This is a genomic window from Dactylosporangium sp. NPDC000555, assembly GCF_040300025.1.
Taxonomy (GTDB): domain Bacteria; phylum Actinomycetota; class Actinomycetes; order Mycobacteriales; family Micromonosporaceae; genus Dactylosporangium.
On the sequence record NZ_JBEPDB010000002.1, the window covers coordinates 170,253 to 225,539 of the forward strand.

Below are 55,287 nucleotides of genomic sequence, written 5' to 3' on the forward strand. Positions count from 1 at the left end.
TGCTCGGGCCGGGCGTGCCGCTGCGCGACGGCGCCCTGCGCGACGCCCTGGAGACGGCGGTGCGGCGGCGCCTCGCGCACGGCATGTTCCGCGCCGGGCTGGACCCGCGCGCGCCGGACACGCCCGCCCGCCGCGATCCCCGCCGGCGCGGCGACGTCCGTGCCCACCCGCGCAACGCGACGAACGCCTGACCAACCGCGACGGCCCGCCCCGGCGCGGCCCCTGAAGCTCGCCATCGTTTTCCTTCACACACCCAAGGTGATGCCGCATGCCCACTCTTGTGCCCACCCTCGATATCGCCGCCGACCTGCTCGCCCTGCTGTGCGACGCGGACACCGAGCCGCGCGCCGACGCGCAGCTGGAGGCCCTGACCCTCGCCGTCGCCGCCGACCTGCCCGTGCTGCTGTGGGGCGAGCCGGGCATCGGCAAGACCGCGGCGCTCAACCAGCTCGCCGAGGCGCTCGACCTGCCGCTGACCACGGTGATCGCCAGCGTCCATGAGCCGTCGGACTTCGCGGGGCTGCCGGTGCTCGGCGAGGATCCCGCGGTGCACGGCGTGCCGATGGCACCGCCGGACTGGGCCGTACGGCTGGTGCGGGCCGGCCGCGGCCTGCTCTTCCTCGACGAGCTGTCCACCGCGCCGCCGGCCGTGCAGGCCGCCCTGCTGCGCCTCGTGCTGGAGCGGCGGGTCGGGACGCTGCGCCTGCCGCCCGGCGTGCGGATCGTGGCCGCGGCCAACCCGCGCTCCTCGGCCGCCGACGGCTGGGAGCTCAGCGCGCCGCTGGCCAACCGGTTCGTCCATCTGCAGTGGACGTACGACCATGACGTCGTCGTACGCGGGCTCGGCGGCGTGTGGCCGCGGGCCGCCCTGCCACGGCTCGACCCGGGGCGGCTGTGCGAGGCCGTCGCATACGCCCGGCGCGCTGTGTGCGGGCTGCTGTCCGCCCGGCCGGGCCTGGTGCACAAGCTGCCCGGCGGCGAGACCCGCCGCGGCGGGCCGTGGCCGTCGCCGCGCAGCTGGGACATGACGCTGCGGCTGGTCGCGTTCGCCACCGCCGCGGGTACCGACCGCGACGTGCTGTCGATGCTGGTGCGGGGCACGGTCGGCGACGGTCCCGGGCTGGAGCTGCTGGCGAGCCTCGACCGGATGGACCTTCCGGACCCCGAGCAGCTGCTGCGGGACCCCTCCGGGGCGGTGCTGCCGGAGCGCGGCGATCTACGGCAGGCCGTCCTCGACGGCGTTGTCGAGGCGGTCCGCCGCCGCCCGGACCGTGCCCGCTGGGAGGCGGCGTGGGCGCTGCTGGCCCGCGCCGCCGAGACCGGCCCGCCGGACCTCGTGGTGGTGCCGGCCGCCGCCCTCGCCGCGCTGCGCGACCAGGAGTGGGACGTGCCGGCGGCGATCGAGGGACTGGCCGGTGCGGTGTCGCTGGCGCAGCGCACCGACCTGGCGGCGGCCCGATGACGGCGTCCACAGTGGACCTCGAGAAGCTCCTCGCCGCGCGGCTGTACGCCACCCGGATGCGCCCGTACCTGGCCACGGCCCTCTTCGCCCTGCACCCGGTCCCGTCGGACCGGGTGCCGACCATGGCGGTGGACCGGCACTGGCGCTGCTACGTTTCGCCCGCGTTCGTCGAACGCACCCCGCTGGAGGAGCTCGCCTCGGTCTGGGTGCACGAGGTCTCGCACCTGCTGCGCGACCATCACGGCCGCGGCGACCGGTTCGCCGCGCAGCGCGACCTGTCCGGCCCCGGCGAGCGGCTGCGGATGAACATCGCCGCCGACTGCGAGATCAACGACGACGCCTTCGGCGACGGCCTGCCCAGACCCGAGGGTGCCGTCTATCCCACGAAGCTGGGCCTGGCCGCGGGCGAGTTGATGGAGGACTATCTGCTGCGGTTCCGCCTCGGGCCGTACACCCGGGAAACCGCCTGGCTCGACTGCGGCAGCGGGGCCGACGGCCTGGACCGGCCGTGGGATCTCGGCCCCGGCGGCGCGCACGGCCTCAGCGCGCAGGAACGCGACGCGGTCCGGTTCCGGGTGGCGGAGGGCATCCGTGGCCGTCCGGGCGACGCGCCGAGGGGCTGGCAGCGGTGGGCGGAGGAGGCGTTCCACCCGCCGCAGCGGTGGCGCGACCTGCTGGGTGCGGCGGTCCGCGCGGCCGCCTCCGCCGCGGGGGCGGGCGACGACTACACGTACGCCCGCCCGGCGCGGCGGTCCGCCTCCCTGCCCGGCGTGATCCTGCCGAGCCTGCGCCGCCGGCCGCCGCGCGTCAGTGTGGTCATCGACACGTCGGGCTCGGTCAGCGACGCCGAGCTGGGCAGCGCGATCCTGGAGGTCGCCGCGATCGTCCGCGCCGCCGGCGGCCGCCGGGAACTGGTCACCGCGGTGCCCTGCGACGCCGCGGCGCGGCTGGTGGTTCCGCTGTGCGGCGCCGAGGGCATCCCGCTGACCGGGGGCGGCGGCACCGACCTGCGCGAGGGCTTCGCCCGGGCGCTGCGGGCCGGGGTCGGCGGTGCCCGCCCGGACGTCGTCGTGGTGCTGACCGACGGCCAGACGCCTTGGCCGGACCGGGAACCGCCGTGCCGGACGGTGGTCGGCCTGTTCCCGCGCGACACCGCGCGAACACGCTGGAGCGAGCACGACCCCGACTACGTGCCGGACTCGCCTCCGGCCTGGGCCCGGGTGGTCACCATCGGCTGACATCCTCCTGACGTGTGATTCCGCTGATCAGAGCCCGCGGGTGAACATCCGTCAGGGAATGTCGGACAGAATTTCCGCATGGACCGGGCACATCTCGCCGAGCGGGCCCGCGACTGCGCCGCCGCGCTCGCCGCCCAGGGCGTGCACGCGGTCGCGCTGACCTGGGTCGACAACGCCGGAATCACGCGGGTCAAGAGCGTTCCCACCGGCCGCCTGCCCGAAGCCGCAGCCTGGGGCGCCGGCATGTCCTCGGTGTTCGACGTCTTCTGCCTCGACGACTCGGTGACCACCAGCCGGCACATCGGCGGCCCGACCGGCGATCTGCGCCTGCACCCCGACCTGGACCGGCTGACCGTGCTCGCCGCCCAGCCCGGTTGGGCCTGGGCGCCGGTCGACCGCTGGACCCAGGAGGGCGAGCCGCACACGGCCTGCCAGCGCCGGTTCGCCCGCACCATGATGGAGTGGGCCGCGGCCGCTGGGCTCACCCTGCGGATGGCCTTCGAGGTGGAATGGTTCCTGGGCGCCGACGCCGAGGAACCGCGGCCCGCCGGCACCGGCCCCGCCTACGGCATGAACCGGCTCGTCGCGCTGTCCGACTACGGCGACGACCTGCTCGCCGCGCTCGCCGCGCAGGGGGTCGCGGTCGAGCAGTACCACCCCGAGTACTCACCCGGTCAGCTCGAACTGTCGGTCGCGGCCACCGACCCCGTCGCCGCCGCGGACGCCAACGTCCTGGTGCGCCAGACGATCCGCGCCGTGTCGGCCCGCCACGGCCTGCGGGTGTCGTTCGCCCCGGTCGTCATCGCCGGTCAGGTCGGCAACGGGGGGCACCTGCACTTCTCGGTCCGCGACGCGGACGGCGCGCTGTTCGCGGGCGGCGCCGGCCCGTACGCCATGACCGGACGCGGCGAATCCGTCCTCGCCGGGGTGCTGGCGCGGCTGCCGGCGCTGTGTGCGATCGGCGCGCCCGGCGTGGCCAGCTACCTCCGGCTGGTGCCGCAGCGGTGGGCCGGCCCGTACCAGTGCTGGGGCCGGGAGAACCGCGAGGCCGGGCTGCGGTTCGTCACCGGCGTGGCGGGCCAGGGCGACCAGGCCGCCAACGCGGAGCTCAAGTGCGTCGACGGCGCGGCCAACCCGTACCTCGTGGTGGGCGCGGTCTGCGCCATCGTGCTGGACTCGGCCGGCGCCGGGCTGCGGCTCCCGGCCGAGATCGCCGTCGACCCGGCGGCGCTGCCGGAGGGTGACCAGCCGCCCCGGCTGCCCGTCTCGTTGCCCGAGGCGATCGGCCGGCTGGAGGCCGACGACGGCCTGCGCGCCGCGATGGGCGAGGCGCTGTTCGATGCCTTCCTGGCGGTACGCCGGGCCGAGGTGGATCTGTTCGCCGACGCCGGGCCCGCGCACGTCGCGGCGGCGACGCGATGGCGGTACTGAGCCGGTCGACGCCCGGCGTGTCAGTGGACCATCGCCGCGCTCGTGGCGACCGCGGCCTCGGCGAAGGCGCGGATGACCGCGTGGCAGCGCGAGCCGTCGCCGGCCAGCTCCGGCTGGAACAGCGTGCCCAGCATGAACGGGTGGCCGGACAGCTCCGCGACGCGCACCTCGCCGGTGTCGTCGTGGCCCGTGAAGCGCAGGCCGTGCGCCTCCAGCAGCGGCAGGTACGCGTGGTCGAGGCCGTACGCGCAGTGGTACCGCTCGACCGCGCGCTCCACGCCGAAGATCCGCTCCGCGAGGCTGCCGCGCGCCAGGTGCACCGCGCCCTCGTGCCCGACGAGCGAGCATGACAGCGGCACGATGAGCGGCCGCTCGCCGCCCGGCTCGCTCTCGGCGTGCGTGGCGTCGGCCAGGCCGCACAGGTTCCGGGCGACCTCCAGCAGCAGGTGCTGGAAGCCGCCGCAGGTGCCGAGGAAGGCGATGCGGTGCTCCCGGGCGGCCCGCACCGCCGCGAGGGCGCCCGCCTCGTCGCGGTACGGCGAGCCCGGCAGCAGCCAGATACCGTCGAACCCGGCCAGTCCGGTGCCGGCGACCTGCTCGGTCGGGATCCAGTACGCGTCCAGGGCCAGCCCGTGCTGCTCGCGCAGGACGTCGATCAGGTCGGGGACGCGGGTGTGCGAGCGGACGTTGGAGGACCGGTCGCCGATCAGCGCGATGCGGGCCGTGCGGGTCGTTGTGCCTGTCGTCATGGCTCGAGCCTGCCGTGAGCTGCCATCATCAGTCCAACGATTCTTTGCGGTACCGACATAAGGAATCATGATGTCGTGGACCCGCACCTGCTGCGCACCTTCGCCGCCGTGGCGCGGCTGGGGTCGTTCTCCGCCGCCGCGGACGAGCTCGGCTACACCCAGTCGGCCGTCTCCCAGCAGATCGCCGCGCTCGAGCAGGACGTCGGCGCGTCGCTGCTGCGCCGCCGCCCGGTCGCCCTCACCGGCGCCGGTGCGCGGCTGCTCGAGCACACCGGCCCGATCCTGCTGCGGCTGGCCGCGGCGCGCGCCGACGTCGCCCGGCTCTCCGGCCCGCCGCCGGCCACGGTGGTCCTCGGGGCGACGCCGCTGTCCGGCCTGGACGCCGGGCGGCTCGTCGCGGTGCAGCGCGCCATGCCCCGCGTCGCGTTCACGCTGCGGGTCGCCGGCCGCGGCGAGGTCGCCGTCGGGGTCGCCACGGGCCGGCTCGACCTGGGCCTCGTCGACGGCGTCACCGCGCCGAGCGACCCGCTGCCGCTGCCGGACACCGGCCAGCTCGACACCGCCGTCGTCGCCGAGCGGCCGGTGGTCGTGGCGCTGCCGGCCGGGCATCCCCTCGCGGGGCGTCGTTCGCTGCGCCTCACCGACCTCGCCGACGCGGTCTGGCTCGACGCGCCGGAGACCGCCACGCCACCCGCGCAGCTGCGCGCCCTGGCCCGCGCGGAGGGGTTCCGGGGCGGGCCGGCGTATCCGGGCACCGACACCGGCACGCTGCTGTCCCTGATCGCCGCCGGCGCTGGCCTGGCGCTGCTGCCGGCCTCGGCGCTCACCCCGGCGCTGCGCGGGGTGCCGGTGGCCGAGCCGCGCCTGGTGCACCGCACCGAGCTCGTCCACGGCTCGCTGACCGGGCCGGCCGCCGCGCTGCGCGCGGCGCTCAAGGCCTGACGGCGTCGCGCGGCGGCAGGGCTCCGACGACCCGGCCGGGGCCGATCATGGCGGGTTCCCGTGCGATCATGTCGCGGTGCCTCTGCTCGACGACGACGCCCTCGCCGGATCGGCAGTGGTGGCGAACTCCGCGATGAACCGCGAACGCCAGCTCTCCGGCGACAACAGCTACGAGCGGGAGCTCGGCTTCAACCCCGTCGACGTGATCGCGGCCCTGCTGCGCGTCACCGGGGCGCCGGACACGGTCGCCTGGCTCGACCTGTGCTGCGGCTCCGGCCGCGCGCTGATCCAGGCGGCCCGCCGGCTGGACGAGCAGGGTGTGGCCGGCCGGGCGCTGGTGCAGGGCGTCGACCTCGTGGACGCCTTCGACCCGGCCCCGGACGTGCCGTGGCTGCGGCTGACCGCGGCGCCCGTGCTCGCGTGGGCGCCTCACCGGCGGTACGACCTCATCACCAGCGTCCACGGCCTGCACTATGTCGGCGACAAGCTGGGCCTGCTGGCCCGCGCGGCCGGGTGGCTGACCGGCGGCGGCCGGCTGGTCGCCGACCTCGATCTCGCCGCGGTACGCCTGGCCGACGGTTCCCCGGCCGGCCGTCGCCTGGCCGCGGACCTGCGCGAGGCCGGCTTCAGCTACGACGGCCGCCGCCGGCGGATCGGGCGGGACGACCGCGGCGACGTCGCGCTGCCGTACGAGTACCTCGGCGCCGACGACCGGGCCGGCCCCAACTACACGGGCCAGGACGCCGTGCACTCCCACTACCGCCGCCGGAACGCCAACGCGGCGTAGCCCAGCTGCTTGGCGAAGACGTCCCCGCCGACCTTGCCGGCGAGCTCCAGGCTCACCAGGCCGTGGGTGAGCGCCCACAGGTGCAGTGCGACCGGCTCCGGTTCGTCGCCGGTGAGGAGCCCGTCACACTGACAGCGCGCGACAGCGTCGACGAGCGGGTGGTAGGTCGCGTCCGCCGCCTCGGTGCTGCCGAAGTCGCAGTTGAACATCAGGCCGTACAGGTGCGGGCTGTTCAGCGCCGCGGTGCGGTAGGCGGAGCCGAGCGCGCCGAGGTCGGCCAGCGCGTCGCCGGTGCGCGGCACGGCGGCCAGCGCCAGCCCGAGCCGGCGGAAGCCCTCGCGGTGCATGGCGTCGAGCAGGCCCTGCTTGTCGCCGAACAACGTGTACACGGGCATTGTCGAGACTCCGGCGGCCGCGGCGACCTTACGCAGTGACAGGCCGGCCGGCCCGTCCTCGACCAGGATCCGGGCCGCCGCATCGATCAGGCGCCCGGTGAGCTCGGTGTTGACGTACGCCACGTCTCGAACTATAACAGTGTTATGGGGGATAACGTTGTTATACCGGTCCACGCCGCGGCCGCCACGGTGTCGCTGCTGCTCGGCGCCTACAACCTGCTGCGCCGCACTCGCGGCGACCGCGCCCACCGGCTCGCCGGCCGGGTGTGGGTGGTCGCGATGTACTTCACGATCCTGAGCTCCTTCGGCATCCGTGCCCTCGACCCGGGGCACTTCACCTGGATCCATGGCCTTTCCGCGTTCACCTTCGTCACCCTGAGCATCGGGCTGTGGGCGGCGGTGACCGGTCGGGTGCGCACCCACCAGCGGTTCATGACCGGCTCGTACCTCGGACTGCTCGGGGCCTTCGTCGGCGCGGTCGTCGTCCCCGCCCGTGACATTCCACAGTGGATCGTCCACCGCCCGGTGGAGATCGCGCTCGGCGCGGTGGGCTGCGCCGCGGTGGCGGCGGCGGTGATCGTGGCCGGCCGCCGCGGGAGCTACGACCAGGCCGGCCCGGAGCGGGCCCGCCAGTAGTCCTCGGGCGAGTCCGGCGCCGGCGTGCGGAATTCGGTTGCGGGGCCGAGGGCGGCCGGTGTCGGGTGAGCCCATGAATGCCGACGAGATCCTCGCGCGGTTCGACCGGGAGATCCGCCAGCGGCCGCAGGAGGGCCCGGACGCGATCGTCGAGTCCGAGCCCGGCATCGTGCGGGTCCTCTCCGCCCACGACGGATGGGCCGGCATCACCTGGTCGGACCTGACCGGCCTGGACGCCGACGCGGTCGTCGCGGCCCAGGTCCGTCGCTTCGCCGCGACCGGGCTGCCGTGGGAGTGGAAGCTGTACTCGCACGACCGCCCGGCCGACCTGCCCGCCCGTCTGCTGGCGGCGGGCTTCGAGCCGGGCCCGCCGGAGTCGCTGCTCGTCGCCGAGGTCGACGCGCTCCCGCGGTCGGCGGAGCTTCCCGATTCGGTACGCCTGGTGCCCGTCACCGGCAAGCACGAGGCCGACCTGCTGGTCCGCGTCCACGACGAGGTCTTCGGCGGCGACCACTCGGCGATCGGCCGGCACCTGCTCGCCCGCCCCGACATCGTGCGGGCCGTCGTCGCCGTGGTCGGCGACCGCCCGATCTGTGCCGGGCGGGTCGAGTTCCACGAGGGCACCCCGTTCGCGAGCATCTGGGGCGGCGGCACGTCCCCGGACTGGCGCGGCCGCGGTGTCTTCCGTGCCCTTGTCGCGTATCGCGCCGGGCTGGCCGTGGCGGCCGGCTACCGCTACCTGCAGGTCGACGCCTCCGCCGACAGCAGCCCGATCCTGCGGCGGCTCGGCTTCGTCCACCTGGCCACCACGACGCCGTACGTCCACGCCTGATCGCGGCGACGGTCCCCGTCCGGCACCGCGGCCGTCGCGAGACGTCATCAGATGTCCTGCGGCATTCCCAACCGCAGCCGGGTGATGGCGGTCAGCAGCTCCTCGTGGGTGATCGGGGACGAGGCGGAGCCGGTGCGGGCCTCGTGCATCGCCTTGGCCATCTGGGCGCGGCGGAGAGCCTCCTTCAGGTCGGCGCCCGTCAGGCCCGTCGCGGCGGCGGCCAGCGCCTGCGTGTCCACGTCGTCGGCGAACATGCGGAAGCCGGGGGTCTCGTGGCGGGCGATGAGGCCGCGGATCAGCTTGGTCAGGATGTCGGCGCGGGCCTGGGGACCGGGCAGGGGTATGGCGATCTTGAGGTCGAAGCGGCCGGAACGGACCAGGGAGGCGTCGACGCGGTCCGGGAAGTTCGTCGTGGCCACGACGATGACGTTCGGGTTGGCCTCGATGAGGGCGTTCATCTCCTGCTTGAAGATGCCGGCCACCGCGTTGATCATCTGGCCGGCGGCGTCGATCCCGGCGCCGGTGTAGCTGATGATCGAGTCGAACTCGTCGAAGAGCAGCACCGCCGGCCAGCGCAGGGCGCGGGCCTCGGTGAAGATGCGCTGGATGTTCTTCTCGGAGTTGCCGACCCACTTGTCGAGGATCTCCGGCGTGCGGATCTCGCGCAGCTCGGCGCCGATCTCGTTGGCGAGGGCCTGCGCCAGCATGGTCTTGCCGGTGCCGGGTGGGCCGAAGAGCAGGATGCCCTGCGGCCGGGTCGCGCCCCAGCGGGCCATCACGTCCGGGTGGCGGAACGACACGGCGACGTCGCGGAACTGCGCCACCACGTCCTCCAGGCCGCCGACGTCGTCGAGGCGCGCCCCCTCGCAGACCGCGGCCGACGTCGCGGGGCTGACCGTGACCGGCCCGTCGGCGCCGGTGAGCCGCATGACGGCGAGCACGAGCGGAACCAGGGACGTCGACCGCACCACGAGGTCGGGGCCGTCCTCGAGGACCGTCACGGCCGGGTCGTCCACCTCCTCCGGGCCGCCCTGGCGGGCGCCGCGGGCCACACCGACGGCGATGATCGTGCCGAGCACGGCGCCGGGCAGCCCGAGCAGCCGGAACAGCGCCCCGCCGGCCGCGCCGCCGGCAAAGAGCCGGGCGAGGGCGGAGAGGCTGAAGGCGTCGCGGACCCAGCGGGCGTGGTATCCGTCGGCGTCGACGCTGAGCTCCACGCCCCGGTCGGGCAGGTCGTGCCCGATCGGCCGGGGGCCGTTGCCGGCCGCGAGCAGGTGCCCGTCCACGATGCGCACCACGCGCCCGCCGACGTCGACGACCTCCACCGCGGGCCGCAGCGCCATCTCGGCCATGCGTCCGAGTCTGCCACGAATACCTGCCGCCGGCCCGCTGCGCGCAGGTGCGTCCCTGCGGCCGCCTGCCCGGGTCGAACCGCTTCCGCGTTCTCGTCTCGCGGTTCCGGACAAAACGCGGATACTGGACGTGATCGCGAAGAGCTGGACAAGAGACATCCCCGCGCTACCGTGCCGGGGATACGAGAGGGGTGCCATGCTCGATCGGTTCAACAGCCTCGCGCCCGAGGCTGCCGAGGAGGCACTGCTCGCGTGCTGCGCGTCGCCCGCCTGGGCCGCCCGCGTGGTCGCCGCGAGGCCGTATCCGACGTCGGCCGACCTGGTCGTGGCCGGTGTCAACGCGTTCGACGAGCTGGGCTGGTCCGACCTGCGACAGGTGCTGGCCGCCCATCCGCGGGTCGGGGAGAGACCCACCGGGGACGCCACCGAGGCGGCCTGGTCGCGCCACGAGCAGGTGGAGGTTTCCGCGCGCGAGCTGGCCGAGGCCAACGAGGCCTACGAGCGGCGTTTCGGCCACCTGTTCCTGGTCTTCGCCGCCGGCCGGTCCGCCGAGGACATCCTCGCCGAGGCCCACAGCCGGCTGGGCAATGACGACGAGACCGAGCAGACGGTCGTCCGCGGCGAGCTGCGCAAGATCGTCGAGCTACGCCTGGAGCGCCTCGCCGAGTCGGTCGAGGTCGCCTGAGCGGTCCGGAGCGAAGCGGAGGGGCCGCTCATCGTGGGCACTGGTGTAGCTCATGCCGCTGCTGGGGCGGAGCGGAGGTTTCGGCATGAGTGGTCCGGAGCGAAGCGGAGGGGCCGCTCATCGTGGGCACTGGTGTAGCTCATGCCGCTGCCGGAGCGAAGCGGAGGTTTCGGCATGAGCGGTCCGGAGCGAAGCGGAGGGGCCGCTCATCGTGGGCACTGGTGTAGCTCATGCCGCTGCCGGAGCGAAGCGGAGGTTTCGGCATGAGTGGTCCGGAGCGAAGCGGCGGGTCCGGAGCGAAGCGGAGGTGACGGCATGAGTGGTCCGGAGCGCAGTGGCGCCTGGTCTGGGTCGATCAGCGCGAGGCTTCATCGACCCAGACCTGGCGTTGGGGCCCCTCACCAGCGGCGCACCCGCGGCCCGTACAGCCGCCGTGGAGCGCGGCGGGCATGAGCCTGTCCACGCACGTTCTGGACACGGCCCGCGGCATACCGGCGGCGGGGGTGCCGATCCGGCTGGAGACGGCCGATCACATCTCCATCGGTGAGGGGCAGACCGACCTCGACGGGCGGCTGCGTTGGGAGGACATCGGCACCGGCCGCTACCGGATGGTGATCGACACCGCCGCCTACCTCGGGCCCGACGCGTTCTTCCCCGAGGTCGCGATCGCGTTCACGATCGCCGACGCGCGCCACCACCACGTTCCGCTGCTGCTGAGCCCGTTCGGATACTCGACCTACCGGGGCAGCTGAGCCGGGGCGCGGCCCGCCGAGAGGCGCATCGACGGGCCGGTCTCCAGGACGAAACCCAGCCGTTCGTACACCGGGAGGCCCTCACTCGTCGCGCGCAGGCGCACCTGGCTGACGCCGTTGTCCGTGAACCAGCCCAGCAGTCCTTTGAGGCACGCGGTCGAGTAGCCGCGGCGGCGGTACCGCGCATCGGTCGCCACGCTGAACACGTATCCGCTCAGCCCGGCCGGGTTGGCCGGCGAGCCGAGCCGCTCCTCGACGACCCCGATCGCGCACGCGGCCAGCCCGGGCCCGTCGGCGCCGGGACGGTCCACCACGAACGCGGCGATGGTCGTTCCCGGCAGCGGCAGCCGCCGGCGCAGCGAGGCTACGGCCAGCTCCGACCACTCGCCGGGCGGCACCGGCTCGCCCTCCATCGACTCCAGCATGACGATCCGCAGCCGGATGAGCTCCTCGGCGTCGCCCGCCGTGGCCCGGCGCACGGCCGCGGTCCCGTTCATCTTGTCCACGAGCGCGAACGTACCGGTAGCGATGCCCGGCGAGGCAGCGATTTTCGCCGGGATTCCGGCACGCCCGCGCGGGGGAGCGGCCGGGACGTGGAGACGGCCGCCGCGGAGGCGGCGGCCGTCTTCGAGGAACGGTCGGGCCGGTCAGCCCTGCTTGATGCCCTTGCCGCTGCGGAACAGCTTGACCATGCCGGCGAAGAACCGCTCCATCTCCGAGCCGAACGGGTTGTCGCTGACCACGTACGTCCACGTGGCGCTCGGCCGGACCAGGCCCGCGTCGCTGGGCTCCCACTCGGGGCCGTCGATCTCCAGCTCGTCGAACTCGCCGACCGTGCGGTTGTCGATCTCGGCCAGCAGGCCGCGGAACGCCGGGATCGCCTCGCGGTGGAACTCGTCGAGCGGGTCCTGCGAGCCGAGCACCCGCAGGTGGATGCCCTCGCGCAGCTCGCTCATGTCGGCGAGGTGCTCCGACCACGCGTTGTCGGCGTGGAACAGCGCGACCTGGCGGGCGATGCGCAGCACCGTGTCCTCGCCGAGCTTCTCGGACAGTTCGTTGTACCTGTCCGGGCTGCGCTCAGCGAGCAGCTCGCCGGCCGCGTCGGTGGTGAGCAGCTCCTCGCGCCGCTTGCCGTGCAGCTGGCGGTGCTGGTCCAGCAGGTAGTTGTACCGCCACGTGTTGCGGTGGATCTCGAGGTTGACGGTCTCGGCGACCCGCTGCGCCGAGCCGATCGCCCACCGGACGTCCTCGTCGTCGATCGCGCCGTCGGCGTCGGCCCGCCCCATCGGCATGGGCTCCGGGCCGTACCGCTGGATGAGCTCGTCCTCGAGGCTGACGAAGAATATCGACTCGCCCGGGTCGCCCTGTCGGCCGGCCCGGCCGCGGAGCTGGTCGTCGATGCGGCGCGAGTCGTTGCGGGCGGTGCCGATCACGAACAGCCCGCCGAGCTCGGCGACGCGGTCGCGGTCCTTCTCGTCGCTGCCGCCCAGGCGGATGTCGACGCCGCGGCCGGTCATCTGCGTCGAGACCGTCACCGCGCCGACCGCGCCGGCCTCGGCGACGATGGCCGCCTCCGCCTCGTCGTTCTTGGCGTTGAGCACCACGCACTCCACGCCCTCTTCGGCGAGCGTGGCGGCCAGCCGCTCCGACTCGGCGACACTCAGCGTGCCGACCAGCACCGGCCGCCCGGTCGCGTGCATCGTGGAGATCTCGGCGACCACGGCGATGTCGCGCTCCTCGGCCGAGGCATACACGCGGTCGGGCCAGTCCTTGCGGATGTTCGGCAGATGCGGCGGGATGACCGCGACCTCGAGCTTGTAGAACTCGCGCAGCTGGTCCCCGACCGGGAGGGCCGTGCCCGTCATGCCGCAGATCTTCTTGTACTGCGTGAGGAACGCCTGCACCGTGATGGTCTGCAGCACCGCGCCGCCGCCGCTGCTGCGGATCTTCTCCTTGGCCTCGACCGCGGCCTGCAGCCCGTCGGGCCACCGGCGGCGCTGGGCGACCCGGCCGCGGAACTCGTCGATGAGCTCGACCCGCTCGTCGCGCACGATGTAGTCGACGTCGCGGACCAGCAGCGCCTCGGCGTGCAGCGCCAGGTTGACGGCGGTCAGCGTGTCGATGTGCTCCTCGGCGTAGAGGTCGATGTCCAGCGCCGACTCGACCTTCGCCAGGCCGCCGGTGGTCAGGTGCGCGGTGCGCCCCTCGTCGACGACCTCGAAGTCGTGGTCGCGGCGCAGGCCGCCGACGATCTCCGCGATCGCGAGCGGCTGGTCCTTGTCGTCGATCGTGGAGCCGGCCAGCACCAGCGGCACGCGCGCCTCGTCGATCAGGATCGAGTCGGCCTCGTCGATGATGACGGTGCCCAGCTCGCGGTGCACCCGGTCGGCCGTGTTCGTCACGATCGAGTCGCGCAGCAGGTCGAAGCCGGCCTCGCTGACCGAGACGTACGTGATGTCCTTCGCGTATGCCTCCCGGCGCTCCTCTGGCGTCGAGGACTCGTTGACCCAGCCGACGGTCAGGTCGAGCAGCTCATACACCGGCCGCATCCACTCGGCGTCACGCCGGGCCAGGTAGTCGTTGACCGTGATCACGTGGACCGCCCCCTGCGCGGCATACCCGGCGGCGGCGATCGCGGCGGTCAGCGTCTTGCCCTCACCCGTGGCCATCTCGACCACGTGCCCGGCGAGCAGCACCTGGGCGCCGAGCAGCTGCACGTCATACGGCCGCTCGTCCAGGGCGCGCTTGGCCGCCTCCCGGCCGAGCGCGCACGCCTCGACGAAGTCCTTCGGGTCCTCCCGCTGGTGCAGTGCCGTGGCGGCGGCGCGCAGCTCGTCGTCGGTGAGCTCGGACAGCTCGGCCTCGCGCTCCTCGATCAGCGGCAGCAGGTCCCGCATCGGCTCGAGGTCGATCGTGGTGCCCGGCTGCTCCTGCAGCTTGCGACGCCACGCGTTGAATTTGCTCACCAAACCCATGACGAACACGATACGTCCCCCCGCCAGGATGGTGTGCGGCCCGTCACCATGAGCCTTCACCCCGCGCGAGGGGAGAAAAATGATGACAAGTCCGAAAAATGCCTGATAATGCCCCACTCGCTCGGCTTGCTCCGCGGTCCGCGTGCCGTCGCCGGCCGGGGGTGACGGTGGCGGGCGAGGCAGGATTGGTGCCGTGGAGCGGGCAGTGACGGCGCTCAGCGCGCTCGTCGGCAAGGGCGGCGTGCTGGTGCTCAGCGGCGCCGGGATCTCGACCGAGTCGGGCATTCCGGACTATCGGGGACCTAGCGGGATGCGGCGCAACGCGCAGCCCATGACGTATCAGACCTTCACCCGCGACCCGGTCGCCCGGCGCCGCTACTGGGCCCGCAGCCACCTCGGCTGGCGGACCATCGCCCGCGCCGCGCCCAACGCCGGGCACAATGCGGTCGGGCGGCTGCAGCGGCTCGGGCTGCTCACCGGCATTGTCACGCAGAACGTCGACGGGCTGCACCAGGCCGGCGGGGCCGACGAGGTCGTCGAGCTGCACGGCGCGCTCGACCGGGTGGTCTGTCTGGACTGCGGCGAGCGCACGGCCCGCGCCGAGCTCGACGCGCGGCTGGTCGCCGCCAATGTCGGGTACGCGGCGGAGGCGGGCGGCATCAATCCCGACGGCGACGTGGACCTCACCGACGAGCAGGCCGCCGGGTTCGTGGTCGTGGACTGCCGGGGCTGCGGCGGGATGCTCAAGCCCGACGTGGTGTTCTTCGGCGAGAACGTGCCCGCCCCGCGGGTACAGCACTGTTTCGACCTCGTCGAGCGCTCCGCGGCGCTGCTCGTGCTCGGCTCGTCGCTCACCGTCATGTCCGGGCGGCGGTTCGTGGTCCGGGCGGCGAAGTCAGGGCTGCCGATCGCGATCGTGAACCAGGGGCCGACCCGCGGCGACCCCCTCGCCGCGATCCTGATCGACGCCCCGCTCGGCGCGGTGCTGGCCAAGGTGGCGTGGGACCTGCGCTGAGCGGGCCGCCGAAGGCTCAGGTCAGGGGTTTATGTCGGGGGCCGGTTGCTCGGGCTGGGCCGGCGGGTAGGTCCAGACGCCGCCGGCGACGCCGAGCGCACAGATCGCCAGCACCGTCCCGAAGACGCTGCCGGCGGTCAGCCCGATGACGGCTCCGGCGACCGCGGAGATGGCGATGATCACCGAGATCACCCGGCGCGGCGTGATCCGGCGGGTCATGGCCCGGTTGAAACCATTGACGAAGCGCGTGTCGTTGCGCAGTGCGGCCTCGATGTCCGCGAGCCGCTGCTGCTCGCTCTCGCTGAGCATGACGCCCAACCTCCTCCGACGGGCTTGCCCGGTTCGCGATGGGTACCCGCTCGGATCGATCGTCACACACAATGCCCCCGAACGGGTCGGCCAGTTGGCGCCAAATGGGATTCCGCTGCTCAGCGGCGCGGCGTTTCGCGGCTTTTGCCGGATCGGACGGCGCTGCGAAAGATCACGTGATGTGCCATTCTCGACGGCGAATGGCGCGGAATGCGCGAGTGAACACTGAGCGGCGTCTTGTCGCCGGCAACGGCGCGGCGACATGGGGAGGAACGAACGTGGACCCAGGCAGGCAGTGGCAGCAGCCCGACCCCTCCGGCGGGTACGGGCAGACACCGCCGCGCGGGTATCCGCCGCAGCAGCCGGCGCAGCCGCAGCCGCAATACCCGCAGCCGCAGCAGTATCCGCAGCCGCAATACCCGCAGCCGCAACAGTATCCCCAGGCACAGCCGCCCCAGCAGCCACAGCCGCAGTACCCGCCGCAACAGCCGCACTCCGCGGCGCCGTACGCGACGCAGCCGTACAGCGCGCAGCCCGCCTACCAGCAGCCCCCGGTGCCGGCGTCGCAGCCCGGCCCGCCCGCGCCGCCGGGCTGGCGCAGCCGCTGGTTCGCCGCCCTGGTGATCAGCTCGGTGCTGCTCGTGGTGCTCGTGGTCGCCATCGTCGTGGTGTCGCTCAACCGCAAGCCGGACAACACCGCCGGCCCGCAGCCCACGTTGTCGCAGACCGGCCCGGTCGACCCGTGCCTGGTCGGCAAGTGGAAGCAGACCACCTACCAGCACCACGTCGACCTCAGCACCACCGACGTGGGCACGCGCGAGAAGCTCGGGAAGATCAAGTTCACCGGCGGCGGCAAGCTCTGGGAGATCCGGGCCGACGGCAACGCGGTCGAGGACGACACCAAGACGGTGTACAGCGGCAAGGCCGACGACGGCCGCACGGTCAACGCCTCGTGGGCGGGTCGCTCCGAGTGGAAGGTGTCGACCAAGGACGGCGTGATGTCCTTCGCCGGCGGCGAGGCCACCACGGTCGTCACGATCAGCGTCGACGGCACCGCGAAGGGCCGCATCGAGCTGCAGCCCAACCTCGACCCGACCCCGTACACCTGCAACGGCAACATCTGGCGCACCTCCGGCCGGGACTCCGCCGACGACTTCGCCCGCTACGACCGGGAGAAGTGACCTGGAGCGAACCCTTCCGATCGGTTGACGCCACCCATGCGGGGGTACTGGCCGAGGCATGACGACGTGGTTCATGCAGTTCGGCGAGCGGGCGCGGACGCGGCTGAGCGCCGCACGCAGCATTCCGCCGTTCTCCGGCCCGATCGAGGTGCGCCCGGCGTCCACTGTGGAGGACGGCATCCCGCACGGCGTCAAGGTCGCGGGAGCCTGGGCCTGGCGGATCGTGCTGTTCATCCTCGCCGGGTACCTGCTGCTGCAGCTCATCGCCGCGCTGCACCTGATGGTGGTCCCCGTCGTCGTGGCGGTCCTGCTCGCCGCCCTGCTCGAGCCCGTCGCCGGCCTGCTGCGCCGGCGCGGGCTGCACCGCTCGCTGGCCGCCGCGATCGTCCTCGTCGGCGGCCTCGCCGTCGTCTTCGGGGTCCTGGGCGCCATCGTCTACACGTTCATCGCCCAGTTCAACAACCTCTCCCTGCAGGTCCGCGGCGGCCTCAACGAGATCCGCAACTGGCTGGCCCGCGGCCCGCTGCACGTCTCCGAGCGGCAGCTCAACGAGACCATCGACGTGCTGCAGCGGCAGGTCACCGCCAACCGCGGCGCGCTGACCTCGGGCGCGCTGAACACCGCCACCACACTCGCCGAGGTGGTCACCGGCTTCTTCCTGGTGCTGTTCACGCTGTTCTTTCTGCTGCGCGACGGCGAGCAGATCTGGACCTTCCTGTGTCGGCTGCTGCCGCGGCACGCTCAGCGGCCGGTGGCCCGGGCCGGGTACTACTCGTGGTTCACCCTCGTGTCCTACGTGCGGGCCACGGTGCTCGTCGCGTTCGTCGACGCGCTCGGCATCGGCATCGGCCTGGTGGTGCTGCGCATCCCTCTCGCCCTGCCGCTGGCCGCACTGGTGTTCCTCGGCGCGTTCATCCCGGTCGTCGGCGCGACCCTGTCCGGCACCGTGGCGGTCCTCGTCGCGCTGGTCACCCACGGGCCGGTCAGCGCGCTGCTCGTGCTCGGGGTCGTCATCGCGGTACAGCAGCTGGAGGGCCACGTCCTACAGCCGTTGATCATGGGCCGTGCGGTCTCCCTGCACCCGCTCGCGGTGATCCTGGCGATCGCCACCGGGGTGGTGGCCGCCGGCATCGTCGGCGGCCTCGTCGCCGTGCCGCTGCTCGCGGTGGGCAACACCGCGGTGCGGTACCTGGCCGAGCACCACGACGGCGAGCCGGCCGGCGGGGACGAGCCGCCCGGTACCGAGCCGACCGGCGAGGATGAACAGGAGGACGAGCAACAGGACGAGCGGGCGGGGGACGGGAAACCGGACGAGAAAACAGACGGGAGAGCAGACGACGAAAGACGCGGGGAGGCCGGCCCGGCGGCGAGTAGCGTCGACGACGAGATCAGGCAACAGTGAGGGAGCAACCATGCCGCTGACGGGGGAATACGAGCCGAGCTCGAGCGACTGGGCACGCGAGCAGGTCGAGCTGTTCGAGCGGACGGGCGGTGCCGAGGGCAACACCATGCGCGGCCGGCCGATCATCGTCCTGACGTCGCTCGGCGCCAAGTCGGGCAAGATCCGCAAGACGCCGCTCATGCGGGTCGAGCACGACGGGCACTACGCGGTCGTCGCCTCGCTGGGCGGCGCGCCGAAGCACCCCGTGTGGTACTACAACCTCAAGGCCAACCCGCACGTCGAGCTGCAGGACGGCCCGGTGCGGCGCGACTACACGGCCCTCGAGGCGACGGGCGATGAGAAGGAGCTGTGGTGGGAGCGCGCCACGGCGACCTGGCCCGACTACGACGGATACCAGGCCAAGACCGCCCGCGCGATCCCTCTCTTCGTCCTCAACCCGCGCGACTGACCGGTGCTCGATTATCCAGTCGTGCTGACGCTGCTGGCCATGCAGCGGCAGAACTGGGAGCAGGGCGTGGCCGTCCACGCCCTGCTCGACCTGGGGCTGGTGGGCCTTGCCGGGCGGCTGGCACGCGACTCGGCCGTCCACCAGAGCCCCGACGGGCGCCTCGGCACGATCGGCGGCGAGCGCGACTCGGTCAATGGCGCCGCCAACTTCGAGGGTGTCGTACGCCTTGGGCTGACCGACGCCGCGCGGCGCCAGCTCGACTGGATCACCGAACGGGCGCCGCGCGCCGCCGACGGCACGCTCTACCACCTGCTGGACGCGCCCGAGGTATGGGCCGACACGGTGTACATGGTCGTGCCGATGCTCGCCTTCGCGGGGCGGCCCGACCTGGCGGTCCAGCAGGCCGAGGGGCACCGGCAGCGGCTGTGCCGCGACGGGCTCTATGCCGCCGCCGACAACCGCGCCGAGCTGTGGGGCACCGCCAGCGGCTGGGTGGCGGCCGGCCTGGCCCGGGCGATCCGCCACGATCCCGACCTCGCCGGCCCGCTCGGCGGGCATGCCCGCGAGGTGATCGACGCGTGCCTGGCCCACCGCCGCACCGACGGGCTGTTCGGCAACGTGCTCGACGACCCGGCGTCCTTCCGCGAGGCGAACCTGGCGCAGATGCTGGCCTACGCGGCGTACACGGGCGTCGTGTACGGCTGGCTGGAGACCTCCTACACCGCCGTCGCGGACTCGTTGCGCGCCGCGGTCGAGCCCCACGTCCACGACGGCCTCGTCACCTCGGTCTGCGGCGCGCCGACCTTCGACCGCCAGGGCACCTCCGCGGAGGCGCAGGCGTTCCACCTCCTCGCGGCGGCGGCGCCGCTCGCCGTTTCCGGTGGGCGGTGACCTCAGCCGCACGTCGCCCGGGCAGCGGCGAGGATCTGGTCGGTGACGGGCCCTGGGTGGGAGATCAGCGTGAGGTGCGAACCACCGGAGACCGTCCGCACGTGGGCGCTGGCGCGCTGGGCCATGAACGTCTGCGACTGCGGGGTGATGATCCGGTCGGCGGAGCCGATGACGTACCAGGAGGGGATCGTTTTCCAGGCGGCGGCCGTTGCCGGGGTCGTGAACGCGCTCATCGCGGCCGGGCGCTGGGAGGCCCACAGCCGCCGCGCGGCCGGCGTGGGCAGGTCGGGGCCGAAGGACCGCAGGAAGACGTTCTCCTTCAGGTAGAGGTCGGCGTCGCCCGGCCTGGCCGCCGAGAACGGCACGACGTCGTAGAGGGTGTCCGGCGCCGCGCCCAGTGCCGACGCGGCGCCGCTGAGCTGCGCGGTGCTCTCGCCTACCGCGGGCGCGGCGGCGTCGACGTAGACCAGGGCCTTCACGTCCGGGTCGCCGGCGGCCGCGTTGGTGATCACCGAGCCGCCGTAGGAGTGGCCCACGAGCACGACGGGCCCGGAGACGGTCTTGAGGAACTCGGCGACGTCCGCCGCGTCGCCGGTGAGGCCGCGCAGCGGGTTGGCAACGGCCCGCACCGGGTAACCCTCGCGCTGCAGCCGGCTCACCTCCTCGCTCCAGCTGGAGGTGCCGGCCCACGCGCCGTGCACCAGCACGACCGTCGGCTTCACGGCGCAGCCGTTCGGCGGGCCAGCCGCCACCGTCGCGGCCGGTGAGAAGCCCGCGACGGAGCGGCCGGCGACGGCGAGGACGCCCGCGGCCAGAGCCACCAGCGCGGCGATCGAGGCCCGGCGCCGGCGGCCACCATACGTCGTCATGCCCCGGAACTACCCCGTCGCAGCCTGTCCATGGCCCTGGTCGGTCAGGTCGTCGGTGGCGCTGCGGCCGGGCTCCAGGCGGTCCAGGATGCCGGTCATCGGGGCCGTCGGCGGAGAGGTCACAGGATGTGATTGTCTGACCCCCATGGGGGACGCGGGACTGTTGCTCGTCGCGGTGGTCGAGATGGTGCCGGACTCGGTGGAGGCCGGGGCGCAGTACGAGGACGAGGTGCTGGCGCTGCTGCCGAGGCATGGCGGCACGCTGGAGCGCCGGCTCGCAGGCGGCGGCACCGAGGTGCAGATCATCAGCTTCGCGACGCGGGCCGGATACGACGCGTTCATGGTCGACCCGGACCGCCTCGCGATCCGGGCCCGCTACGGCGACACCGCCCCGACGGCCCGCGTGCTCGAGGTGGCCGAGGTCCCGCCCGCCACCTGACGAAGCTGACGGCACGTTTCCGGGCGTGGCCGAAAAACTAAGGAGGAGTTAAAGAAGTGATTGCGGAAAAACTGTAATCGGATCGCCTTCGCAAGCCCCGCCGGACCCGCCGGCCGGGGCCGTTGTAATTCTTCCTTTATTTCTTGAATGAAGTCCCCTGGTATCTGCACACTGGCTTGCGCAACGACCCGTGACGTTTGCTGAGACGGCAGAGACAAAGGATCGAAATGCGCAGGAAGAACCGTGTGCTGCTGGGCGCCGCCGTGGCTGCGGCCCTCGGTGCGAGCGGCATTTACATCGCGACGGCCGATGCCGGCGAAATCACTTCGGCGCCGAGACTGGAGGCGGAGTCGTATTCCGTGCAGTCCGGTGCCCAGACCGAGAACACCGCGGACAAAGGCGGCGGCAAGAACGTCGGCTGGCTGTCCGCCGGAGACTGGCTGCAGTACGACGACGTGACCATCGGCGGCACCGACCTCACCGCCCGGATCGCCGCGAACAACCGCGCCGGCGGCTCGATCGAGCTCCACCTCGGCTCGCCGACGGGCCAGCTGCTGGCCACGTTCCCGGTGGCGTACACCGGCGGCTGGCAGAAGTGGACGACCGTCACCGCAAAGGCCTCGAGCGTGCCGGCCGGCAAGCAGACCCTGGTCGCGGTGATGCGGAGCCCGCAGAGTGCCGACTTCGTCAACATCAACTGGTTCACCCTCGGCGGGGGAGCCGCCCCGTCGCGCGGGCCGGCCACGGCGACGGTCGCGGCGCCGAGCAGCGCCGCCCCGTCACGGAGCGCCCCGCCGTCGTCGGCCGCGCCCAGCGGCAGCGCCGGCGCCGGCACCGGCTGGGTGGACGTCGACCAGGCCGCGTGGCAGCAGCAGCTGGCCGCGTTCAACGCGATCAAGCCGCTGCCGGTCCCAGCCGGCACGACCCGCGTCGCCGAGTTCCACACCGACTGCCAGGTGTCCAACGAGGCCAAGGACGACCCGATCGTGCTGCCGGGCCTGCCGGGTGCCTCGCACATGCATACCTTCTTCGGCCCGACGGTGGACGCCGTCACCGGGCCGGCCGACCTGTTCACCCGCAAGACGAACTGCAACGCGCCGGGCGACGGCAGCGCCTACTGGGTGCCGCAGCTGTTGCGCGACGGCACGCCGGTCAAGGTCAAGAGCTTCCGGGTGTACTACGGATCCCGCCTCGCCGACCCGTCGGTGACCGTGCCCTTCCCGCCCGGCCTGGTGGTGGTGCACGGCGACGCGAAGCGGCAGGTGGCCACGCCGAAGGGCGCCAGCGGCCAGTTCTGGTGCGCCGGCAGCGCCGAGGTCGGCCGCAGCGCCGACGGCAACTGGCCGGTCTGCGCGGCCGGCGGCAACCTGATCTTCCAGTTGGTCTTCCAGGACTGCTGGGACGGCCAGCACATCGACTCGCCCGACCACAAGTCCCACATGGGCCCGATGCAGAACGGCCAGTGCACCGGCAAGTACCCGGTCGCCGTGCCGAACCTCTCGTTCATGGTCAACTACGACTCCCTCGGCGGCGACGGCCTGGCGCTCTCCTCGGGCATGGCGTCCTCGATGCACGGCGACTTCATGAACGCGTGGAAACCGGAGAACCTCGGCCCGCTCGTGAAGATCTGCCTCAACGCGAAGGCGAAGTGCGGCGTCGAGCCGAAGTTCGCCGGCGGCTGATCCGCACGTCCGCTGAGTAACGGTATGACGGCCCCCGCCGAGTCGGCGGGGGCCGTCAGCGCGGGCGGCCCAGCCCGGCGTCGCGGGCGCGGACGATGGCCTGGCTGCGCTGGCTGAGGTGGAGCTTGGCGAGGATCGTCGAGATGTTGTTGGCGACGGTCTTGCCGGACAGGTGCAGCCGCTGGCCGATCTCGGCGTTGGACAGGCCGGCGGCGAGATGGTCGAGAATGTCGCGTTCCCGCGCGGTGAGCTCGGGGAACGGCCCCTCCTGCGCCGGCGGCGCGGCGAACCAGGTCCGCAGGCGGGTGGCCAGCGCCGCGCCGAACACCGGTTGCCCGGCGGCGGCCGCGTGGATGGCCGCGACGATGTCGGTGCCGCCGGCGCCCTTGACCAGGTAGCCGAGGGCACCGGCCCGCACGGCGGCGAAGACCGTCCCGTCGTCCTCGAACATCGTCAGGACGAGCACCGCCGAGCCGGGCGCCTGGGCCTGGATCTGCCGGGTGGCGTCGATGCCGTGCAGCCCCGGGAGCTGCAGGTCCATGATGACCACGTCGGGCCGCAGTTCGACGGCCAGGCGCACGGCGTCGCGGCCGTCGCCGGCCTCGCCGACGAGCTCGATGTCCGCGACGGTGTCGAGCACCGCACGCAGGCCCTGGCGTACCAGGGGATGGTCGTCGGCGAGCAGAACGCGGATCATGACGGATCCGGGAGCGGGAAACGGGCGGTGACGGCGCCGCCGTCCGGGCCGGGACCGGCATGGCAGCGACCGCCCAGCTCGGCGGCACGCTCGCGCATGGCGGTGACCCCGACGCCGGGCAGCCAGGGCCCGGTGGAGGTGCCGTCGTCGGCGACGTCCAGCACGAGCTCGCGGGCCGACGCCGACAGGCGTACGCGGCACTGTTGCCCGTTGCTGTGGCGTACCACGTTGGTGATCGCCTCCACGGCGGTGCGGTAGGCGGCGACCTCGACGGCGGCCGGCAGGTCCGGCAGGTCGCCGGCGTCGATGGTGTACCGCAGGTGGGAGCCGGCCGTGAGCCGGTCGGCCTGCGAGCGCAGGGCCCCGACGAGCCCGAGGTCGTCCAGCGCGGGCGGGCGCAGGCCGTGGACGACCTTGCGCAGATCCGCCAGGGCCTGGCCGGCGGCCTCCTTCGCCTCGTCGACGTGGTGACGGGCCGCGGCCGGGTCGGTGTCGACGCGGACGCGGACGGCGTCGAGGGTCAGGCCGATGGCGGTGAGGACGGGCCCGAGGCCGTCGTGCAGTTCGCGGCGCAGCCGGCGGCGCTCCTCCTCGCGGGCGGTGACCAGCCGCTGCCGCGAGCGCAGCAGCTCGTCGGTCAGGGTCCGGGTGTGCAGGGCCATGCCGAGCTGCCCGGCGATGTCGGACAGCAGGTCGCGGTCGCGGTCGTCGAGGTCGTCCTCGCCGCGGCGCGGCGACACCAGGAGAAAGCCTTCGACCTGCCCCTCGTACGTCAAGGGCAGGCGAACCAGCGGCTCGGCCGCGACACCGTGGGAGGCGACCGGGCCGCCGCCGGCGCTCTCGATGGCCACGTAGGGCAGCCGCAGCATGGCGGCGATCGCGTCCGCGAACGAGCCGAGCGCGTCGCGTCCGGGCACGGCGTTGAGCCGCCGTCCCAGGTCGCGCAGGGTGCGGTACGGGTCCTGGCGCCCGCCGTAGAAGAGCCGATCCACGACGCGCTGGCCGCGGTCGCGCAGCGGCACGAAGCACAGCGCCACGGCGATCGCCGCGACCGGAGCCGCCACCTGCCGGGACACCACGTGCGCCGCGGCCGCGGACACGGCGGCGAAGGCGATGACCAGGGCGACGGTGATCACGCCGTACGCCAGGGACCTGCGCAGAATCGTGTCGATGGACCACAGCCGGTACCGCAGCACCGGAACCACGAGGGTCAGGACGAACACCACCGTGTCCACGACCCCGCTGCCGGCCGGAAGCCAGTCGGTGACGGCCAGCGGGAACAACGCCAGAGCGACGATCACCCCGACCGCGCGCCACTTCAACTGCTGCCGGGCGACGCCCTCGGCCCGGGCGAACCGGACCACGACCCCGATGCCGGCGACCAGGCCGAGCAGCACCACCACCGGCGCCAGCATTTGCAGCCCGTCGGCGACCCGTCCGGCCGCGGTTCCGGCGGTAAGCGGATGCGACACTCCCGGTGCGCCGCCGGCCACGTCGCTCAGGCTCGAACTGCTCAGCGCCCCGCCCAGGAAGACGAGGGCCGTGCTGGCGATGAGCACCTTCTCCAGCAGGCCACCCCACCGGCTGGCCGGCCGCCCCGACGGGAATCGGATGTTGATCAGGCCCTGCGCCGCGATCGGCGCGAAGCCGAAGGCCGAGACGGCCAGCCCCCAGCGTGCCGCCGCGCCGCGTTCCCCGTGCACGACGGCCTCGTACGACGGCGGCAGCACCAGCACCTGGACGACCACGAGCACCGCGGCAGCGGCGAGAATCCACCCGAACGGCAGGTCCGGCCGCCGGTCGATGAGCAGCGCACCTGCCACGCCATAGGCGATCATCGTGACCAGCGGTTCCAGCCACGCCGGGGACACGTCGCCGGAGCCGGGGACCGGGTGCCCGCCGGTCACCCAGGCGAGCAGAAATACCACCCCGACCAGGACGGCCGCCAGCGTCGCGGCCGCCCACCGGCTGGCGTCCCGCTTCGGGTGCGTTCGTGCGGCGTCGATGCGGCGAGTATCGCAACCCGGACCGGCCCTGACCATCGGCCGCGCTTCCCGGACCGCCGGGAAGTCCTTCCCGGCGGTCCGGGATGCCGCCGCCGCGGCGCGGGAAGCGCCGCCCTGGCCCGGTGAACGCGGCGCGGCCGACGCTGAGCGCATCGACATCACCGGGAGGCCGTCATGAGAGCGATCCGCTACACCGCCGCCATCGTCACCATCGTCATGTCACTGCTCAACCTGCCGATCGCGTTCGACGACGGAGGTGCCGGCATCCCCGCCCCGCTGGCCTGGATCATCAGCCTGCTCGGCGTCGCCGGCATCGTCGCCGCCGTCGCGCTGCTGCGCTCGGCCGCCTGGGCCACCCCCGCCGTGATCACCGTGGGCGCCGTCAACCTCATCGGCGCCGTCGTCGAGCTCGTGCGCAACTCCGACGGGGCGATCATCGGCCTCGTCCTCAGCGCCGTAGCCACCGCCCTGGCGATCGCGTACGCGATGCGCAGGAACACGACCGCCGCGCCCGCCCGCTGATCGCGGCCGGAGACGACCTCCAGGAGGACACCATGCGCACCGACATCGAAACCCCCGCCGCGGCCACCGCGCCTCGCAAGCCGCTGCGCGACGTGCGCGGCTTCTGGCGAGTCCTGCTCGCCGTCGTCGCCCCGCTGCCGATGCTCGGCATGGGCGTCTACTACATCCTCAACCCCACCGAAGGCGGCGCACCCTTCGAGGACACGGTCGCGGCGTACGCCGCGCACAAGGACTTGGCCGGCACGGTCCGCTACTTCGGCGTGCCCTTCCTCGTCGGCCTGATCCCGGCCACGTTCGCCGTCGCCTGGGTCGCGCGTCGCGGCGCCCCACGCCTCACCACCGTCGGCGCCTGCATCGCGCTGCTCGGCGACCTGGCCGGCTTCCCGCTGACCCGCGGTGGCGACGAACTGGCCTACTACACCGTCAACAACGGCTTCGACGTGGCCACCATGGCGAAGCTGCAGGACGCCATGGACAACGACCCCCTCGCGCTGGTGGCGGGCCTGCTGTTCATCGTGGGCATCGTCATCGGGCTGCTGCTGCTCGGCCTGGCCCTGTGGCGCAGCGGCGCGGCACCGGCCTGGATGGGTATCGCACTCGCCGCTGGCGGGTTCACCCACCCGTTCATGCCCGGCCACGTCGCCGCCGGCGTCGGGCTGCTGGTCGCCGCGGTCGGCTTCGCCGGCGCCAGCGTGGCCCTGCTGCGCATGAACAACGACGACCTCGACCTCGCGCCCGCCCGGCTCACCCCTGGCGCGGCGTAGCACACCCGGCAACCGCGACCGCCGGCACGGCAACCCGCCGGCGGTCGCGGTGATCGTTTTCGGCGTCGCGGAACAGTACCTTCATGCCATGAAGCTGCGGCCGTACGTCGAGGAGGACCGCTGGCTGACCGAGGCCCTCGAGGGCGACCCCGAGGTCATGCGCCACCTCGGCGGCCCCGCCCCGCTGGGCCGGGTGCGGCAGGTGCACGAACGGCGCGTCGCGGCGCCCGCCGGCGAGTGGTACCGCACGATCCTGGCCGGCCCGCACGACACCCCGGCGGGGGTGGTGGCCGTCTTCGGCACGGCCTGGCAGGGCGAGGCGATCGCCGAGCTCGGCATCATGCTGCTGCCCGGCCTGGGGCAGCGGCACGGGCTCGCCGTCGGGGCGATCCGGCTGATCGTGGCGGAGGTGCGCGCCTCGGGCCTGGTGCCGCGGATCCACGCGTTCATCGGGACGGCCAACGCGGCCGCCGCGGCCGTGGCGCGACGGCTGGGGTTCGTCAGCGCGGGGCCGGTCAACGTCGACTACGAGGGCGTGCCGATCCGGTGCGAGCACTGGGCGCTCGACCTGAGCGCCCCTGCCGGCTGAACGGCCTGGCCGGGGCGGGGTCAGGCGGCCGCGGATTCGACCCGCTCGGTCGTGGTGTAGTTGCGGTCCAGCCACGCCGGCACGTCGGCGTACGGCAGCGGCCTGGTGAAGAGGTAGCCCTGACCGAAGCCGCAGCCCATGTCGACGAGCCGCTGGCGGTGCGTGGCGGTCTCGATGCCCTCCGCGACCACGTCGAGGTCGAGGGTGTGCGCGAGCTGGACGATGCCGCGCACCAGGTCGTACTGCCGGGGCGAGCTGCCGACGGTCTCCACGAACGACCTGTCGAGCTTCAGCGCGTCCACCGCCACCCGGTGCAGATAGCTCAGCGAGGAGTAGCCGGTGCCGAAGTCGTCGATGGACACGCGGACCCCGGCACCGCGCAGCGCGGCGAGGTCGGTGTGGATGTGCTCGTCGTCCCCGAGCAGCAGGCTCTCGGTGATCTCCACGATGAGCGCGTCGGCGGGCAGCTGCGCACGGGCCAGCTCGCCGAGGACCCGCTGGACGAAGCCGGGCGAGCGGAACTGGCGTACCGACACGTTGACGCTCATCGTCAGCCCCTCGGCCGGGTCCAGCCGGCGCAGCCGTACCGTGGCGTCGATCGCGTGGCGCATCACCCAGTCGCCGAGCGGCACGATGAGCCCGCACTCCTCGGCGATCTCGATGAACTCCAGCGGCGGCACCAGCCCGAACGACGGGTGCTGCCAGCGCACCAGCGCCTCGAAGCCGTGCGGCCGCCCGGATTCCAGGTCCACGATCGGCTGGTAGTGCAGCACGAACGCGTCGTCGGCGAGCGCCTGGTCGAGGTCGGTGCGCAGCCGCATGCGGCGCATGGTCTGGGCGCCCATCGCCGAGGAGTAGCGGCGCCAGCGGTTGCCCATGCTCTTCGCGCAGTTGAGCGCCACGTCGGCCGTGCCGAGCAGCTGCGTGGCATCGGCCGCGTCGGCGGTCGTGGCCATGCCGATGCTCGGCCGCGCGCTGACGACGCTGCCGCCGGCCACGATCGGCGCGCCGAACTCGTCGAGGATCCGCTGGGCGGTCTCCTCGACGCGGTCGACCTCGGCGGCGGTCACCAGCACGCCGAACTCGTCGGCCCCGAGCCGGGCCACGGTGGCCGTGCCGGGGCACACCCCGACCAGGCGCCGGCCGAAGGCCCGCAGCAGCTCGTCGCCCACGTCCTGACCCATGGTGTCGTTGACGGTACGGAACCCGTCGATGTCGATGAGCAGCACCGCCGCTGTCGCCCCGTCCGGCCGTGCGGCGCCGGCGACGGCCGCCTGGACGCCGTCCTGGAAGCGCAGGCGGTTGCCCAGGCCGGTCAGCTGGTCGAGGTACGCCCGATCGAGCAGCTCCCGCTCGAGGCGGCGGCGCTCGGTGACGTCGTGGAGGGTGAGCACCAGGCCGCCAACGGTCGGCTCGCCGGTGAGGTCCCGGACCGTGACCTCCACCTCGGCGGTGGCACCGTCGGCGCGGCGGGCCAGGTGCAGCTCACCGCTGCCGACGGCCGGCCCGCCCGGCGGCGTGCACAACAGGCCGGCGATCGGCCGCCCGACGACGTCGTCGCCGCCGAAGAGCTGCCGCGCCGACGGGCTGGCGTAGGTGACCCGGTCGTCGCCGCCGACGATGAGGATCACGTCGGTGGCGTTGAGCACCAGGGTACGGAAGTACGCCTCGCTGTTACGCCGTGTGATCTCCTGGCTGAGCGCGATGCGGTCGATCATGCTGGCCGCCTGCCCCGCCAGCACCCGTGCCGACTCCTGCAGGTCCACCAGGGCCCGCTCGGTGGCGGCGACCCACAGCTCGCCGAGCCGGACGCCGCCGATGGACAGCCCGCAGTGCAGCGCCAGCTCGAAGCCGCCCAGTTCGCGGGCCAGCCGGGCGGGCAGCTGCGCGACGTAGCGCATGCTCATCGCGTCGTCGTCGGTGCCGTCCTCCGGCACGCCCGGCGCGTGGACCTGCAGGACGATGCGGTGGGGGGTGCCCGCGCGCAGCAGCGAGCTGACCGCTCCCCGCACGACCCGCTCGACCGCGGACACCTCGGTCGCCGACAGCAGCGCCTCGCACGCCCGGCGCAGCTCCCGTTCGCGGACCAGGGCGTGCCCCACACTGCGGGCGGCGAGCCACACCCGGCTCAGCGACAACGCGACGAGCGCGGCCGAGCCGACCGCGATGACCACCCCGTTGTTCACCGGCCCGGCCAGCGCCTCGGCGAACAGGATGCCGGGCGCCACCAGGGAGGCGATGCCCAGCGCCGCCCTCCGCGGCTTGAGCTGCGTCGAGCCGATCACCCGGGGTTCGGTGAGCCACACCATCGACGGATGCAGCGCCGCCAGGCCGCCGGCGACGAAGAAGACGATCCAGCCCAGGTCCACGAAGCTGCCCAGGCCCCAGTCACCGTCGAGACGGCGCAGGCTGAACACCACGTCGGAGACGAGCAGGACCGCGCCCGAGGTGAGCAGGAGCACCACGCTCCAGCAGCGGCGCGCTTCGAGGGCCAGCCGGACCATGATGGCCAGCAGCAGCACGTCGCACAGCGGATACGCGATGGACACGGCCTTCTGTGCCGCGTTGAGACCCGGGTCGCTGAGGTACGGGTCGATGAGAAACACCCAGGCCAGCAGGCCCGCGCCGGCGGTGAAGATCAGCGAGTCGATGACCGTCGCCCAGTCGCGGTTCCGCGCACCGGACCGGCTCAGCCGCAACAGGCCGAGCAGCAACAGCGGGAACGTCGCGCCCAGCGACACCGCGTCGGCCATCGACGGGAAGGCCGAGGAGTGCAGCACGTCGTTCTGCACGACCGCGGTCGCGGTGCCGACCGCGAGTGCGAGCGAGCCGGCGACCCACAGCCACCAGGGCTGCCGCCGCCGCGGCCGGTGCCGGACGACGCCGTAGCCCATCACCGCGAGGGTGCTCACCACGATGCCGGCGAACCACAGTAGCCCGGCAGCCGGCACGACGATGTAACATACCGCAAGCGTGAGTGCACAGAGCGCATAGGCCCAGGTCAACCGCCTCGTCACGGCCGCTCCCTCCTGCACACCAAGAGCTACTCTGTCGTGCGGAACGTGGGCAGGCAAGGTCCTATCCGCCACCACTACCATCGGCCGGGCGATTCGCGAGGTGAAGGTTCCGCCCGATCTGGCAGGGTGCCGGCATGGACTTTGCCTGGCTTGAGGTGACCACGCTGGCCGAGCGGCCCGACCGCATGCCGCTGACCGCGGCCTTCGACGACCCGACCGTGGCGCCGTTCCTGTATCAGGACGCGGTGTCCGCCGCGCTGTTCGCCGCGCTGGTCGGGCGGCATCCGCAGTACACGCTGCTCGCCGTCGAGCGCGACGGCGGCCGGGCCGCGGCCATGGTGTGCACCCTGCCGTTCACCGCCGGCGGCACGCTCCCGCCGGGCGGCTACGACGCGGTGCTGCTCGCCGCGGCCGCGGACACGCTCGCCGGGCGCACCGGCCCGGACGTGTCCGCGCTCTTCGCCACCGTGCGTCCCGACCTGCGCGGCCGTGGCGTGTCGGACCACCTGCTGGGACTGGCCCGGCGCAACGCGGCGCGGCTCGGGCACCCGGCGCTGTTCGCACCGGTCCGCCCGACCCGCAAGCACCTGCACCCGCAGCTACCGCTGGAGCGCTACGTCGCCCGGCGCCGCCCGGACGGTACCGCCGAGGATCCGTGGCTGCGGGTGCACGAGCGGGCCGGCGGCCGCTTCGTGGCGGTGGCGCCGCACTCGATGACGATCACCGCCGACCTCGCACGGTGGCGGGAGTGGACCGGCCTGCCCTTGGACCGGCCCGGCCCGGTCCTCGTCGCGGGGGCCCTGGGCCCGGTGCTGTGCGACCCGGAGCGCGACGTGGCGACCTACGTGGAGGCCAACGCCTGGTACCGGCACGACCTGTGAGCCGGCGCCGTCCGGCACGCCGAAGCCCGGCTGAGGTCTCAGCCGGGCTTCGGTGACTGGTTGCGATGGTTCAGACTTCGCAGATGGTTCAGAGTTCGCGATGGTTCAGAGTTCGCGATGGTTCAGACTTCGCGGATGGTTCAGATGAGCCAGCGGTTGCGCTGGACGATGGGGAGTTTGGCCCAGCGGCGGCCGAGGCCCCAGGTGTGGCCGGCGTAGGCGGCGGCGAGGGCGACCATGACGATGGCGTAGATGAGGTGGTAGTCGATCAGGGGGTTGGTGGAGCCGCTGGGGGTGCCTTTGGCAGTGTGCTGGGCGAGGGGGAATTCGGCGAGCCACATCATGGCCATCATGAGGGTGCCGGAGGCGGCGGCGATGCGTAGGCCGATGCCTGCGGTGAGGGCGAGGCCGATGCCGAGCAGGCCGAGCATGAACAGTGTGTTGGCGTACCAGGTGCCGGCGATGGTGTGGAAGAAGTTTTGGAGGGGGCCGGCGTCGACGGAGGCGAGGAAGCCTTTGGTGGGGCTGCCGCCGTTGATCCAGGCCTTGGCTTCGGGGGTGGCGTAGCCGAGGCCGAAGGTCTTGTCGGCGAAGGCCCAGAGGAAGACGAAGCCGGTGGCGTAGCGCAGGACGGCGAGGGTCTTGGCGGCGGCGTTGGTGAGCATGCTGCCGGGGGCTTCGACGCGTTCGAGGTGGCTGGCCTGGTGGATGTGTGCGGTGCTCATTTCGGCCTCCTGCCGTTTCCTGGTGACACACACATCGTCATCCCTGGCCGGTACGCGTGGCCCGTGCCGAATCTCCCCACCATCCGGGACCCATGTCCTCCCGCCACCGGGACCTCCTGCCGGCCGGTGGCCGAGCCGGCCGACGTTTCGGCCGGGCGGTGCACGGTAGTTGTTGGGGTTAGCCGGCACCGATTCCGCGGGAGGGATGACCATGTCGCCGTCCGGAGGAGACGCCTTCAACCATGCGTTGCACACGGCCAACGTCTGGGTCGCCGACGTCGAGAGCGCGTTCGGCACCAACGACCGTCGCTTCGCGCAGCGCGCCGTGCGCGCCTGGCTGCACACGCTGCGTGACCGGCTCACCGTCACCGCTGCGGTGAAGCTCGGCGCCCAGCTGCCCGAACTGCTGCGCGGGATCTACTACGACGGCTGGGAACCGAGCCGGGCGCCGGAGCGCTACGGCGCCGAGGAGTACGTCCGGCGCTTCTCCACCCAGGCCGCCGTGCGGTCGACGCAGGTCCCGGCGATCGCTGCCACCGTCACGGAGGTCATCGGCCAGCACATGTCGCCCGGTCAGCTGGCCGAGGCGACGGCGGAGCTGCCTACCGACCTGCGCGACCTGGTCACCGGCGCGACGACCGCGCCGGCCCGTCCCGGCGCCGCCCCGACGCGCGGCCCGGCGGCCGACCGCGTGGCCCTGCTGGAGGAGCGGGTCGGCGACCTTACGGCGGCGGTGCGCGCGCTGGCCCGCGGCCTGGAGGACGGCCGGGGCGACCACGCCGGCATCGACCAGACCCAGGTCACCCGGGCCGCCCGCCTCGCCGACGAGATCCTGGTGGCCGGTGGAATCCAGCACGGCTCGTAACGCCGACGAGATCCGGTCGCCGATGAAATCCAACCCGGCACCGGCCCATGCCGACCGCCCGACCGCCCGATCGCTTGCCGAGCCGTTGTCTCGGCCGCGTGCTCGGGGCAGGGGACAGCGTCGCCACCGGTCGGGGGGAGGCGGCGACGCGGGTGAATGTCAGCGGTTACGCTGGCGCCAGGTGGCCATGGTGGCCTCGATACGGCGCTGGTTGCGGGTGCTGCCGAGACCGCGCTTGGCCCGCCCGTACAGCCAGATGGCCCCGCCGACGACCAGCGCACCGACGATGAGATAGCCGATGCTGCCGAGCAGCAAGTGCAACACCCAGCTTGCGATCGAGCCCACGATGATCAGGCCCACGACGACGGCTACGGCACCAACCAGAAAACGACCCATGCATCCAGCATGCTCCCGCGACGCAACGGCGGCATCAGGGGTTTCCCGGACTCATGCGGCCAGGGTGGTCGTGTCCTGGCAGTCGGCCGCCCAAACTGCCGAGTTCGACGCCCCGGCGGCCCCGGCCGGCGGTGGCACGCTCGTCGGCGGTGCCGCGCTCGTCGGCGGTGCCGCGCCGGCCGGCAGTGGCGCCCCGCCTATAGCGGCGCCGGCCCGGTGGCCTGGCCGCCCGCGAACGCACGCGGCCAGGGTGGTCGTGTCCCGGCAGCCGGCCGTCCGAAACTGCCGAGTTCGACGCCCCGGCGGCCCCGGCCGGCAGTGGCACGCTTGTCGGCAGTGGCGCGCCGGCCGGTGGCCTGGCCGCCCGCCGACGGTGTGCTGCTGGTCGGCGGCGGGGCTGGTCGGCGGCACGCCGGTCGTGGTGGGGCGCCCAGCGGTGGTGCGGTGAGTCGGGTCCGGTGGACGGGCGGCGGGTCAGGCGGCCAGGGTGGCGTAGGGTCCGGCGGCCGAGAGCAGGGTGGTGTGCGTGCCCCGCTCGACGACGCGGCCCTGGTCGATGACCGCGATCTGGTCGGCGTCGCGGACCGTGGACAGGCGGTGGGCGATGGTGATCGTGGTGCGGCCGCGGGCCAGGTCGTCGAACGCGCGTTGCACGGCGCGCTCGGTCTCGTTGTCCAGGGCGCTGGTGGCCTCGTCGAGGACCAGGATGCGCGGGTCGCGCAGCAGGGTGCGGGCGATCGCGATGCGCTGCTGCTCGCCGCCTGAGAAGCGGTGGCCACGCGAGCCGACGACCGTGTCGTAGCCGTCGGGCAGGGCCGCGATGAGGTCGTGGATCCGCGCCGCCCGCGCCGCGGCCTCGAGCTCGGCGTCGGTCGCGTCGGGCTTGGCGTATCGCAGGTTTTCCCGCACCGTCGTGTGCAGCAGGTAGGTCTCCTGGCTCACGATGCCGACGATCGCGGCGAGGTCGGTCAGGCGCAGGTCGCGCAGGTCGACGCCGTCGATGGTGATCCGGCCCGCGGTGGGGTCGTGGAGCCGGGCGATGAGCGAGGCGATGGTGCTCTTGCCCGAGCCGGTCTCGCCGACGAGCGCGAGGGAGGTGCCGGCCGGCACGTCGAGCGAGACGCCGGCCACGGCCGCCGAGCCGCTGCCCGGATAGCTGAACGTGACGTCCTCGAAGCGCAGGTGGCCGCGCACGTCGTGCGGCGCGACGGGGTGCTCCGGCTCGGCGACCTCGACGGGCAGGTCGAGGTATTCGAAGATGCGTGCGAACAGCGCGAGCGAGCTGGTGAGCGCGACGCCGACGCCCAGCAGGCCCATGAGCGGCCGGAAGAGGCCCGCCTGCAGCGAGGTGAACGCGACCAGGGTGCCGATGCTCAGCGAGCCCGCGGTCATCGGCAGGCCGGCGCTGAGGTAGATGATCGCCGGGATTGCGGCGAAGATGATGCTCATCGACGCCATCCGCCAGCGGCCGGCCAGCTCGGAGCGCAGCTCGAGGTCGATCAGCCGCTCGGAGGAGGCGGTGAACCGGTCGATCAGCGCGCCACCCGCGCCCATGGTCTTGCTCAGCCGTACACCACTGATGGAAAGCCCCTCCTCGATCGTCACGTTGAGGTCGGCCAGCTCGCGCTGGCGCTGGGCGGTGATCTCGCGGCGCATGCTCGCGACCTTGCGGGTCAGGTAGATCGCGGGCGGCAGCACGACGAGGGAGACCAGCGACAGGCGCCAGGACAGCGCCGCCATGGCGACGGCGGTGGCGACCACGGTGGTGAGGTTGGACGCGATGGACGTGGCGGTGTTGGTGACGACCGCCTCCATTCCGCCGATGTCGTTGGTGATACGCGACTGCACCTCGCCGCTGCGCGTGCGGGTGAAGAAGCCGATCGACTGCCGCTGCAGGTGCGTGAAGACGTCGGTGCGCAGCCGGTGCATGACCAGCTGGCCGACCTTGGTCGACAGCCACGTCTGGACCACGCCGAGCGCCGAGGTCACGGCGGCCACGGCGACCATGCCGAGCACCAGCCAGACGAGCAGCCGGGTGTCGCGGGCGGGCAGCGCGCGGTCGATGACCTCGCGGAGCAGGAACGGCGACGCCATCGACAGCACCGACGACACCACGATGATGAGCACGACGACCGCGAGCCGGCCGCGGTGCGCGGTGAACAGGCGGCCGATGCGGGTCAGGGAGACCCCTTTGGCCTGCTCCTTCTCGGCGGCGCTGACCTTCCGGGGCCCGCGGACGCGGGTGGGGTGGTTTGGCTCCAAGGGGAACGCCTCTCTGTCGGGAACATGGTGAGGTTACCTCACTATGAGGTACCAACACCAACCCCTGCTACCGTGTTCCCGTGGAGGACGAGGGCCTCGCGGAGCTCTTCTGGAGCGTGGCGCGCCGGCTGCGGCACCGCTCGCACGAGTCGCTGCAGCCGCTGGGGATCACGCCGGGGCAGGCGCGCGCCCTGAACATGCTCGCCCGGCACGGCACCATGCGCCCGAGCGAGCTGTCCGAGCACCTGAAGATCGCCCCGCGCTCGACGACCGAGGTGGTCGACGGGCTGGAGGAGCGCGGCCTCGTGGAGCGGCTGCCTGACCCCGCCGATCGCCGGGCGACGCTGGTGGAGCTCACGCCGTCGGGCGGTAGCATCGCGGAGAGCATCCGTGCCGAGCGCGGCGCCGAGGGCGAGCGCTTCTTCGCCGCCCTCCCGCCGCAGGACCGGGCGGAGCTGGCCCGCATACTCGCCGCGCTGCGGGTATCAGAACCATCGTGATCAACGCACGCGAGCACGGCATGGCCGGTGACGGTGTCACCAACGACCAGCCGGCGCTGCAGCGGCTCGTCGACGCCGGCCCGCCCGGCCGGGTGATCTACTGTCCGGCCGGGACGTATTCGATCCGCGACGTCGCCACCGTCTGGCGCACCGGCGTGTCGCTGGTCGGGGACGGCCCGTCGTCGACCCGCTTCGTGCTGTCCAACCCGGGCGCGCCGGGCGTCCCGGTGCCGCTGGCGTTCTGGACCACGCTGCAGCACGGTGCCTCGCCGGAGCGCGCGATCGCGGACGTCACCTTCGCCGGGTTCGAGATCGACGGCTCGCAGGTCACGCTGCCCGCGTACGACGTGCTGGCCAAGGGGCTCGGCCTGCAGTACGTGCTGCGCGGCTCCTTCCGTGACCTCTACATCCACGACACGCCGGCGACCGGCTTCGGCTGCGACTTCCTGCAGGACACGACCGTGGAGCGCGTGGTCGCGGCCGGCTGCGGGCGGCTGGACTCCGGCTGGGAGAAGGGCGGCGCCGGCATTGGCATCGGCGTGGGCGGCTGGGGCGCGGTCGAGCGCCTGACCGTGAGCGAGTGCGTGACGCTGGGCAACGGCACCAACGGCATCTTCGTCGAGCTGCAGGACGCCTCGTGGACCCCGCCGCGCGGCATCCGCGTCCTGGGCTGTCACGCCGAGAACAACAAGTACGGCATCTCCGACTGGGGCGCCGACGGCCTGCTCGTCTCCGGCTGCACGATGATCGGCAACCACACCGCCGGCTTCGACGTCTCCGGGCAGGGCACCACGCACATCGCCGGCCGCTACGGCGTGATCACCGGCTGTGTCGTCGACGACAACCCCGGCGACGGCGTCAGCATTGGCAACACCCCTGGCGGGTACACCGTCAGCGCGACGCGCATCAGCCGCAACGGCGGACACGGCTACCGCCAGCACAACCTGCCCGGCGCGATCCGGATCCCGGCCGCCGACATGGTCCTCGACGGCAACGACATCTGGGACAACGCGGGTGACGGCATCCGCATCGACGGGGCGTTGATCGACCCGTTCCTCGTCAACAACCGCATTCGAGGCAACGGTACGTCCGAGAGCCCGTCCGCCGGCATCGCGATCAACGCCCGGGTCGTCTCGGCGACGATCCGAAACCAGCGGATCTGGGACCGCCACATCCCGCCGACGCAGCGGGTGTCGCTGGCGGTGACCGCGCACGGCGACCTGGCCGATCCCGTGTTCGTCGACCTGGAGCCGGTCGTCGAACCGGACATGTACGCCACTTCGTGACGGACCGGGTTCTTATCCGCTTGACCGGCGTGTGACCCTCGTCGGGTGAGCGAATACCTCCGTCTCAACCGCGCCAACTGGGACGAGCGCGCCCCGGCGCACGCGGCCTCCGCCGGGTACGCGATCGGGCGGTTCGTGGACGATCCGGCGTACCTCAGCGAGGTGGTCCGCTTCGACCGTCCGCGCCTGGGCGACGTGCGCGGGCTGCGGGCCGTGCACCTGCAGTGCCACATCGGCACGGACACGCTGTCGCTGCACCGCCTCGGGGCCCGCGTCACCGGCGTGGACTTCTCACCCGCGTCGCTGGCGCAGGCGCGTGCCCTGGCCGAGCGCACCGGCGCGGACATCGACTACGTCGAGTCGGACGTCTACGCCGCGCCGGACGTGCTCGAGCCGGGCTCGTTCGACCTGGTGTACACCGGCGTCGGCGCGCTGTGCTGGCTGCCCGACATCCGCCGCTGGGCCGCGGTCGTTGCCACCCTGCTGCGCCCCGGCGGCCGCCTGTTCATCCGCGAGGGCCACCCGATGCTGGCGAGCGTCGACGAGACCCGTGGCGGCGGCGTCCTGGAGGTCCAGTTCCCGTACTTCGAGCAGGAGGCACCGCTCGTGTGGGACGACGACACCACGTACGTCGAGACGGAGGTCAAGTTCGTCAACAACGTCACCCACCAGTGGAACCACGGCCTCGGCGAGACCGTCACCGCGCTGCTCGGCGAGGGCCTGGAGCTGACCATGCTGCAGGAGCACGACAGCTGCCCGTGGGACGCGCTGCCCGGCTTCACCGTCGGTGACGAGCACGGCGAGTACCGGTTGGCCCAGGGACCCGAGCGACTGCCGCTTACATACACTCTTCAGGCACGCAAGCGTTCGTACTGAAGAGGAGCCGTCGCCGTGGCCGATGAGCAGGACGTGAACGAGGTCGTGGCAGCGGCCGCCCGGGCCGCGCGGGCCGCCGCCGGTTCGCTCGCGGCGGCGCCGGCCAAGACCATCGACGAGGCCCTGCGCGGCATGGCCCGACGCCTCGCCGCGGCCCCCGGCCCGATCCTCGCCGCCAACGCCGCCGATGTCGCCGCGGCCGAGGCCGGCGGCATGAGCGGCGGCCTGCTGGACCGGCTCCGCCTCGACGAGGCCCGCCTGGCGGCGATGGCCGAGCAGCTGAACATCCTCGCCGACGTCGAACCCGAGCCGGCCCGGCGCACGGTGCGCGAGCTCGGCGGCGGCCTGGTCCTGCAGGAGTGGCGGCGCCCGGTCGGCGTCATCGGCGCCAACTACGAGGCCCGCCCCAACGTCACCGTCGATGTCGCCTCCCAGCTGGTCAAGTCGCAGAACGGCGGCGTGCTGCGCACCGGATCGGCCGCCCTCGCCTCCGCGATCGCGCTCATGGACGAGGTCGTCGCGCCCGCCCTCGCCGAGGCCGGCCTCGACCCGGCCGCCGTCCAGCTCATCCGGGCCCGCGGCCGCGGCTCCGCCGAGGCGCTGGTCGCCCAGCCCGGCCTGATCCCGCTCGTCATCCTGCGCGGCAGCGGCGAGAGCACCCGCAGCCTGGCGGAGAAGGCCGCGCTGCGGGGCGTACGCACCCTCGCCCACGCCGACGGCGGCGGGGTGCTCTACATCGACGCCGCCGCCGACCTCGACAAGGCGTTCGCGCTCATCGCCGCCGGCCTCGACCGCCTCGGGGTGTGCAACCGCCTCAACCTGCTGCTCATCCACCGCGACCGCTTCGACGACCTGGTGCCCCGCGTCACCGAAGCGGTCGCCCCGAGGGTCGCCGTCTCCCTGCCGCCGCACGACCACCCGCTGGGGTACGAGTGGGCCCTCGACTCGGCCCGCGAGGCGACCATCACGATCGCCCCGGCCGGCGGCCCGCTCGACGCCGCCCGCATCGCCAACGACGAGACCTCCGGCCTGGCCGCCGGCATCGTCACCGAGGACGCCGCCGCGGCCCGCGAGTTCCTGTCGGGCTACGCGGGCACCGGCGCCTTCTGGAACGCCACGACCCGACTGCTGGACGGCTTCAAGCTGCTCAACGTCCCGGAGACCGGCATCAACATCGACCGGGTCCCCGGCCCGCGCGGCCCGGTCACGTTCCGCGACCTGTCTCTGCGTCAATACGCGGTCGTCCCCGCCGACCGCCTCGCCGACCTCGACTGAGCCGCCCGAGGCGCCGGCGCGGACGGCGTCAGCCGGCGGCGCGGCGGGCGAACAGCTCGCGTTCGGTCTCGTTGCGTGTGAGCGCCGCGGCGCGGGCGAACTCGGCCCGAGCCTCCGCACCCCGGCCCAGCCGCTCCAGCAGCTCGCCACGGGCCGCCGGCAGGTGCGGGTACGCGGCCAGCTCGCCCCGCGCGATCAGCCCGTCGACGATCTCCAGTCCGGCGGCCGGGCCGTCGGCCATGCCGACGGCCACGGCGCGATTGAGATCGACCACGGCCGACGGGGCCACGTGCGACAGCAATTGGTACAGCGCGGCGATGCGCGCCCAGTCCGTCTCCGCGGGGGTCAGGGCGCGGGCGTGGCAGGCGGCGATCGCGGCCTGCAGCCCGTAGGGGCCGAGCGTGCCCAGCTCCTCGGCGTGGGCCAGGGCGGTCAGCCCGCGGCGGATCAGCAGCCGGTCCCAGCGGCGGCGGTCCTGGTCCAGCAGCAGCACCGGGCGCCCGTCGGCGTCGGTGCGGGCGGCCATCCGCGACGCCTGCAGCTCCATGAGCGCGGTCAGCCCGTGGACCTCGGCCTCGCCGGGCAACAGCCCGGCGAGGACCCGGCCGAGCCGGATGGCGTCGGCGCACAGTTGCGGCCGCGACCAGTCGTCGCCCGCCGCGGCGGAATAGCCTTCATTGAAGATCAGATATATCGTACCGAGAACAGCCGCCAACCGAGCCGGAACCTCCGACGGCGGGGGCAGTTCGAAGCGCACGCCCTCCTTCGCCAGGGTCTTCTTCGCCCTCAGGATGCGCTGCGAGACGGTCGCCTCCGTGGTGAGGAAGGCGCGGGCGATCTCGTCCGTCCGCAGGCCGCCCAGCATCCGCAGGGTCAGCGCCACCTGTGACTCGGTGGTGAGACTCGGGTGACACGCGGTGAAGATCAGTCGCAGCAGGTCGTCGCCGATGTGGTCGTCGAGCGCGTCGACGATGTCCGGCTCGGCCGAGGTCTGCTCGGCCAGCTCCACGTCCCGCCCGACGACCGCGAGCTTGCGCCGGTAGTTCTCCTGCCGCCGCAGGTGGTCGATCGCCCGGTGTTTGGCCGTGGCCATCAGCCACGGACCGGGATCGTCGGGCACGCCGCGGGCCGGCCACTGCTCCAGCGCCACGACGAGCGCGTCCTGCGCCAGCTCCTCGGCCAGCCCGACGTCGCGCACCATCCGCGCGAGCGCGGCGATGATCCGGGCGGATTCGATTCGGTACACGGCCTCGACAACGCGGCGGACGTCGGGCGCGGAATCGGTGGTCGTCACGCCACCGATCCTCGCACCCGCCCGGACCTGGCATTGGCCTACGGCTGCTGGAAGTCCTCCGGGCCCATGACCTTCAGCAGCCGGCACTCGGCCTCCCAGCCCGCCCAGAGGTCGCGGTGCAGCTTCATGAAGCGCGAGGCCCACTCCACCGCCTCCTCCTTGGTCCGGGTCTCGTACACCGCGTAGCTGATCATCTCCTTGGTCTCCGCGAACGGCCCGTCGGTGACGCTCAGCCCGCCGCCGGTGACGGTGATCTTCGCGCCGGCCTGGCTGGGCGCGAGGCCGGCGTTGTCCAGCAGGACGCCGGCCGCGGTGGCCTCCTCGCCCAGCTTGATGATCGCCGCCATCAGCTCGGCCGGCGGCGGGGTCGCGGGCTGGGTGGCCTCGAGCAACATCACGTAGCGCATCTTCGTCTCCTCTGTAGCGGGTATTTCCCGTCCTTCATCCCCTCCTCGAAGGGGCCGGGCCGGATCCGACACGCGGCCGGAACCTTTTCCGCTACGCGCTACGGGTGATGTCCGCGACCTCCGCCGGGGTCAGCTCGATCCCGGCCGCCACGATGTTGTCCTCCAGGTGCCGCACCGAGCCGGTACCCGGGATCGGCAGCATCGCCGGCGAGCGCGCCAGCAACCAGGCCAGCACGATCTGCCGGGGCGTGGCCTCGTACTTCTTGGCGATCGCCTCGATCGCGGCGTTCTCGTCGAGGTTCTGGATCGGCGCCCACGGCAGGAATACGATCCGCTCCTGCTCGCACAGGTCGACGAGCGACTCGGAGCCGCGGTCGTCGACGTTGTACCGGTTCTGGATCGACACGACCGGGGTGATCCGCTGGGCGACCCGCAGCTGCTCCTCGGTGAAGTTCGACACGCCGATGTGACGGATCTTGCCCTGCGCCTTGAGCTCGGCGAGCGTCCCGATCGACTCCTCGATGGGCACGGCCGGGTCGGGGCGGTGGAACTGGTACAGCGGGATCGAGTCCAGCCGCAGCTTGCGCAGGCTGCCCTCGAGCGCCTCGGTCAGGTGCGCTGGCCGCCCGTCCGCCTCCCAGCGGTTGGGCCCAGGGCGCACCAGCCCGCCCTTGGTGGCGATGACCAGATCCTCCGGGTAGGGGTGCAGGGCCTCGGCGATCAGCTGCTCGCTGACGTCGGGCCCGTACGAGTCGGCGGTGTCGATGAAGTTCACGCCCAGCTCGACGGCGCGGCGCAGGACCCGGACGGCTTCGTCGCGGTCGCGCGGCTCGCCCCAGATTCCCTCGCCGGTGACGCGCATCGCGCCGAAGCCGAGCCGGTTGACGGTCAGGTCGCCGCCGACGTCGATGGTTCCGGCGTTCCGCGCGCTGCTCTGCTCTGACATGCGTCAGGTCTCCTTCGGAGTCGAGAGTGCTCCCGCCCCCGAATCTATCCACGCGTCCGGCCCCGCGGCACGCGGAGCGATCCGGCGGATGCGCTGCATCCGGCGCGTCGCCTGCTTCACATGCCCGGGTAATCGGTCGGCCCGGTGAGATTCTGCGGTACTTCGCCTATGGATTACCGCAGATCGGCCTGGGTATGGTGACGCGCGATCGGCCCCGACCACCGCACCGCCGAGCACTGGGAGTGAGCAGCATGACCGCGCTTGACCCGACCGGAATCGACCCGAACAGCCCCGAGGCCCGGGCCCGCGAGGCGGCGCGCCGCGAGGCGGAGCGGCAGCAGAGCCTGGAGCACCAGCTGGCCCGCGGCGGCCATGTGGACGAGGGCCCCGTCGACTCGACGGGCCGCAGCATCCGCGACCCGCGCCGAGGCACCCAGCTCGACGAGGACATCTGACTGCTGCTCGCGCCGCTCGCTGTGCTGCCGTTCCCGGTGGCCCTGGCGGTGCTCAGCGCCGGGTCGGTGGCCGGCACCGCCGCGCTGCTGTGGATGCGCTTCCGCCGCGCGCTGCCCGGGCCGACCGGCCGGGTGCTCGTCGGGCTCGATCTGCTGGTTCTGCGCAGCGGCGCGCTCGTCGGGGTGGCGACCGCGGCGAAGCTGACGCCGGCGCTGTTCATCGCCTAACTGATCATCGCCCGCCGCTACCGGAAGGCCGCCGTCGCCGCCGGGGCCGGGCTGGCCGCCACGGGCCTGGCGTGGCTCGTCGCTTCGGAGGCCGTGGCCGCTGCTCGCGCTCGCTGGCGTGCTCTTCTGGATCACCCGGGTCCAGTTGTCGGTCCGGTCGTCCGTTGACATCTCCCCCCAGCTGAAGCAGGGGGATTCAACCCTCGCGGGTTGAGTTTTCTGCTTCACCGACAACAGCCGACCCGGACTACCGGCGAGGGACGGTGTACCGCCCATCGGTCTTACATCGTCTCCACAGACGTCACTTCCCGCCAGCCCGACGGTAGGCCCGACCGGCTTGGTTATCACCGTCCGGGCAGCACGCTGCTAGCACATATGCCCGCTTGCGCACCACGGACGGTCGACGCCGGATTCGCCTTGGCGGCGAATCGCGGAGGTATCCGATGACTGGACCGGCCTGGCGCTCGCCGGGGTCACGATGTGCCTGATCAGCTCGTTCGCCCGGGTGTACCACCGGGTGTGGGAGCTGCCCGCCGTGCTGGCGCTCCGGCCGGTGTGGCTGGTCCCGGCGCTGAGCCTGCCGACACTGGTCGGCGTCCTGCTACTGGCCGCGCCGCGCGGGCCGTCTCCGCCCCGCCCCGCCGGCGAGGGCCGCGTGACATCGGACGTTTATCGGCCGGGCCGCTCCTGTCAAGCCCTTGTGTCCGGACGCGCCGGGCTGATAGACAGCAATCCTCCGATGTATTTGGGAGTGCTTCGTGAACGGTGAGTTCGACGCTCTCGCCGCTGTCGTGACCGGCGGCGCCTCCGGGATCGGGCTGGCCACGGCCCGGCACCTCGCCGCCCGCGGCGCCCGGGTGGCCAGCCTGGACCTGCGCGCCGACGACCTGCCCGAGGGCATCGCCGGGTTCGTCGCCGACGTCACCGACGACGCCGCCGTGCGCGCGGGCGTGTCGGCCGCGGCCGAGCGCCTCGGCGGGATCGACATCCTCGTCAACAATGCCGGGATCGGCGCCATCGGCACGGTCGAGTCGAACCCCGACGACGAGTGGCACCGCGTCTTCGACGTCAACGTCGTCGGCCTGGTCCGGGTCACCCGCGCCGCGCTGCCGCACCTGCGCCGCTCGGCCCATCCCGCGATCGTCAACACCAGCTCCATCGCGGCCCACGCCGGCCTGCCCGACCGGGCCCTCTACAGCGCCACCAAGGGCGCCGTGCAGGCGTTGACGGCGGCGATGGCGGCCGATTACGTACGGGAGGGCATCCGGGTCTGCTGCGTCAACCCCGGCACCGCCGACACGCCGTGGGTGCGCCGGCTGCTCGACCAGGCCGAGGACCCGCAGGCCGAGCTGAGCGCGCTCAACGCCCGGCAGCCGACCGGGCGGCTGGTCAGTGCCGAGGAGGTCGCGCACGCCATCGCCTACCTGGCCAGCCCGCTGGCCGGCGCGACGACGGGCACCGTGCTGTCCGTCGACGGCGGCATGCACGGCCTGCGCCTGCGGGCCCGGCCGTGAGGCTCGGGCTGGGCTGCGCCCAGCTCGGCAACCTCTACCGCGAGCGCACCGACGACGACGCCCGCGCGATCGTCGACGCCGCCTGGGACGCCGGGATCCGGTACTTCGACACCGCCCCGCACTACGGCATCGGCCTGTCCGAGCGTCGCCTGGGTGCCGCGCTGCGCGACCGGCCGCGCGCGCAGTACACCATCAGCACCAAGGTCGGCCGGCTGCTCGAGCCCACCGGCGAGGGCGGCGACGACCTCGCCGACGGGTTCGCCGTGCCCCGCACCCACCGGCGGGTCTGGGACTTCACCCGCGACGGGGTGCGCCGTTCGATCGAGGACAGCCTGGCCCGGCTCGGCCTCGACCGGGTCGACATCGCGCTGCTGCACGACCCCGAGCACCACCCCGAGGAGGCGCTACGGCAGGGCTTCCCGGCCCTGGCCGAGCTGCGCGCCGAGGGTGTCGTGCGCGCCATCGGGGCCGGCTCCAAGGACGCGGCCGTGCTCACCCGGGTCGTCGCCGAGTGCACGCCCGACGTCGTGATGGTCGCCGGGCGGTTCACGCTGCTCGAACAGCCCGCCGCCGAGCGACTCCTGCCGGCGTGCGCCGCGGCCGGCGTCGGCGTGCTCGCCGCCGGGGTGTTCAACAGCGGGCTGCTCGCCGAGGACCGGCCGTGGGACGGGCTGCCGTACGAGTACGGCGCCGCCCCAGCGGACCTCCTGCGCCGGGCCACCGAGATCGCCGGCGTCTGCGCCGAGCACGGCACCACGCTGCCGGCCGCCGCCATCGCCTTCCCCGGCCGTGACCCGGCCATCACCACGGTCGTCCTCGGCGCCGACTCGGCCGAGCAGGTGCGCCGCAACGCCGCCCTGTTCGACGCGCCGCCGCCGGACTCCCTGTGGCCGGCGTTGACCGGTCGGGGGCTGCTGTGATCGTCGACGCGCACCACCACCTGTGGCACCTGGGCGGCGGCTACGACTGGCTCGACGCGCCGGAGCTCGCCCCGATCCGGCGTACCTTCGGCCCCGGCGACCTGCGGGCGGAGCTCGCCGCCGCCGGCGTGACCCACACCGTGCTCGTCGAGGGCGGACGCTGCGACGCCGACGAGGCGGCGCTGCTGCTCGGCCACGCGCGCGAAACCCCCGAGATCGCCGGCGTCGTCGCCTGGGACGATCCGGCGGCACCGGTGTTCCCGGCGTACCGGGACCTGCCCGGCGCCGAGCACCTCGTCGGGCTGCGCGCCCAGGTGCAGGCCGAGGACACCGGATACCTCGACCGCGCCGACGTGCGCGCCGGCCTGCGCCGCATCGGTGCCGCCGGGCTCGTCTTCGACCTCGTCATCCGCGCCGACCAGCTGCCCGCCGCCGCGCGGGTCGCCGCCGCCCTGCCCGACGTCCGGTTCGTCCTGGACCACCTGGGCAAGCCCCGCATCCGCGCCGGCGGCCTCGCACCCTGGCGCGCCGCGCTCGCCGGCCTCGCCGCCCTGCCCAACGTCGCGGCGAAGCTGTCCGGCCTCGTCACGGAGGCCGACTGGGAGCATTGGAAACCCCAGGACCTGCAGCCGTACGCCGAACAGGCCCTTGAGCTGTTCGGGCCGGCCCGGCTGATGTTCGGCTCGGACTGGCCGGTCTGCCGCCTGGCCGCGCCCTACGGGCGGGTCCTGGCCGTCGCCGACGAGCTGATCACCCCGCTCACCAGTCCCGCGGAGCGGGCACAGGTGTTCGGCGGCACAGCCGCCGAGGTCTACCGTCTGGGCGTCGGCGGCGCGGGCGTAGAGTCGCCGCGGAGGGACCCATGGCACTGACCGACGAGGCAATCGACAAGATCAAGGGCATGATCACCTCGGGCGAACTCGGCCCGGGGGACCGGCTGCCCAAGGAGGCCGACCTGGCCGAGCGCCTCGGCCTGTCGCGCAACTCGCTGCGCGAGGCGGTCAAGGCCCTGTCGATGATCCGCGTCCTGGACGTCAGGCAGGGCGACGGCACGTATGTCACCAGCCTCGAGCCCAACCTGCTGCTCGACGCGCTGAGCTTCGTGGTCGACTTCCACCGCGACGACACCGTCCTGCAGTTCCTCGAGGTGCGCCGCATCCTGGAGCCCGCGGCGACCGCCCTGGCCACCGAGCGGATGAGCGAAGAGGACGTGGCGAAGCTGCAGACGGTGCTCGACGACCTCGGCGCCGACCCGACGATCGAGGCCCTCGTCGCCAACGACCTGGAGTTCCACCGCCTGATCGCGGCCGGAGCCGGCAACACGGTGCTGTGCTCGCTCATCGAGGGCCTGTCCGGCCCGACCACCCGTGCCCGCATCTGGCGCGGCCTGACCCAGGAGGGCGCCGCGGCCCGCACGCGCGAGCAGCACCAGGCGATCGTCGACGCGATCGCCACCCGCCAGCCGGACCTGGCCCGAGCCTGGGCCTCGATCCACGTGGCCGGCGTCGAGGAGTGGCTGCGCCGGGCCCTGTAGCCGTGTTGGCTGCGCCTCCGGCGCGGCGGGGGGGTTCCCACCCCGCACCCCCCATGGCCGCAGCGCGGCCACTGGCCGCGCTGCGCTGCCAGATCACCATGTGCCCGGCGGACAACAGTGCTCTGCACCGAAGCTGGACGAAACCACCGCCTCATCCTGCCGGCGGGCCCACGTCACGTCCGCCGCGCTTACCCCAACCGCCGCGCCTGCCGCCGGAACTGGAGCAGACTAAGACGGCGCTGTCGCGGGTCCTGCGCGGCCTGAAACGCCCACGCCACGGTGATGCACGTGCAGGCGGCAACCCGCGAAGCCGCCCTGCACCTGTCGATCCGCGACGGCGGCGTCGGAGGCGCCGACCCCAACCGGGACCGTGTCGAGGCACCCGGCGGACGCTTCAGCGTCGCGAACCCCACTGATCACCGCGAATCACGCGGGCTAAGACGCGCAGTCAAGCGCACGTGCAACATATAGGCCGTCGTTCAGGTAAGCCAGAAAGGCATCGATGGTTCCGTCATTGAGCGCCTGTTGCGCGGCCGCCGTCACGTTGGCGCCAGCGCCCGGCATCGTTTGGTTCACCGCGATCCGCAGATCTATTGACCAGACCCTCTGCAGGTTCGTCTGGAGGAACGCTCGGAGATCATCCGCGGTGCCGTCCAGCCGTGCCTGCAGTTTGCCAGGCAAACTGGTCAACGAGTTGGCCCTTGCCGCGGCCAGAATCTGGTTGGCCAGCACCCGCACAGCGGTATCGGAGGCGGTATTCAGGTCGATGGTGACAAGGTCGCGGATATCCGTGTACACCTTGCGCTCGACCGTTTGGCAGGTCTCGTCCAGCCCAGGCGATCCCGGGATGGACGTCGTCGGCGTGGCGTACGCGCTCGCAGCGGGAACCAGGAACGCAAGACCGGCGGTGAAGCCGATCAGCGTCCTTCGGATGGTCCTGCTCATCTTGCAGCCCCCTTTTGTCGTATTTGGCGGGCCGAACGCCGCCGCGCCTCACCGTAGGCTGGGGCCCGCGCGGTAACGAGGACACTGAGCAGGACATTGACCGGACATTCCCGCAGAAGGGCAGGTAGGCTCGCCGCATAGATGTAGATCGTTCACACGGGGGTACGGTCGCTTGTCTGTTGATGATGGGCGGACGTTTGGGTCTCGTTTGCGGGCTGCCCGGCGGGGTGTCCCGATGAGCCAGGAGGAGCTGGCCGAGCGCACGGGCCTCAACGTCCGCACGATACGCCGTCTGGAAGCCGATGTATCAGCTAGACCGCGTCCGCACACCGTCCGATTGCTGGTCGAAGCACTGGGCGTGACCCCAACCGATCTAGGCGCTTTCGTCGCGGGCGCCGGCGCAGAGATCCAGGTCGGGCTGGACCGGGATGGTCAGCGCGCTGTCGCCCTCGACTGGTACGCGCAGGCGCGCAGGCGCTTTGTCGCCGAATTCGGCAACGAACCGGGACCGGCACTACAGCAGCCACACCTACAGTTGCTACGCAATGACCGGAGCCCGGCACCCGCACCGCCGTCGGTGCAGTCACCACCGGCCGGCGCCCACTCGGCCGGTGGCCGGGTGGCGCCTGCCCAGTTGCCTGCCGGTGCCGCCGGGTTTGCCGGACGCCGGGATGAGCTCGACCAGCTCGACAAGCGTCTGGAAGCCGGCGGGGCGACCCCCACGGTCGTCATCTGGGCGGTGTCCGGCATGGCGGGGATCGGCAAGACGACGCTCGCCGTGCACTGGGCCCACCAGGTCCGTGACTGGTTCCCGGACGGGCAGTTGTACGTCAACCTGCGCGGGTTCGATCCGGCCGGCACGGCCGCGACACCCGCAGAGGTGGTGCGGTCGTTCCTCGACGCGCTGGACGTGCCGGCGCAGCGGGTGCCGGCGGGCCTGGACGCGCAGGCCGCGCTGTACCGCAGCCTGCTGGCCGAGCGGCGGATGCTGGTGCTGCTGGACAACGCCCGGGACGCCGAGCAGGTCCGCCCGTTGCTGCCCGGCACGCCCGGCTGCCTGGTCCTGGTCACCAGTCGCAATCAGCTCACCGGGCTGATAGCGGGCGCTGGTGCGCTGCCCCTGCCGCTGGACCTGCTCGACGCCGACGAGGCGCGCGACCTGCTCGCCCGGCGCGTGGGTGCGGACCGCACCACGGCCGAGCCGGCCGCGGTTGACGAGATCATCGAAGGGTGCGTGCGGCTCCCGCTCGCCCTGGCGATCGTCGCCGCCCGCGCCGCCACCCAACCAGGGCTGCCGCTCTCCGCGCTTGCGGCCGAACTATGCCACCGGCACGGCCGGCTCGACACGCTGACCACCGGCGATCCGGGTACCGATGTGCGCTCGGTGTTCTCTTGGTCCTATCAGCAGCTGTCCCAGCAGACTGCCCGGCTGTTCCGGCTGCTGGGCGTGCATCCCGGCCCGGATCTGAGCGTGTCGGCCGCGGCGAGCCTCGCCGGGATCTCACCGGTGCGGGTACGGCCGATGCTGGCCGAACTCGTCCGCGCCCACTTGGTCACCGAGCGGGTGCCCGGCCGGTATGCCCTGCACGACCTGCTACGGGCTTACGCCGGCGAACTGGCCGCGTTCGACGAACCGCAGGCCGACCGGCAGGCGGCGGTACGGCGGCTGCTTGACCATTACCTGCGCTGCGCCCACCGGGCGGATGTAGTCCTCTACCCGACCCGGGACGTGATCGAGCCGATCCCGCCGGTGGCCGGCGTCACGGTGGACGACGTCGGGTCTGTGGGGGCGGCCACGGACTGGTTCACCGTCGAGTACCAGGTGCTCATGGCCGCGGTTGCGCTCGCCGTGGACGCCGGCCTGGATCGGCACGCATGGCAGCTACGGCCGGCACGCCGACGCCGTCGCCGCCTACCAGCAGGCGCTCGCGCGGTATCGGGACCTCGGCGCCCAGTACAACGAGGCCGACACGCTGGTACGCCTCGGCGACACCCACCAGGCCAGCGGAGACACCGGCGCGGCCCGGGACCGCTGGCGGGACGCTCTGGCGATCCTCACCGACCTCGACCACCCGAACGCCGAGCAGGTCCAGGGCCGACTCCGTGACAGCGACGACAACGGGTTCGACGTGCCGAGTCCGGCGGCCTGCCGGTGACTGCTCTGGTCGTGATGCCGGTAGGACTTCCCACTGGCGCGGCCCGGCCGCGGCTGGTCTGATTGCAGTTCACCTCACGAGTGGAAGAGGGACTGGTGAATCCGGACATCGACTGACACCAGCGCACGGGGCCGGTCGCGCGGGGCGGCCTCGACTGCCGTGAGCTTCGTGCGACCTTGCTTCAGCTTGCTCGCCGTCCGGCGCTTGCCCGGCTCCCGTACGGCGTCCTTGCCCTGAAGGCAGCGCTGGCACGTCCGCTATCCCGCACCGTCAGCGTGTCCAGCCGCGCAGCGGGTAGGCAGCCGGCGCAGCGCCGAGAAGCTGATCTCCCGCCTCGGGCTCCGCTCCGGATGTGTGCAGCGCCAGTAGCCCGGCCGCATCGACGTGGGCGGCCGCGGCGAGCAGCCATGAGACGCCGCCGGGGCAATCGATCTGTATCTGGCAAGGTCCTTTACAAACGGCATGATCATCTATTGATTCTTGTCTGGATCAAGTCCAAACTGGCCTCACGGCGCCGGCGCTCCGGACCATACCCAACATCTCTGGCGAGCCTCCTGCTTCGCCGTCCCTCGGCTGAACGGTACGCAACATGCTGTGCGTTCCGCGGAGTCGGGCACGCCACACGCGAGGCTTCGAGCCGCGTGGGAGGAACCATGCCGCGTTCATCCGCCCCAGTCCACCCGAGTCGCCGCCCCCTCCGGCGACGACTCCGAAACGCGCTGCACACGATCGTCGTCGGCGCCACCATGACCAGCCTGCTGGTCATGGGCGCGCATCCAGCCCAGGGCGCCGTCTCCTTCGACGTGGAGAGCCTCGACGGCAGCCGCAACAACCTCGCCCGGCCGGCCCAGGGCCAGGCGGGCACGGCCTACTCCAGGGTGGCCGCCGCGCGGTACGCCGACGGCCGCGGCCAGCCCGTGGCCGGACCGAACAGCCGCCAGGTCAGCAACCGCATCTTCAACGACGTGCACCAGAACATCTTCTCCGAGCACCGGGTGACCCAGTGGAGCTGGACCTGGGGCCAGTTCCTCGACCACACCTTCGGGCTCGCCGCCGGGGGTACCGAGGCCGCGAACATTCCGTTCAACGCCAACGACCCGCTGGAAACCTTCTCCAACACGCTGGGCGTCATCCCGTTCACCCGGGACCTCAGCGCGCCGGGCACCGGCGTCACCAACCCCCGCCAGCAGGTCAACACCGTCAGCTCGTACATCGACGCGTGGGCCGTGTACGGCGGCACGCCGCAGCGTCTGGAGTGGATGCGGGACGGGCCGTACGACAACAACATGGCCAACAACGCCGCGACCCTGATGCTGCCGGGCAGCTACCTGCCCCGCCGCACGGCCCGAGGCAACCCGGCCGCCGCCCCGGCGATGAACGTCGACGGCCGGCTCGCGGCGAACCCCAACAACGCCGCGGTCGCGGGCGACGTGCGAGCCAACGAGAACGTCGCGCTGACCGCGACCCACACGCTCTTCGCCAGGGAGCACAACCGGATCGTGTCCATGCTGCCGAGCTCGCTCAGCGCCGAGGACCGGTTCCAGATCGCCCGGCGGATCGTGATCGCCGAGCAGCAGTACATCACCTACAACGAGTTCCTGCCGGCGATGGGCGTCAGCCTGCCGCGGTACACCGGCTACAACGCCAACGTGGACACCACGTTGAGCAACGAGTTCGCCGTCGTCGGATACCGCGCGCACAGCCAGATCCACGGCGAGTTCACGGCGGAGACGCAGGCGTCGCGCTACACGGCGGCCCAGCTGGCTGCCTTCCGGGCGCAGGGCCTGGACGTCCAGGTCGACGGCGCGGACGTGGCGATCGGCATCCCGCTCAACGTCGCGTTCTTCAACCCGGACCTGCTGCCCGCGATCGGCCTCGGGCCGTTCCTGACCAGCCTGAGCGAGTCGCAGTACAACAACGACGAGATGATCGACAACCAGCTGCGCAGTGTGCTGTTCCAGGTGCCCGTCTCGGCCAACCCGACCTGCCTGGACGGCCCGACGTTGCCCGCCTGTTTCACCGGCGTGCTCGACCTCGGCGCGATCGACATCGAGCGCGGCCGCGACCACGGTATGCCCAGCTACAACCAGCTCCGGCAGGCGTACGGGCTCGCACCCAAGACCTCGTTCACGGCCATCACCGGCGAGGCCACCGACGCGTTCCCGGCCGGCTCCGGCGCCGACAACCCCAACAGTCTCGACTTCCTGCGCACCGCCGACATCAACGGCACCGCGACGGTCGTCGGCGCCGCGGACGGCTCGACCTCCGGCGTCCGCCGCAGCACCACCGCCGCGCGGTTGCGCGCGGTGTACGGCAATGTCAACAACGTCGACGCCTTCACCGGCATGATCGCCGAGCGGCACGTGCCCGGCAGCGAGTTCGGCGAGCTGCAGCGCGCGATCTGGACGAGGCAGTTCCTCGCGCTGCGCGACGGCGACCGGTTCTTCTACGGCAACGACATGGGGCTGACGACGATCGCCGCGCAGTACGGGATCGACTTCCACACGACGCTGGCCCAGGTCATCTCCCGCAACACCGACACACCGGCCGCCGACATCAACCCCAACGTGTTCCTCGTCTCCGACGACGACCTGCCGGCCGCGACCTGCAGGGTCGACTACCGGGTGGTCACGACCTGGCCCGGGTTCTTCCAGGTCGACATCAGCCTGACCAACCAGTCCGGCGTCGCGTTCAACGGCTGGAACCTGCAGTGGCAGTTCGCCAACGGCCAGACCTTCTCCCAGGGCTGGAACGGCACGTTCAGCCAGAACGGGGTGACGGCGAGCATCGCCAACGCGAGTTGGAACGGCGTGCTCGCCGCCGGAGCGACGCTGACGGGGGTGGGCTTCAACGGCACCTGGGACAATGTCACGGGTGCGCTGCCGGTGAACTTCACCGTCAACGGCAAGCGCTGCGCGCTCGGCTAGCACCCCGGCGCCGCGGGGATGCCCCGGCCGCGAGGTTGGGGCATCCTGACGGTCCGCGTACAGCATGTGCGATGCAACCATGGGAGTGGGCCGGTGTCCTCAGTGGACCGTGTGGGATGGGCAGACGTGGCGGGCGAGCTGGCCGAGGCGCTGGAGCGGCTGCGGGCCGAGGACGCGGTCTCCTTGACAGTCGGCGACGCCTTTGTGCAGTTCATCCGGTTCGGCCGCGGCCGCGTGGTGGACGGCCCGGCCGTGTTCGTACTCACGACCGCCGGCCGGCCGGGCTCGCCGGCGGCGGAGGGCCTGGCCGCGCTGGGGTGGGCCCGGTGGGACGACGATGCGACCGTGGGCCAGCCGGAGGTGCCCGCACCGGTGGCGCCGGCCACGGCCAGGCGGCTGGCCGAGGTGATCGTGCGGACGCTGCGCGACGTGCACGGGGCGGCCGATCCGGCCGAGGTGACGTTCAGCTCGTTCAACAACAACGGGCTGCGGGCCCCGCGGCTGCGGACCGTCGCGGCGCAGCCGCAGCAGGAGGCGGAGAACCCGGACCCGGCGACGCTGCTGCCGGAGCCCTCACCCACATGGCAGCGGTGGTGCGCCATCCTCGCCGACGGGCTCGGCGACTGGTCGCGGGCGGCGCTGGACCGGCTGGTCGCGGCCCGGGGCTGGCAGGCGGCGCAGCGCCACGGGTCGGCCGGGTTCAGCACCGACACCGGTGCGTGGATCGGCGTCGGGGACTGGGACGCGGGCGAGCGCGGGCACGGTGAGATCAGCTCGTTGTCGGTGTCCCAGCCGGTCGAGGCGGCCGATGCCGCGCGGGCGTTCCGGCGGGCGCTGGCCGGGGCGGTGGCCGTCCTGGGCCACCCGCCGCTCGTCGGCGACGAGGGCCGGGTCCCGTTCGCGCGCTGGCGCGGCGATCGCACCACGCTGACGCTCGCCGCCGCCCACGGCAGGACGCTCCGGCTGCTGGTCGAGCCGACCGGGCCCCGGGAGAACGTCATCCATCACTACCAGAAGTGGATGATTACCCCGGACGACCGGAGCCCGGCCGAGTTGTGGACCACCCAACCGGACGTGGAGGCGCCGCAGGCCAGAGCCCTGGACGGCATGATGTTCTACCCGCACTCGACGTCGAGCACCATCGACGGGACGCTCGACGAGCTGCGGTCGCTGTTCGGCTCGTGGTGCGAGGCGCTGCCGCTGCTGCACCCATACGCCAGCAGCGCCCGCTGGCAGCTGCGCCGCCCGGACTGGACCATGGTCGCCGAGGGCGGGTTCACGCATCTGCGGGTGACCGCGCGGTTCGGCTGGTCCGACGAGTTCGGCGAGCCGCTGGCCGCGGCCCCGGGCGCCGACACCGTCGCCGACCTCGTCGGGCGGGTCGGCAACGCGCTGGCCCTGGCCGGCATCACCACACCCGAGCAGCTGCGCGGCGCCGCCTGGTCCGACACCCCGGCCGAGCGGCTCGACGCGATCCGGCTCACCCTGCGGTCGTAGGGGCGTGTCGAACCGGGGCTGTCGTCCTCTCCGCGTCGCCGGTATCTCAGGTCCGGTCGTCGGGACGGCCCTTGGCGATGCGGCGCAGGTAGTGGTCGACCTCCCGGCGGCTGTACCCACGGAGGACCACCCGGAAGCTGACCGCCTGGGCTTCGGCCTGAGCCCTGGCTTTTCGGCTCGGCTCGTCCGACGCGATGTCGTCATTGGCCGTCTGGACGAATTTGTCGACCTCGGCCCGATCGTAGCCATGGAACTCGGTCGTGAACTGCGTCATACCTGCAAGTGTGCGCCTTCCCGAGCAGGACGCGCTCACCCTGCTCGATCGGCTCCGACGGCCCGGGTGCGTGGACCGGCAAAGAACTGCGACCCGTGGCGTTCATCTATGTCAGCCGGATCGACTTTCATCTTCGGCCCTACCCCGACCAGGACCGACTGACGTCACTGCGCGCCCAACGTGACGAGTACTGGTCCCGCAAGCGGGGGCTATCCCGCATGAACGACACCGAGGTCCAGCAGATCCTGGAGGAGTACGGGCCAATCGCCCGACGTCTGCTCGGCAAACAATGACCAACGGTTCGCACGATGACCGGCCGCCTGAGATCACTGAATCGCTGGACGGGCGGCGGGCGGCGGCGGTAGCGGTCCGTCGACCGAGGTCCGGCCTGAGGGGGTGAGCACCGTGAACGTTGTAGCGATGTGGGTGCTCCCCATTCCCGTCACGGTCGGGCGAATGCAGTAGGTGCCGCCCGGGAGCGTCCCTTTGGGATCTCCCGAAAGGTGACACCGATGGACACACTCGTCATCACGCGCGTCGCCGAGCGGCAGTGGCATGCCCTCGACGACGACCTCGTGGTCGGCCGGGGCGACGCCTCGCCCCGCCCGGACGGCCGCCTCTTCCTCAGCATCGACGCCTGGCACGACGACGTCTTCGCCAGCCTCGCCGAGGCCATGCTCGCGGAGATCCTGGCGGCCACCCACGCCCGCGGCGTCGAGACGGTCGCCGCAGACGTGCACGAGGCCAACACCGCGGCCATCGCCCTCTTCGAGACCGCCGGCGCGCGCCGCACCGGCAGCAACCTCGAGCTGGTGATCCACTGATGCCCAAGGCAACTGACGTGTTTTCGTTCGGCATCAAGACCAGCCAGATGGGACTCACGTACGCGGAGATCCTCGACACCTGGCGGGCGGCGGACGCCGCGCCGGCCTTCTCGCACGCCTGGCTGTGGGACCACATGGTGCCGCTGCGCGGGCCGGTCGAGGGCGCGGCGTTGGAGGCGTGGACGCTGCTCGCCGCATTAGCGGCGCAGACTTCCCGCGCACCTTCCGCAGCG

General features: G+C 72.8%; 56 protein-coding genes and 1 pseudogene (2 of these 57 running past the window's edge). 39 read left to right on the top strand and 18 right to left on the bottom strand.

What is annotated here, in order from left to right; translation table 11 throughout:
* From ABT297_RS02830 to ABT297_RS02845, 4 genes are all read left to right on the top strand, one after another.
* Window positions 1–191: the final stretch of an amino acid adenylation domain-containing protein gene (locus ABT297_RS02830; protein WP_350543868.1), read on the top strand. Its footprint begins 1,093 nt before the window's first position; the window shows 191 of its 1,284 coding nt (coding positions 1,094–1,284); the start codon falls outside the window, past its left edge; the stop codon is at window positions 189–191.
* 77 nt (window positions 192–268) lie between these two features.
* Complete coding sequence (locus tag ABT297_RS02835; protein WP_350543870.1) at window positions 269–1,462, top strand: AAA family ATPase; 1,194 nt, start codon at window positions 269–271, stop codon at window positions 1,460–1,462.
* Entirely contained in the window at window positions 1,459–2,700 is a 1,242-nt protein-coding gene (locus tag ABT297_RS02840) for a vWA domain-containing protein (RefSeq protein WP_350543872.1), read from the top strand. The genes ABT297_RS02835 and ABT297_RS02840 overlap by 4 nt, the downstream gene beginning before the upstream one ends.
* Before the next feature lie 78 nt (window positions 2,701–2,778).
* Window positions 2,779–4,131, top strand: a complete 1,353-nt coding sequence (locus tag ABT297_RS02845) for a type I glutamate--ammonia ligase (protein ID WP_350543874.1) — start codon at window positions 2,779–2,781, stop codon at window positions 4,129–4,131.
* Between the two features lie 20 nt (window positions 4,132–4,151).
* Here the strand turns inward: ABT297_RS02845 and ABT297_RS02850 are convergent, their stop codons facing one another.
* The gene (locus ABT297_RS02850) at window positions 4,152–4,880 is read right to left on the bottom strand and encodes a CTP synthase C-terminal region-related (seleno)protein (protein WP_350543876.1); all 729 of its coding nucleotides are present in this window, start codon (window positions 4,878–4,880) and stop codon (window positions 4,152–4,154) included.
* Between the two features lie 75 nt (window positions 4,881–4,955).
* Between ABT297_RS02850 and ABT297_RS02855 the strand changes: the two genes are divergently transcribed.
* Both ABT297_RS02855 and ABT297_RS02860 read left to right on the top strand, forming a co-directional pair.
* Entirely contained in the window at window positions 4,956–5,822 is an 867-nt protein-coding gene (locus ABT297_RS02855; RefSeq protein ID WP_350543878.1) for a LysR family transcriptional regulator, read from the top strand.
* Between the two features lie 76 nt (window positions 5,823–5,898).
* Window positions 5,899–6,609 carry a class I SAM-dependent methyltransferase gene (locus ABT297_RS02860; RefSeq protein WP_350543881.1) on the top strand — a complete coding sequence of 237 codons (711 nt, stop codon included), beginning with the start codon at window positions 5,899–5,901 and terminating at the stop codon, window positions 6,607–6,609.
* Here ABT297_RS02860 and ABT297_RS02865 read toward each other — a convergent pair.
* Window positions 6,579–7,127: a TetR/AcrR family transcriptional regulator gene (locus tag ABT297_RS02865; RefSeq protein ID WP_350543884.1), complete on the bottom strand. Its 549-nt coding sequence runs from the start codon at window positions 7,125–7,127 to the stop codon at window positions 6,579–6,581. The genes ABT297_RS02860 and ABT297_RS02865 overlap by 31 nt on opposite strands.
* 21 nt (window positions 7,128–7,148) lie before the next feature.
* On the opposite strand from ABT297_RS02865, the gene ABT297_RS02870 reads away from it, so the two are divergent.
* Both ABT297_RS02870 and ABT297_RS02875 read left to right on the top strand, forming a co-directional pair.
* The gene (locus ABT297_RS02870; RefSeq protein ID WP_350543886.1) at window positions 7,149–7,640 is read left to right on the top strand and encodes a DUF2306 domain-containing protein; all 492 of its coding nucleotides are present in this window, start codon (window positions 7,149–7,151) and stop codon (window positions 7,638–7,640) included.
* 73 nt (window positions 7,641–7,713) lie between these two features.
* Window positions 7,714–8,472: a GNAT family N-acetyltransferase gene (locus ABT297_RS02875; protein ID WP_350543888.1), complete on the top strand. Its 759-nt coding sequence runs from the start codon at window positions 7,714–7,716 to the stop codon at window positions 8,470–8,472.
* 47 nt (window positions 8,473–8,519) lie between these two features.
* Here the strand turns inward: ABT297_RS02875 and ABT297_RS02880 are convergent, their stop codons facing one another.
* Window positions 8,520–9,824 (bottom strand): ATP-binding protein, encoded by a 1,305-nt coding sequence (locus ABT297_RS02880; RefSeq protein ID WP_350543891.1) that lies wholly within the window; start codon window positions 9,822–9,824, stop codon window positions 8,520–8,522.
* A 196-nt stretch (window positions 9,825–10,020) separates the two neighbouring features.
* Here ABT297_RS02880 and uraD point away from each other — a divergent pair, with 196 nt between their 5' ends.
* Both uraD and uraH read left to right on the top strand, forming a co-directional pair.
* Window positions 10,021–10,509, top strand: a complete 489-nt coding sequence (uraD, locus tag ABT297_RS02885; protein ID WP_350543894.1) for a 2-oxo-4-hydroxy-4-carboxy-5-ureidoimidazoline decarboxylase — start codon at window positions 10,021–10,023, stop codon at window positions 10,507–10,509.
* Window positions 10,510–10,958: 449 nt separating this feature from the next.
* Window positions 10,959–11,261: a hydroxyisourate hydrolase gene (uraH, locus tag ABT297_RS02890; protein ID WP_350543896.1), complete on the top strand. Its 303-nt coding sequence runs from the start codon at window positions 10,959–10,961 to the stop codon at window positions 11,259–11,261.
* Here the strand turns inward: uraH and ABT297_RS02895 are convergent.
* Both ABT297_RS02895 and secA2 read right to left on the bottom strand, forming a co-directional pair.
* Complete coding sequence (locus ABT297_RS02895; RefSeq protein ID WP_350544113.1) at window positions 11,246–11,758, bottom strand: GNAT family N-acetyltransferase; 513 nt, start codon at window positions 11,756–11,758, stop codon at window positions 11,246–11,248. The two genes, uraH and ABT297_RS02895, sit on opposite strands and share 16 nt — an antisense overlap.
* Window positions 11,759–11,908: 150 nt before the next feature.
* The gene (secA2, locus tag ABT297_RS02900; RefSeq protein WP_350543898.1) at window positions 11,909–14,236 is read right to left on the bottom strand and encodes an accessory Sec system translocase SecA2; all 2,328 of its coding nucleotides are present in this window, start codon (window positions 14,234–14,236) and stop codon (window positions 11,909–11,911) included.
* A 193-nt stretch (window positions 14,237–14,429) separates the two neighbouring features.
* On the opposite strand from secA2, the gene ABT297_RS02905 reads away from it, so the two are divergent.
* On the top strand, window positions 14,430–15,251 hold the full coding sequence (locus ABT297_RS02905) for an NAD-dependent protein deacetylase (protein ID WP_350543900.1): 822 nt from the start codon (window positions 14,430–14,432) through the stop codon (window positions 15,249–15,251).
* A 21-nt stretch (window positions 15,252–15,272) separates the two neighbouring features.
* Here ABT297_RS02905 and ABT297_RS02910 read toward each other — a convergent pair whose 3' ends face one another.
* Window positions 15,273–15,560: a DUF3040 domain-containing protein gene (locus ABT297_RS02910; protein WP_350543902.1), complete on the bottom strand. Its 288-nt coding sequence runs from the start codon at window positions 15,558–15,560 to the stop codon at window positions 15,273–15,275.
* A 278-nt stretch (window positions 15,561–15,838) separates the two neighbouring features.
* Here ABT297_RS02910 and ABT297_RS02915 point away from each other — a divergent pair, with 278 nt between their 5' ends.
* The 4 genes from ABT297_RS02915 to ABT297_RS02930 are packed head-to-tail and all read left to right on the top strand — an operon-like array spanning window position 15,839 to window position 19,482.
* Entirely contained in the window at window positions 15,839–16,741 is a 903-nt protein-coding gene (locus ABT297_RS02915; protein WP_350543905.1) for a hypothetical protein, read from the top strand.
* 58 nt (window positions 16,742–16,799) lie between these two features.
* Complete coding sequence (locus tag ABT297_RS02920) at window positions 16,800–18,143, top strand: AI-2E family transporter (RefSeq protein WP_350543908.1); 1,344 nt, start codon at window positions 16,800–16,802, stop codon at window positions 18,141–18,143.
* Between the two features lie 10 nt (window positions 18,144–18,153).
* Window positions 18,154–18,591, top strand: coding sequence for a nitroreductase family deazaflavin-dependent oxidoreductase (locus ABT297_RS02925; protein ID WP_350543910.1), 438 nt, complete (start codon window positions 18,154–18,156; stop codon window positions 18,589–18,591).
* Window positions 18,592–18,612: 21 nt separating this feature from the next.
* On the top strand, window positions 18,613–19,482 hold the full coding sequence (locus ABT297_RS02930) for a glycoside hydrolase family 88 protein (RefSeq protein ID WP_350543912.1): 870 nt from the start codon (window positions 18,613–18,615) through the stop codon (window positions 19,480–19,482).
* 2 nt (window positions 19,483–19,484) lie between these two features.
* Here the strand turns inward: ABT297_RS02930 and ABT297_RS02935 are convergent, their stop codons facing one another.
* A complete protein-coding gene (locus ABT297_RS02935; RefSeq protein WP_350543915.1) occupies window positions 19,485–20,351 on the bottom strand; it encodes an alpha/beta fold hydrolase in 867 nt (288 codons plus the stop codon).
* A gap of 145 nt (window positions 20,352–20,496) precedes the next feature.
* Between ABT297_RS02935 and ABT297_RS02940 the strand changes: the two genes are divergently transcribed.
* Together ABT297_RS02940 and ABT297_RS02945 are read left to right on the top strand one after the other, a co-directional pair.
* Window positions 20,497–20,790, top strand: coding sequence for a hypothetical protein (locus ABT297_RS02940; RefSeq protein ID WP_350543918.1), 294 nt, complete (start codon window positions 20,497–20,499; stop codon window positions 20,788–20,790).
* A 227-nt stretch (window positions 20,791–21,017) separates the two neighbouring features.
* A complete protein-coding gene (locus ABT297_RS02945; RefSeq protein WP_350543921.1) occupies window positions 21,018–22,472 on the top strand; it encodes a DUF1996 domain-containing protein in 1,455 nt (484 codons plus the stop codon).
* Between the two features lie 55 nt (window positions 22,473–22,527).
* Here the strand turns inward: ABT297_RS02945 and ABT297_RS02950 are convergent, their stop codons facing one another.
* Window positions 22,528–23,169, bottom strand: coding sequence for a response regulator (locus ABT297_RS02950; RefSeq protein ID WP_350543924.1), 642 nt, complete (start codon window positions 23,167–23,169; stop codon window positions 22,528–22,530).
* Window positions 23,166–25,328: a sensor histidine kinase gene (locus ABT297_RS02955; protein WP_350543926.1), complete on the bottom strand. Its 2,163-nt coding sequence runs from the start codon at window positions 25,326–25,328 to the stop codon at window positions 23,166–23,168. Before ABT297_RS02955 ends, ABT297_RS02950 begins: the two co-directional genes overlap by 4 nt.
* Window positions 25,329–25,349: 21 nt before the next feature.
* Between ABT297_RS02955 and ABT297_RS02960 the strand changes: the two genes are divergently transcribed.
* The 3 genes from ABT297_RS02960 to ABT297_RS02970 all read left to right on the top strand — a co-directional run bounded on the left by ABT297_RS02960 (window position 25,350) and on the right by ABT297_RS02970 (window position 27,050).
* The gene (locus ABT297_RS02960; protein WP_350543928.1) at window positions 25,350–25,697 is read left to right on the top strand and encodes a DUF5336 domain-containing protein; all 348 of its coding nucleotides are present in this window, start codon (window positions 25,350–25,352) and stop codon (window positions 25,695–25,697) included.
* Between the two features lie 32 nt (window positions 25,698–25,729).
* Window positions 25,730–26,461, top strand: a complete 732-nt coding sequence (locus ABT297_RS02965; protein ID WP_350543931.1) for a hypothetical protein — start codon at window positions 25,730–25,732, stop codon at window positions 26,459–26,461.
* Window positions 26,462–26,549: 88 nt separating this feature from the next.
* On the top strand, window positions 26,550–27,050 hold the full coding sequence (locus ABT297_RS02970) for a GNAT family N-acetyltransferase (RefSeq protein ID WP_350543934.1): 501 nt from the start codon (window positions 26,550–26,552) through the stop codon (window positions 27,048–27,050).
* A gap of 20 nt (window positions 27,051–27,070) precedes the next feature.
* Here the strand turns inward: ABT297_RS02970 and ABT297_RS02975 are convergent, their stop codons facing one another.
* Window positions 27,071–30,067, bottom strand: a complete 2,997-nt coding sequence (locus tag ABT297_RS02975) for a putative bifunctional diguanylate cyclase/phosphodiesterase (protein WP_350543937.1) — start codon at window positions 30,065–30,067, stop codon at window positions 27,071–27,073.
* Between the two features lie 134 nt (window positions 30,068–30,201).
* On the opposite strand from ABT297_RS02975, the gene ABT297_RS02980 reads away from it, so the two are divergent.
* Entirely contained in the window at window positions 30,202–30,948 is a 747-nt protein-coding gene (locus ABT297_RS02980; protein ID WP_350543940.1) for an N-acetyltransferase, read from the top strand.
* Window positions 30,949–31,088: 140 nt separating this feature from the next.
* On the opposite strand, the gene ABT297_RS02985 is transcribed toward ABT297_RS02980, so the two are convergent.
* Entirely contained in the window at window positions 31,089–31,673 is a 585-nt protein-coding gene (locus ABT297_RS02985; protein WP_350543943.1) for a hypothetical protein, read from the bottom strand.
* Window positions 31,674–31,884: 211 nt separating this feature from the next.
* Between ABT297_RS02985 and ABT297_RS02990 the strand changes: the two genes are divergently transcribed.
* Window positions 31,885–32,538, top strand: coding sequence for a DUF2267 domain-containing protein (locus ABT297_RS02990; RefSeq protein ID WP_350543945.1), 654 nt, complete (start codon window positions 31,885–31,887; stop codon window positions 32,536–32,538).
* A gap of 159 nt (window positions 32,539–32,697) precedes the next feature.
* Here ABT297_RS02990 and ABT297_RS02995 read toward each other — a convergent pair whose 3' ends face one another.
* Together ABT297_RS02995 and ABT297_RS03000 are read right to left on the bottom strand one after the other, a co-directional pair.
* Complete coding sequence (locus tag ABT297_RS02995; protein WP_350543947.1) at window positions 32,698–32,934, bottom strand: hypothetical protein; 237 nt, start codon at window positions 32,932–32,934, stop codon at window positions 32,698–32,700.
* A 474-nt stretch (window positions 32,935–33,408) separates the two neighbouring features.
* Window positions 33,409–35,115 (bottom strand): ABC transporter ATP-binding protein, encoded by a 1,707-nt coding sequence (locus ABT297_RS03000; RefSeq protein ID WP_502885477.1) that lies wholly within the window; start codon window positions 35,113–35,115, stop codon window positions 33,409–33,411.
* A gap of 161 nt (window positions 35,116–35,276) precedes the next feature.
* Between ABT297_RS03000 and ABT297_RS03005 the strand changes: the two genes are divergently transcribed.
* Genes ABT297_RS03005 through ABT297_RS03020 form a run of 4 tightly spaced genes read left to right on the top strand, consistent with a single transcriptional unit; the run spans window position 35,277 to window position 39,133 of the window.
* Complete coding sequence (locus ABT297_RS03005) at window positions 35,277–35,696, top strand: MarR family winged helix-turn-helix transcriptional regulator (protein ID WP_350543952.1); 420 nt, start codon at window positions 35,277–35,279, stop codon at window positions 35,694–35,696.
* Window positions 35,693–36,982: a right-handed parallel beta-helix repeat-containing protein gene (locus tag ABT297_RS03010; protein WP_350543954.1), complete on the top strand. Its 1,290-nt coding sequence runs from the start codon at window positions 35,693–35,695 to the stop codon at window positions 36,980–36,982. Before ABT297_RS03005 ends, ABT297_RS03010 begins: the two co-directional genes overlap by 4 nt.
* A 45-nt stretch (window positions 36,983–37,027) precedes the next feature.
* On the top strand, window positions 37,028–37,858 hold the full coding sequence (locus tag ABT297_RS03015) for a class I SAM-dependent methyltransferase (protein WP_350543956.1): 831 nt from the start codon (window positions 37,028–37,030) through the stop codon (window positions 37,856–37,858).
* A 15-nt stretch (window positions 37,859–37,873) separates the two neighbouring features.
* Complete coding sequence (locus tag ABT297_RS03020; protein WP_350543958.1) at window positions 37,874–39,133, top strand: aldehyde dehydrogenase family protein; 1,260 nt, start codon at window positions 37,874–37,876, stop codon at window positions 39,131–39,133.
* A 28-nt stretch (window positions 39,134–39,161) separates the two neighbouring features.
* Here the strand turns inward: ABT297_RS03020 and ABT297_RS03025 are convergent, their stop codons facing one another.
* From ABT297_RS03025 to ABT297_RS03035, 3 genes are all read right to left on the bottom strand, one after another.
* On the bottom strand, window positions 39,162–40,427 hold the full coding sequence (locus ABT297_RS03025) for an RNA polymerase sigma factor (RefSeq protein ID WP_350543960.1): 1,266 nt from the start codon (window positions 40,425–40,427) through the stop codon (window positions 39,162–39,164).
* A gap of 38 nt (window positions 40,428–40,465) precedes the next feature.
* Window positions 40,466–40,834, bottom strand: a complete 369-nt coding sequence (locus ABT297_RS03030; protein WP_350543963.1) for a YciI family protein — start codon at window positions 40,832–40,834, stop codon at window positions 40,466–40,468.
* 91 nt (window positions 40,835–40,925) lie between these two features.
* Window positions 40,926–41,780 carry an aldo/keto reductase gene (locus tag ABT297_RS03035; RefSeq protein ID WP_350543966.1) on the bottom strand — a complete coding sequence of 285 codons (855 nt, stop codon included), beginning with the start codon at window positions 41,778–41,780 and terminating at the stop codon, window positions 40,926–40,928.
* Between the two features lie 251 nt (window positions 41,781–42,031).
* On the opposite strand from ABT297_RS03035, the gene ABT297_RS03040 reads away from it, so the two are divergent.
* The 6 genes from ABT297_RS03040 to ABT297_RS03065 all read left to right on the top strand — a co-directional run bounded on the left by ABT297_RS03040 (window position 42,032) and on the right by ABT297_RS03065 (window position 46,431).
* Window positions 42,032–42,235, top strand: a complete 204-nt coding sequence (locus ABT297_RS03040; protein ID WP_350543969.1) for a hypothetical protein — start codon at window positions 42,032–42,034, stop codon at window positions 42,233–42,235.
* Window positions 42,236–42,256: 21 nt separating this feature from the next.
* Window positions 42,257–42,463: a hypothetical protein gene (locus tag ABT297_RS03045; RefSeq protein ID WP_350543972.1), complete on the top strand. Its 207-nt coding sequence runs from the start codon at window positions 42,257–42,259 to the stop codon at window positions 42,461–42,463.
* Window positions 42,464–43,221: 758 nt separating this feature from the next.
* Window positions 43,222–43,977, top strand: coding sequence for an SDR family NAD(P)-dependent oxidoreductase (locus tag ABT297_RS03050; protein ID WP_350543974.1), 756 nt, complete (start codon window positions 43,222–43,224; stop codon window positions 43,975–43,977).
* Window positions 43,974–44,897 carry an aldo/keto reductase gene (locus ABT297_RS03055; protein WP_350543976.1) on the top strand — a complete coding sequence of 308 codons (924 nt, stop codon included), beginning with the start codon at window positions 43,974–43,976 and terminating at the stop codon, window positions 44,895–44,897. Before ABT297_RS03050 ends, ABT297_RS03055 begins: the two co-directional genes overlap by 4 nt.
* Complete coding sequence (locus ABT297_RS03060) at window positions 44,894–45,769, top strand: amidohydrolase family protein (RefSeq protein WP_350543979.1); 876 nt, start codon at window positions 44,894–44,896, stop codon at window positions 45,767–45,769. Before ABT297_RS03055 ends, ABT297_RS03060 begins: the two co-directional genes overlap by 4 nt.
* Window positions 45,760–46,431 (top strand): FadR/GntR family transcriptional regulator, encoded by a 672-nt coding sequence (locus ABT297_RS03065; protein WP_350543982.1) that lies wholly within the window; start codon window positions 45,760–45,762, stop codon window positions 46,429–46,431. Before ABT297_RS03060 ends, ABT297_RS03065 begins: the two co-directional genes overlap by 10 nt.
* A gap of 435 nt (window positions 46,432–46,866) precedes the next feature.
* On the opposite strand, the gene ABT297_RS03070 is transcribed toward ABT297_RS03065, so the two are convergent.
* Window positions 46,867–47,376, bottom strand: a complete 510-nt coding sequence (locus ABT297_RS03070; protein ID WP_350543985.1) for an ALF repeat-containing protein — start codon at window positions 47,374–47,376, stop codon at window positions 46,867–46,869.
* A gap of 208 nt (window positions 47,377–47,584) precedes the next feature.
* Between ABT297_RS03070 and ABT297_RS03075 the strand changes: the two are divergent.
* The 4 genes and pseudogenes from ABT297_RS03075 to ABT297_RS03090 form a co-directional block, all read left to right on the top strand.
* Window positions 47,585–48,550, top strand: a pseudogene (locus ABT297_RS03075) (helix-turn-helix domain-containing protein); the annotation flags it as partial.
* Between the two features lie 664 nt (window positions 48,551–49,214).
* Entirely contained in the window at window positions 49,215–49,532 is a 318-nt protein-coding gene (locus ABT297_RS03080; RefSeq protein WP_350543987.1) for a tetratricopeptide repeat protein, read from the top strand.
* 746 nt (window positions 49,533–50,278) lie between these two features.
* Window positions 50,279–52,459: a peroxidase family protein gene (locus tag ABT297_RS03085; protein ID WP_350543991.1), complete on the top strand. Its 2,181-nt coding sequence runs from the start codon at window positions 50,279–50,281 to the stop codon at window positions 52,457–52,459.
* A 111-nt stretch (window positions 52,460–52,570) separates the two neighbouring features.
* Window positions 52,571–53,956, top strand: a complete 1,386-nt coding sequence (locus ABT297_RS03090) for a DUF6301 family protein (RefSeq protein ID WP_350543993.1) — start codon at window positions 52,571–52,573, stop codon at window positions 53,954–53,956.
* A gap of 46 nt (window positions 53,957–54,002) precedes the next feature.
* Here the strand turns inward: ABT297_RS03090 and ABT297_RS03095 are convergent, their stop codons facing one another.
* Window positions 54,003–54,230: a DivIVA domain-containing protein gene (locus ABT297_RS03095; RefSeq protein WP_350543996.1), complete on the bottom strand. Its 228-nt coding sequence runs from the start codon at window positions 54,228–54,230 to the stop codon at window positions 54,003–54,005.
* Window positions 54,231–54,325: 95 nt separating this feature from the next.
* Here ABT297_RS03095 and ABT297_RS03100 point away from each other — a divergent pair, with 95 nt between their 5' ends.
* The 3 genes from ABT297_RS03100 to ABT297_RS03110 form a co-directional block, all read left to right on the top strand.
* The gene (locus ABT297_RS03100) at window positions 54,326–54,523 is read left to right on the top strand and encodes a hypothetical protein (RefSeq protein ID WP_350543999.1); all 198 of its coding nucleotides are present in this window, start codon (window positions 54,326–54,328) and stop codon (window positions 54,521–54,523) included.
* Window positions 54,524–54,742: 219 nt separating this feature from the next.
* Window positions 54,743–55,054: a GNAT family N-acetyltransferase family protein gene (locus tag ABT297_RS03105; protein WP_350544001.1), complete on the top strand. Its 312-nt coding sequence runs from the start codon at window positions 54,743–54,745 to the stop codon at window positions 55,052–55,054.
* Window positions 55,054–55,287 carry the 5' end (the start) of a hypothetical protein gene (locus ABT297_RS03110; RefSeq protein ID WP_350544004.1) on the top strand. It continues 234 nt past the right edge of the window, so 234 of the gene's 468 nt are visible here — the first part of the coding sequence; its start codon is at window positions 55,054–55,056; the stop codon falls past the right edge of the window. The genes ABT297_RS03105 and ABT297_RS03110 overlap by 1 nt, the downstream gene beginning before the upstream one ends.

Excerpts from the sequence above, each read along its gene's own strand:
- ABT297_RS03070 (WP_350543985.1), bottom strand. The coding sequence starts at position 47,376 with ATGAGCAGGACCATCCGAAGGACGCTGATCGGCTTCACCGCCGGTCTT.
- ABT297_RS02950 (WP_350543924.1), bottom strand. The coding sequence starts at position 23,169 with ATGATCCGCGTTCTGCTCGCCGACGACCATCCCCTGGTACGCCAGGGC.
- ABT297_RS02840 (WP_350543872.1), top strand. The coding sequence starts at position 1,459 with ATGACGGCGTCCACAGTGGACCTCGAGAAGCTCCTCGCCGCGCGGCTG.
- ABT297_RS02940 (WP_350543918.1), top strand. The coding sequence starts at position 20,497 with ATGGGGGACGCGGGACTGTTGCTCGTCGCGGTGGTCGAGATGGTGCCG.
- secA2 (WP_350543898.1), bottom strand. The coding sequence starts at position 14,236 with ATGGGTTTGGTGAGCAAATTCAACGCGTGGCGTCGCAAGCTGCAGGAG.
- ABT297_RS02845 (WP_350543874.1), top strand. The coding sequence starts at position 2,779 with ATGGACCGGGCACATCTCGCCGAGCGGGCCCGCGACTGCGCCGCCGCG.
- ABT297_RS02980 (WP_350543940.1), top strand. The coding sequence starts at position 30,202 with ATGGACTTTGCCTGGCTTGAGGTGACCACGCTGGCCGAGCGGCCCGAC.
- ABT297_RS02960 (WP_350543928.1), top strand. The coding sequence starts at position 25,350 with ATGAGAGCGATCCGCTACACCGCCGCCATCGTCACCATCGTCATGTCA.
- ABT297_RS02935 (WP_350543915.1), bottom strand. The coding sequence starts at position 20,351 with ATGACGACGTATGGTGGCCGCCGGCGCCGGGCCTCGATCGCCGCGCTG.
- ABT297_RS02990 (WP_350543945.1), top strand. The coding sequence starts at position 31,885 with ATGTCGCCGTCCGGAGGAGACGCCTTCAACCATGCGTTGCACACGGCC.
- ABT297_RS03085 (WP_350543991.1), top strand. The coding sequence starts at position 50,279 with ATGACCAGCCTGCTGGTCATGGGCGCGCATCCAGCCCAGGGCGCCGTC.
- ABT297_RS03095 (WP_350543996.1), bottom strand. The coding sequence starts at position 54,230 with ATGACGCAGTTCACGACCGAGTTCCATGGCTACGATCGGGCCGAGGTC.
- ABT297_RS02870 (WP_350543886.1), top strand. The coding sequence starts at position 7,149 with ATGGGGGATAACGTTGTTATACCGGTCCACGCCGCGGCCGCCACGGTG.
- ABT297_RS03040 (WP_350543969.1), top strand. The coding sequence starts at position 42,032 with ATGACCGCGCTTGACCCGACCGGAATCGACCCGAACAGCCCCGAGGCC.
- ABT297_RS02985 (WP_350543943.1), bottom strand. The coding sequence starts at position 31,673 with ATGAGCACCGCACACATCCACCAGGCCAGCCACCTCGAACGCGTCGAA.
- ABT297_RS02945 (WP_350543921.1), top strand. The coding sequence starts at position 21,018 with ATGCGCAGGAAGAACCGTGTGCTGCTGGGCGCCGCCGTGGCTGCGGCC.
- ABT297_RS02880 (WP_350543891.1), bottom strand. The coding sequence starts at position 9,824 with ATGGCCGAGATGGCGCTGCGGCCCGCGGTGGAGGTCGTCGACGTCGGC.
- ABT297_RS02925 (WP_350543910.1), top strand. The coding sequence starts at position 18,154 with ATGCCGCTGACGGGGGAATACGAGCCGAGCTCGAGCGACTGGGCACGC.
- ABT297_RS03065 (WP_350543982.1), top strand. The coding sequence starts at position 45,760 with ATGGCACTGACCGACGAGGCAATCGACAAGATCAAGGGCATGATCACC.
- ABT297_RS02965 (WP_350543931.1), top strand. The coding sequence starts at position 25,730 with ATGCGCACCGACATCGAAACCCCCGCCGCGGCCACCGCGCCTCGCAAG.
- ABT297_RS02970 (WP_350543934.1), top strand. The coding sequence starts at position 26,550 with ATGAAGCTGCGGCCGTACGTCGAGGAGGACCGCTGGCTGACCGAGGCC.
- ABT297_RS03105 (WP_350544001.1), top strand. The coding sequence starts at position 54,743 with ATGGACACACTCGTCATCACGCGCGTCGCCGAGCGGCAGTGGCATGCC.
- ABT297_RS02920 (WP_350543908.1), top strand. The coding sequence starts at position 16,800 with ATGACGACGTGGTTCATGCAGTTCGGCGAGCGGGCGCGGACGCGGCTG.
- uraD (WP_350543894.1), top strand. The coding sequence starts at position 10,021 with ATGCTCGATCGGTTCAACAGCCTCGCGCCCGAGGCTGCCGAGGAGGCA.
- ABT297_RS02910 (WP_350543902.1), bottom strand. The coding sequence starts at position 15,560 with ATGCTCAGCGAGAGCGAGCAGCAGCGGCTCGCGGACATCGAGGCCGCA.
- ABT297_RS03035 (WP_350543966.1), bottom strand. The coding sequence starts at position 41,780 with ATGTCAGAGCAGAGCAGCGCGCGGAACGCCGGAACCATCGACGTCGGC.
- ABT297_RS02835 (WP_350543870.1), top strand. The coding sequence starts at position 269 with ATGCCCACTCTTGTGCCCACCCTCGATATCGCCGCCGACCTGCTCGCC.
- ABT297_RS02875 (WP_350543888.1), top strand. The coding sequence starts at position 7,714 with ATGAATGCCGACGAGATCCTCGCGCGGTTCGACCGGGAGATCCGCCAG.
- ABT297_RS02995 (WP_350543947.1), bottom strand. The coding sequence starts at position 32,934 with ATGGGTCGTTTTCTGGTTGGTGCCGTAGCCGTCGTCGTGGGCCTGATC.
- ABT297_RS02895 (WP_350544113.1), bottom strand. The coding sequence starts at position 11,758 with ATGAACGGGACCGCGGCCGTGCGCCGGGCCACGGCGGGCGACGCCGAG.
- ABT297_RS03030 (WP_350543963.1), bottom strand. The coding sequence starts at position 40,834 with ATGCGCTACGTGATGTTGCTCGAGGCCACCCAGCCCGCGACCCCGCCG.
- ABT297_RS02850 (WP_350543876.1), bottom strand. The coding sequence starts at position 4,880 with ATGACGACAGGCACAACGACCCGCACGGCCCGCATCGCGCTGATCGGC.
- ABT297_RS02955 (WP_350543926.1), bottom strand. The coding sequence starts at position 25,328 with ATGCGCTCAGCGTCGGCCGCGCCGCGTTCACCGGGCCAGGGCGGCGCT.
- uraH (WP_350543896.1), top strand. The coding sequence starts at position 10,959 with ATGAGCCTGTCCACGCACGTTCTGGACACGGCCCGCGGCATACCGGCG.